Origin of the sequence: Aeromonas sp. TW 6 (assembly GCF_013168745.1) — a bacterium.
GTDB classification, from domain to species: Bacteria; Pseudomonadota; Gammaproteobacteria; order Enterobacterales; family Aeromonadaceae; genus Aeromonas; species Aeromonas caviae.
Genome location: NZ_JABERS010000006.1, coordinates 57,672 through 111,304 on the forward strand (window position 1 = coordinate 57,672; position 53,633 = coordinate 111,304).

The 53,633-nt window shown below is 61.6% G+C and carries 64 protein-coding genes and 1 riboswitch (2 of these 65 cut by a window edge); of the genes, 30 read left to right on the forward strand and 34 right to left on the reverse strand.

The features are described 5' to 3' along the window. Positions 1-555: the 3' portion of a division/outer membrane stress-associated lipid-binding lipoprotein gene (dolP, locus tag HKD46_RS04475; protein WP_010675849.1), read on the forward strand. The gene continues 24 nt to the left of window position 1, outside the view; only the last 555 of its 579 coding nucleotides appear in the window; the start codon falls outside the window, past its left edge; the stop codon is at positions 553-555. A 43-nt stretch (positions 556-598) separates the two neighbouring features. On the opposite strand, the gene HKD46_RS04480 is transcribed toward dolP, so the two are convergent. The 8 genes from HKD46_RS04480 to zapE all read right to left on the reverse strand — a co-directional run bounded on the left by HKD46_RS04480 (position 599) and on the right by zapE (position 6,781). Further along, entirely contained in the window at positions 599-1,030 is a 432-nt protein-coding gene (locus tag HKD46_RS04480) for a ClpXP protease specificity-enhancing factor (RefSeq protein ID WP_029314842.1), read from the reverse strand. Beyond that, positions 1,027-1,656 carry a stringent starvation protein SspA gene (gene sspA / locus HKD46_RS04485; protein ID WP_039040485.1) on the reverse strand — a complete coding sequence of 210 codons (630 nt, stop codon included), beginning with the start codon at positions 1,654-1,656 and terminating at the stop codon, positions 1,027-1,029. Before sspA ends, HKD46_RS04480 begins: the two co-directional genes overlap by 4 nt. A gap of 87 nt (positions 1,657-1,743) precedes the next feature. Further along, entirely contained in the window at positions 1,744-2,478 is a 735-nt protein-coding gene (locus HKD46_RS04490; RefSeq protein WP_161469871.1) for a cytochrome c1, read from the reverse strand. Further along, a complete protein-coding gene (locus HKD46_RS04495) occupies positions 2,475-3,692 on the reverse strand; it encodes a cytochrome bc complex cytochrome b subunit (RefSeq protein ID WP_010675853.1) in 1,218 nt (405 codons plus the stop codon). Before HKD46_RS04495 ends, HKD46_RS04490 begins: the two co-directional genes overlap by 4 nt. Positions 3,693-3,694: 2 nt before the next feature. Further along, positions 3,695-4,285, reverse strand: coding sequence for a ubiquinol-cytochrome c reductase iron-sulfur subunit (gene petA, locus HKD46_RS04500; protein WP_010675854.1), 591 nt, complete (start codon positions 4,283-4,285; stop codon positions 3,695-3,697). A 299-nt stretch (positions 4,286-4,584) separates the two neighbouring features. Beyond that, the gene (gene rpsI / locus HKD46_RS04505) at positions 4,585-4,977 is read right to left on the reverse strand and encodes a 30S ribosomal protein S9 (protein WP_005336286.1); all 393 of its coding nucleotides are present in this window, start codon (positions 4,975-4,977) and stop codon (positions 4,585-4,587) included. A gap of 14 nt (positions 4,978-4,991) precedes the next feature. Next, positions 4,992-5,420, reverse strand: a complete 429-nt coding sequence (gene rplM, locus HKD46_RS04510; RefSeq protein WP_005336289.1) for a 50S ribosomal protein L13 — start codon at positions 5,418-5,420, stop codon at positions 4,992-4,994. A gap of 266 nt (positions 5,421-5,686) precedes the next feature. After that, entirely contained in the window at positions 5,687-6,781 is a 1,095-nt protein-coding gene (zapE, locus tag HKD46_RS04515; protein ID WP_124243708.1) for a cell division protein ZapE, read from the reverse strand. Positions 6,782-6,920: 139 nt separating this feature from the next. Here zapE and HKD46_RS04520 point away from each other — a divergent pair, with 139 nt between their 5' ends. From HKD46_RS04520 to HKD46_RS04575, 12 genes are all read left to right on the forward strand, one after another. After that, positions 6,921-7,301, forward strand: a complete 381-nt coding sequence (locus tag HKD46_RS04520; protein ID WP_010675856.1) for a YhcB family protein — start codon at positions 6,921-6,923, stop codon at positions 7,299-7,301. Positions 7,302-7,382: 81 nt separating this feature from the next. After that, positions 7,383-8,741, forward strand: coding sequence for a Do family serine endopeptidase (locus HKD46_RS04525; RefSeq protein ID WP_029314844.1), 1,359 nt, complete (start codon positions 7,383-7,385; stop codon positions 8,739-8,741). Between the two features lie 89 nt (positions 8,742-8,830). Continuing rightward, the gene (gene degS, locus HKD46_RS04530) at positions 8,831-9,958 is read left to right on the forward strand and encodes an outer membrane-stress sensor serine endopeptidase DegS (protein WP_171864962.1); all 1,128 of its coding nucleotides are present in this window, start codon (positions 8,831-8,833) and stop codon (positions 9,956-9,958) included. A 307-nt stretch (positions 9,959-10,265) separates the two neighbouring features. Beyond that, positions 10,266-10,628: a transcriptional regulator gene (locus tag HKD46_RS04535; protein ID WP_010675859.1), complete on the forward strand. Its 363-nt coding sequence runs from the start codon at positions 10,266-10,268 to the stop codon at positions 10,626-10,628. Continuing rightward, positions 10,629-10,994, forward strand: coding sequence for an SFCGS family glycine-rich protein (locus tag HKD46_RS04540; RefSeq protein ID WP_010675860.1), 366 nt, complete (start codon positions 10,629-10,631; stop codon positions 10,992-10,994). Next, positions 10,994-11,290, forward strand: coding sequence for a DUF4312 family protein (locus HKD46_RS04545; protein ID WP_041211841.1), 297 nt, complete (start codon positions 10,994-10,996; stop codon positions 11,288-11,290). Before HKD46_RS04540 ends, HKD46_RS04545 begins: the two co-directional genes overlap by 1 nt. A gap of 25 nt (positions 11,291-11,315) precedes the next feature. Then, complete coding sequence (locus tag HKD46_RS04550; RefSeq protein WP_010675862.1) at positions 11,316-12,092, forward strand: DUF4311 domain-containing protein; 777 nt, start codon at positions 11,316-11,318, stop codon at positions 12,090-12,092. A gap of 11 nt (positions 12,093-12,103) precedes the next feature. Then, complete coding sequence (locus HKD46_RS04555) at positions 12,104-12,754, forward strand: DUF4310 family protein (protein WP_041214029.1); 651 nt, start codon at positions 12,104-12,106, stop codon at positions 12,752-12,754. A gap of 201 nt (positions 12,755-12,955) precedes the next feature. Next, positions 12,956-14,095, forward strand: coding sequence for an amidohydrolase/deacetylase family metallohydrolase (locus tag HKD46_RS04560; protein ID WP_053288088.1), 1,140 nt, complete (start codon positions 12,956-12,958; stop codon positions 14,093-14,095). Beyond that, positions 14,079-15,194 carry a DgaE family pyridoxal phosphate-dependent ammonia lyase gene (locus HKD46_RS04565; protein WP_171864963.1) on the forward strand — a complete coding sequence of 372 codons (1,116 nt, stop codon included), beginning with the start codon at positions 14,079-14,081 and terminating at the stop codon, positions 15,192-15,194. Before HKD46_RS04560 ends, HKD46_RS04565 begins: the two co-directional genes overlap by 17 nt. Continuing rightward, positions 15,194-15,934: a 2-dehydro-3-deoxy-phosphogluconate aldolase gene (gene dagF / locus HKD46_RS04570; protein ID WP_171864964.1), complete on the forward strand. Its 741-nt coding sequence runs from the start codon at positions 15,194-15,196 to the stop codon at positions 15,932-15,934. Before HKD46_RS04565 ends, dagF begins: the two co-directional genes overlap by 1 nt. Positions 15,935-16,037: 103 nt before the next feature. Further along, positions 16,038-17,942, forward strand: coding sequence for a transcription antiterminator (locus HKD46_RS04575; protein WP_103858762.1), 1,905 nt, complete (start codon positions 16,038-16,040; stop codon positions 17,940-17,942). Positions 17,943-17,957: 15 nt separating this feature from the next. Here HKD46_RS04575 and npr read toward each other — a convergent pair whose 3' ends face one another. The 10 genes from npr to HKD46_RS04625 form a co-directional block, all read right to left on the reverse strand. Next, the gene (gene npr / locus HKD46_RS04580) at positions 17,958-18,230 is read right to left on the reverse strand and encodes a PTS phosphocarrier protein NPr (protein ID WP_010675868.1); all 273 of its coding nucleotides are present in this window, start codon (positions 18,228-18,230) and stop codon (positions 17,958-17,960) included. Positions 18,231-18,250: 20 nt separating this feature from the next. Continuing rightward, positions 18,251-19,117, reverse strand: coding sequence for an RNase adapter RapZ (rapZ, locus tag HKD46_RS04585; RefSeq protein WP_010675869.1), 867 nt, complete (start codon positions 19,115-19,117; stop codon positions 18,251-18,253). Positions 19,118-19,157: 40 nt separating this feature from the next. Beyond that, positions 19,158-19,604 (reverse strand): PTS IIA-like nitrogen regulatory protein PtsN, encoded by a 447-nt coding sequence (ptsN, locus tag HKD46_RS04590; protein ID WP_103858763.1) that lies wholly within the window; start codon positions 19,602-19,604, stop codon positions 19,158-19,160. A 2-nt stretch (positions 19,605-19,606) separates the two neighbouring features. Then, positions 19,607-19,894 (reverse strand): ribosome hibernation promoting factor, encoded by a 288-nt coding sequence (gene hpf, locus HKD46_RS04595; RefSeq protein WP_005305957.1) that lies wholly within the window; start codon positions 19,892-19,894, stop codon positions 19,607-19,609. Positions 19,895-19,914: 20 nt separating this feature from the next. After that, positions 19,915-21,354, reverse strand: coding sequence for an RNA polymerase factor sigma-54 (locus HKD46_RS04600; RefSeq protein WP_171864965.1), 1,440 nt, complete (start codon positions 21,352-21,354; stop codon positions 19,915-19,917). Between the two features lie 65 nt (positions 21,355-21,419). Further along, positions 21,420-22,145: an LPS export ABC transporter ATP-binding protein gene (gene lptB / locus HKD46_RS04605; RefSeq protein ID WP_010675872.1), complete on the reverse strand. Its 726-nt coding sequence runs from the start codon at positions 22,143-22,145 to the stop codon at positions 21,420-21,422. A 12-nt stretch (positions 22,146-22,157) separates the two neighbouring features. Next, positions 22,158-22,676, reverse strand: coding sequence for a lipopolysaccharide transport periplasmic protein LptA (gene lptA, locus HKD46_RS04610; protein ID WP_010675873.1), 519 nt, complete (start codon positions 22,674-22,676; stop codon positions 22,158-22,160). Beyond that, positions 22,663-23,223 (reverse strand): LPS export ABC transporter periplasmic protein LptC, encoded by a 561-nt coding sequence (gene lptC / locus HKD46_RS04615; protein ID WP_069785530.1) that lies wholly within the window; start codon positions 23,221-23,223, stop codon positions 22,663-22,665. The genes lptA and lptC overlap by 14 nt, the downstream gene beginning before the upstream one ends. Next, the gene (gene kdsC / locus HKD46_RS04620) at positions 23,220-23,774 is read right to left on the reverse strand and encodes a 3-deoxy-manno-octulosonate-8-phosphatase KdsC (RefSeq protein WP_041211851.1); all 555 of its coding nucleotides are present in this window, start codon (positions 23,772-23,774) and stop codon (positions 23,220-23,222) included. Before kdsC ends, lptC begins: the two co-directional genes overlap by 4 nt. Then, entirely contained in the window at positions 23,774-24,769 is a 996-nt protein-coding gene (locus HKD46_RS04625; RefSeq protein ID WP_029314845.1) for a KpsF/GutQ family sugar-phosphate isomerase, read from the reverse strand. The genes kdsC and HKD46_RS04625 overlap by 1 nt, the downstream gene beginning before the upstream one ends. A gap of 206 nt (positions 24,770-24,975) precedes the next feature. Between HKD46_RS04625 and mlaF the strand changes: the two genes are divergently transcribed. From mlaF to murA, 7 genes are read left to right on the forward strand one after another with little or no spacing between them, the layout of a single operon-like run. Continuing rightward, positions 24,976-25,776 carry a phospholipid ABC transporter ATP-binding protein MlaF gene (gene mlaF / locus HKD46_RS04630; RefSeq protein ID WP_069785529.1) on the forward strand — a complete coding sequence of 267 codons (801 nt, stop codon included), beginning with the start codon at positions 24,976-24,978 and terminating at the stop codon, positions 25,774-25,776. Next, the gene (gene mlaE / locus HKD46_RS04635; protein WP_010675878.1) at positions 25,776-26,555 is read left to right on the forward strand and encodes a lipid asymmetry maintenance ABC transporter permease subunit MlaE; all 780 of its coding nucleotides are present in this window, start codon (positions 25,776-25,778) and stop codon (positions 26,553-26,555) included. Before mlaF ends, mlaE begins: the two co-directional genes overlap by 1 nt. A 7-nt stretch (positions 26,556-26,562) precedes the next feature. Then, positions 26,563-27,060 (forward strand): outer membrane lipid asymmetry maintenance protein MlaD, encoded by a 498-nt coding sequence (mlaD, locus tag HKD46_RS04640; protein WP_010675879.1) that lies wholly within the window; start codon positions 26,563-26,565, stop codon positions 27,058-27,060. Positions 27,061-27,062: 2 nt separating this feature from the next. Beyond that, positions 27,063-27,695, forward strand: coding sequence for a phospholipid-binding protein MlaC (gene mlaC / locus HKD46_RS04645; protein WP_039040470.1), 633 nt, complete (start codon positions 27,063-27,065; stop codon positions 27,693-27,695). After that, positions 27,692-27,964: a lipid asymmetry maintenance protein MlaB gene (locus HKD46_RS04650; RefSeq protein ID WP_042015861.1), complete on the forward strand. Its 273-nt coding sequence runs from the start codon at positions 27,692-27,694 to the stop codon at positions 27,962-27,964. Before mlaC ends, HKD46_RS04650 begins: the two co-directional genes overlap by 4 nt. Then, positions 27,964-28,221 carry a BolA family iron metabolism protein IbaG gene (ibaG, locus tag HKD46_RS04655; RefSeq protein WP_010675882.1) on the forward strand — a complete coding sequence of 86 codons (258 nt, stop codon included), beginning with the start codon at positions 27,964-27,966 and terminating at the stop codon, positions 28,219-28,221. The genes HKD46_RS04650 and ibaG overlap by 1 nt, the downstream gene beginning before the upstream one ends. A 19-nt stretch (positions 28,222-28,240) precedes the next feature. Next, a complete protein-coding gene (gene murA / locus HKD46_RS04660; RefSeq protein ID WP_134996883.1) occupies positions 28,241-29,497 on the forward strand; it encodes a UDP-N-acetylglucosamine 1-carboxyvinyltransferase in 1,257 nt (418 codons plus the stop codon). Between the two features lie 163 nt (positions 29,498-29,660). Here the strand turns inward: murA and HKD46_RS04665 are convergent, their stop codons facing one another. Both HKD46_RS04665 and glpX read right to left on the reverse strand, forming a co-directional pair. After that, positions 29,661-29,912 (reverse strand): YkgJ family cysteine cluster protein, encoded by a 252-nt coding sequence (locus HKD46_RS04665; RefSeq protein WP_010675884.1) that lies wholly within the window; start codon positions 29,910-29,912, stop codon positions 29,661-29,663. A gap of 248 nt (positions 29,913-30,160) precedes the next feature. After that, a complete protein-coding gene (gene glpX, locus HKD46_RS04670; RefSeq protein ID WP_039040467.1) occupies positions 30,161-31,171 on the reverse strand; it encodes a class II fructose-bisphosphatase in 1,011 nt (336 codons plus the stop codon). Positions 31,172-31,389: 218 nt separating this feature from the next. On the opposite strand from glpX, the gene HKD46_RS04675 reads away from it, so the two are divergent. Continuing rightward, the gene (locus tag HKD46_RS04675; protein WP_029313567.1) at positions 31,390-32,448 is read left to right on the forward strand and encodes a porin; all 1,059 of its coding nucleotides are present in this window, start codon (positions 31,390-31,392) and stop codon (positions 32,446-32,448) included. A gap of 82 nt (positions 32,449-32,530) precedes the next feature. Here HKD46_RS04675 and HKD46_RS04680 read toward each other — a convergent pair whose 3' ends face one another. After that, positions 32,531-33,010, reverse strand: coding sequence for a GNAT family N-acetyltransferase (locus HKD46_RS04680; protein ID WP_161646688.1), 480 nt, complete (start codon positions 33,008-33,010; stop codon positions 32,531-32,533). A 272-nt stretch (positions 33,011-33,282) separates the two neighbouring features. On the opposite strand from HKD46_RS04680, the gene HKD46_RS04685 reads away from it, so the two are divergent. The 3 genes from HKD46_RS04685 (at position 33,283) to HKD46_RS04695 (ending at position 37,225) form a co-directional block, all read left to right on the forward strand. Next, positions 33,283-35,325 (forward strand): TonB-dependent siderophore receptor, encoded by a 2,043-nt coding sequence (locus tag HKD46_RS04685; RefSeq protein WP_161646687.1) that lies wholly within the window; start codon positions 33,283-33,285, stop codon positions 35,323-35,325. Positions 35,326-35,390: 65 nt separating this feature from the next. Further along, positions 35,391-36,011 (forward strand): PepSY-associated TM helix domain-containing protein, encoded by a 621-nt coding sequence (locus HKD46_RS04690; protein WP_042015357.1) that lies wholly within the window; start codon positions 35,391-35,393, stop codon positions 36,009-36,011. A gap of 176 nt (positions 36,012-36,187) precedes the next feature. Then, on the forward strand, positions 36,188-37,225 hold the full coding sequence (locus HKD46_RS04695; RefSeq protein ID WP_161646686.1) for an acyltransferase: 1,038 nt from the start codon (positions 36,188-36,190) through the stop codon (positions 37,223-37,225). On the opposite strand, the gene HKD46_RS04700 is transcribed toward HKD46_RS04695, so the two are convergent. Then, positions 37,197-37,553: a helix-turn-helix domain-containing protein gene (locus tag HKD46_RS04700; RefSeq protein WP_161646685.1), complete on the reverse strand. Its 357-nt coding sequence runs from the start codon at positions 37,551-37,553 to the stop codon at positions 37,197-37,199. The two genes, HKD46_RS04695 and HKD46_RS04700, sit on opposite strands and share 29 nt — an antisense overlap. 121 nt (positions 37,554-37,674) lie before the next feature. Here HKD46_RS04700 and HKD46_RS04705 point away from each other — a divergent pair, with 121 nt between their 5' ends. Continuing rightward, positions 37,675-37,980: a monooxygenase gene (locus HKD46_RS04705; RefSeq protein ID WP_039040460.1), complete on the forward strand. Its 306-nt coding sequence runs from the start codon at positions 37,675-37,677 to the stop codon at positions 37,978-37,980. On the opposite strand, the gene HKD46_RS04710 is transcribed toward HKD46_RS04705, so the two are convergent. Both HKD46_RS04710 and HKD46_RS04715 read right to left on the reverse strand, forming a co-directional pair. Beyond that, entirely contained in the window at positions 37,961-38,491 is a 531-nt protein-coding gene (locus tag HKD46_RS04710) for a GNAT family N-acetyltransferase (RefSeq protein ID WP_043154613.1), read from the reverse strand. The genes HKD46_RS04705 and HKD46_RS04710 overlap by 20 nt on opposite strands. Before the next feature lie 45 nt (positions 38,492-38,536). Continuing rightward, positions 38,537-39,151 (reverse strand): outer membrane beta-barrel protein, encoded by a 615-nt coding sequence (locus HKD46_RS04715; RefSeq protein WP_161646684.1) that lies wholly within the window; start codon positions 39,149-39,151, stop codon positions 38,537-38,539. A 201-nt stretch (positions 39,152-39,352) separates the two neighbouring features. On the opposite strand from HKD46_RS04715, the gene HKD46_RS04720 reads away from it, so the two are divergent. Further along, the gene (locus HKD46_RS04720; protein ID WP_010672675.1) at positions 39,353-39,991 is read left to right on the forward strand and encodes an exopolysaccharide biosynthesis protein; all 639 of its coding nucleotides are present in this window, start codon (positions 39,353-39,355) and stop codon (positions 39,989-39,991) included. Between the two features lie 63 nt (positions 39,992-40,054). On the opposite strand, the gene HKD46_RS04725 is transcribed toward HKD46_RS04720, so the two are convergent. Together HKD46_RS04725 and HKD46_RS04730 are read right to left on the reverse strand one after the other, a co-directional pair. Then, entirely contained in the window at positions 40,055-40,945 is an 891-nt protein-coding gene (locus HKD46_RS04725; RefSeq protein WP_041214332.1) for a sensor domain-containing diguanylate cyclase, read from the reverse strand. A 328-nt stretch (positions 40,946-41,273) separates the two neighbouring features. Then, positions 41,274-41,858: a hypothetical protein gene (locus HKD46_RS04730; protein WP_039040515.1), complete on the reverse strand. Its 585-nt coding sequence runs from the start codon at positions 41,856-41,858 to the stop codon at positions 41,274-41,276. Positions 41,859-42,080: 222 nt separating this feature from the next. Here HKD46_RS04730 and HKD46_RS04735 point away from each other — a divergent pair, with 222 nt between their 5' ends. Together HKD46_RS04735 and HKD46_RS04740 are read left to right on the forward strand one after the other, a co-directional pair. Continuing rightward, entirely contained in the window at positions 42,081-42,707 is a 627-nt protein-coding gene (locus HKD46_RS04735) for a Vat family streptogramin A O-acetyltransferase (RefSeq protein ID WP_171864966.1), read from the forward strand. A gap of 166 nt (positions 42,708-42,873) precedes the next feature. Beyond that, a complete protein-coding gene (locus HKD46_RS04740; RefSeq protein ID WP_171864967.1) occupies positions 42,874-44,046 on the forward strand; it encodes a hypothetical protein in 1,173 nt (390 codons plus the stop codon). Positions 44,047-44,737: 691 nt separating this feature from the next. On the opposite strand, the gene thiH is transcribed toward HKD46_RS04740, so the two are convergent. The 8 genes from thiH to HKD46_RS04780 all read right to left on the reverse strand — a co-directional run bounded on the left by thiH (position 44,738) and on the right by HKD46_RS04780 (position 52,864). Then, on the reverse strand, positions 44,738-46,009 hold the full coding sequence (thiH, locus tag HKD46_RS04745; RefSeq protein ID WP_125117046.1) for a 2-iminoacetate synthase ThiH: 1,272 nt from the start codon (positions 46,007-46,009) through the stop codon (positions 44,738-44,740). Beyond that, positions 46,006-46,773: a thiazole synthase gene (locus HKD46_RS04750; RefSeq protein WP_103858548.1), complete on the reverse strand. Its 768-nt coding sequence runs from the start codon at positions 46,771-46,773 to the stop codon at positions 46,006-46,008. Before HKD46_RS04750 ends, thiH begins: the two co-directional genes overlap by 4 nt. A gap of 85 nt (positions 46,774-46,858) precedes the next feature. Next, positions 46,859-47,059: a sulfur carrier protein ThiS gene (gene thiS, locus HKD46_RS04755; protein ID WP_151027582.1), complete on the reverse strand. Its 201-nt coding sequence runs from the start codon at positions 47,057-47,059 to the stop codon at positions 46,859-46,861. Positions 47,060-47,061: 2 nt separating this feature from the next. Next, positions 47,062-47,841, reverse strand: coding sequence for a HesA/MoeB/ThiF family protein (locus HKD46_RS04760; RefSeq protein ID WP_171864968.1), 780 nt, complete (start codon positions 47,839-47,841; stop codon positions 47,062-47,064). Beyond that, positions 47,831-49,438, reverse strand: coding sequence for a thiamine phosphate synthase (thiE, locus tag HKD46_RS04765; RefSeq protein ID WP_171864969.1), 1,608 nt, complete (start codon positions 49,436-49,438; stop codon positions 47,831-47,833). Before thiE ends, HKD46_RS04760 begins: the two co-directional genes overlap by 11 nt. Further along, positions 49,435-51,426, reverse strand: a complete 1,992-nt coding sequence (gene thiC / locus HKD46_RS04770) for a phosphomethylpyrimidine synthase ThiC (RefSeq protein WP_069785503.1) — start codon at positions 51,424-51,426, stop codon at positions 49,435-49,437. The genes thiE and thiC overlap by 4 nt, the downstream gene beginning before the upstream one ends. Positions 51,427-51,692: 266 nt before the next feature. Next, a riboswitch (TPP riboswitch) is annotated at positions 51,693-51,806 on the reverse strand. Between the two features lie 62 nt (positions 51,807-51,868). Next, a complete protein-coding gene (locus tag HKD46_RS04775) occupies positions 51,869-52,357 on the reverse strand; it encodes a hypothetical protein (protein WP_052815863.1) in 489 nt (162 codons plus the stop codon). A 78-nt stretch (positions 52,358-52,435) separates the two neighbouring features. Beyond that, positions 52,436-52,864, reverse strand: a complete 429-nt coding sequence (locus HKD46_RS04780) for a hypothetical protein (RefSeq protein ID WP_029313554.1) — start codon at positions 52,862-52,864, stop codon at positions 52,436-52,438. Positions 52,865-52,954: 90 nt separating this feature from the next. Between HKD46_RS04780 and HKD46_RS04785 the strand changes: the two genes are divergently transcribed. Beyond that, positions 52,955-53,623 (forward strand): response regulator transcription factor, encoded by a 669-nt coding sequence (locus HKD46_RS04785; protein WP_171864970.1) that lies wholly within the window; start codon positions 52,955-52,957, stop codon positions 53,621-53,623. Next, a protein-coding gene (locus tag HKD46_RS04790) for a HAMP domain-containing sensor histidine kinase (protein WP_171864971.1) crosses the window boundary here: on the forward strand, positions 53,620-53,633 show its beginning. 1,243 nt of this gene lie beyond the right edge of the window; 14 of the gene's 1,257 nt are visible here — the first part of the coding sequence; the start codon lies at positions 53,620-53,622; the stop codon falls past the right edge of the window. The genes HKD46_RS04785 and HKD46_RS04790 overlap by 4 nt, the downstream gene beginning before the upstream one ends.

Genomic DNA, 53,633 nt, shown 5'->3' on the forward strand with positions numbered 1-53,633 from the left:
GCCCTGCTGACCGGCGTCCTGCTGCTGCAAGGCTGTGCTGCCGTGGTGGTCGGTGGCGCGGCTGGCACCGCCAAGGCGAGCGGCGATCGCCGCACCCTGGGTGCCCAGTGGGACGATCAGACCATAGAGCTGAAAGCCGCCAACCTGTTGGCCGACAACAAGCCCCTGAGCGCCGCCAGCAAGATCAGTGTCTACAGCAACAACGGCCGTGTGCTGCTGGTGGGTCAGACACCCTCTGACGCTTACAAACAGGAAGCGGGCAGAATCGTGAGCCGGATTGAAGGGGTTCGCCATGTCTACAACGAGCTGCGCCTTGGCAAACCAGTCAGTATCGGCGTGCGCAGCAATGACACCTGGATCACCTCCAAGGTGCGGGCCGACATGCTGGGCACCAAGAACTTCGACAGCGCCAAGGTGAAGGTTGTCACCGAGAATGGCGAGGTGTTCCTCATTGGGCTGGTCACCCGCCAGGAAGGGGATCAGGCCGTGGAAATCGCCCGCCACGTCAGTGGCGTTAAGCAGGTGATCAAAGCCTTCGAGTTTGCCCAGAATTGACCATCTGGCAGGATGAAAAAACGCAGCCTTCAGGCTGCGTTTTTTATTTGATGACTTTCAGGGTCGGGCGACCGCTCGGGCGCGGTGGTTCCGGCTCGGGGTCAACCGACGTTGGTGTCTGTGCCTGTTCCAGCCAGAGGTCATACCCGGGCTCCGGCGGGAACAGGGTCCCCACTCCGTTCTCCCTGGCATGGATGGCCAGTACGGCCGCCATGGGGATATAGACCTGCTGCGATACGCCACCGAAACGGGCGCTGAAGCTGACAGCGTCATTGTCCATGTGGAACTGGCCCACGGCCCGGGGGGCGATGTTCAGAACAATCTGGCCATCCTGCACGAACTGCATCGGTACCATCACATGGGGAATGTTGGCATTGACCACCAGATGGGGTGTCAGATCGTTATCCAGCAACCAGTCAAAAAACGCCCGCAGCAGATACGGGCGACTGGGTGTCATTGTCGGTTCCATGCTCATACGCCGGCACGGATCTCGCGCTCGGCCTCGGTCAGGGAAGCCTGGAAGGATTCACGCTCGAACAGGCGTACCATGTAAGCCTTCAGCTCTTTGGCGCCACGGCCGGTGAAATCGATGCCCAGGCTCGGCAGACGCCACAGCAACGGCGCCATGTAGCAGTCGACCAGACCGAACTCTTCGCTCATGAAGTAGGGCATCTCGCCGAAGATGGGGGCGATGGCCAGCAGGTTGTCGCGCAACTCGGCACGGGCGGCTTCGGTATCGGTGCCCGCCATGATCTTGTCGGCCAGAGAGTACCAGTCCAGCTCGATGCGGTGCATCATCAAACGGCTGTTGCCGCGCGCGACCGGATAAACCGGCATCAGGGGCGGATGCGGGAAACGCTCGTCCAGATACTCCATGATGATGCGCGAGGTGTACAACGCCAGCTCGCGATCCACCAGAGTCGGTACAGTGTTGTACGGGTTCAGCTCGGCCAGCTCATCCGGCAGGTTGGCAGGATCAACCTGGCAGATATCCACGCTAACACCCTTCTCCGCCAGGACAATACGCACCTGATGGCTGAACATATCGTTGGCACCGGAAAACAGCGTCATTACCGAACGCTTATTGGCAGCTACAGCCATTGAACCCTCCCGTCATTAAAAAGCAGAAACGGCAATGAAGCATGTCTGTCTTCATTGCCGTGCGTCATATTACTCCGATCTGGTCGCTTAGTGAACGTCGCGCCAGAATTCCTTCTTCAACAGCACAGTGAAGATGAAGAAGATAGCGATGAATCCGAGTACCCAGAAGCCCATGCGTTCGCGCTCCTGCTGCACCGGCTCAGCCGAGTAGACCAAGAAGTTTACCAGATCCAGTACCGTCTGATCATATTCTTCGTTGTTCATTTCACCGTTGCCGTCAGATTTGATGCTGACGACTTGCTGCATCTCCACGCCATCCAGGGTGTGCGTCTCGAACTCGGCGCGGGGCGTCCCCTGCAACGGCTCCAGCACATGGGGCATACCCACGGACGGGAAGACGGCGTTGTTCACCCCGAATGGACGGGTCTCGTCCACGTAGAAGGAACGCAGATAGGTGTAGATCCAGTCTGCACCACGCACCCGGGCAACCAGGGTCAGGTCGGGGGGCTGCGCGCCGAACCAGCGCGCAGCATCCTTCTCGGACATGGCGCTCTTCATCAGATCGCCGATCTTGGCGCCGGTGAAGACCAGGTTCTCCTTCATCAGATCGTCCGGAATGCCGATGTCGGCCGCCACCCGGTTATAACGCTGGTACTGGGTGGAGTGACAGCCGGCACAGTAGTTCATGAAGGTGGCGGCCCCCCGTTGCAGGGATGCCTTGTCACTCAGATCGTACTCCGCCTTGTCGAGAGGGAAGCCACCGCCAGAGGCCAACACCAGACCAGGCAGCAGGGCCAGCACTGCAAAAATTATTCTTTTCATTTGAATGTCACCCTCTCCGGCAGCGGCTTGGTGTTCTCATTCTTGCTGTAGAAGAACAACAGGACGAAGAATCCGAAATAACCCAGAGTACAGAGTTGTGCAATCAGCGTCAGGGTCGGGGTTGATGGCAGCACGCCCAGCACCCCCAGGATAATGAAGCAGACCACGAACTGGGCGATGTTCAGCTTGTGCAGGGTGCTGCGGTAACGCACCGAGCGCACCTTGCAGCGATCCAGCCAGGGCAACAGGAACAGCACCACGATGGAGAGGCCCATCATGATGACCCCCAGCAGCTTGTCAGGCACCGCACGCAGGATGGCGTAGAAGGGAGTGAAGTACCAGACCGGGGCGATATGCGCCGGTGTCTTCAGGCCATTGGCCACCTCAAAGTTCGGTTTCTCGAGGAAATAGCCCCACATATCCGGCTTGAAGAAGATGATGGCACAGAAGAAGAACAGGAAACCGGCTACCCCGATCATGTCCTTCACGGTGAAATAGGGGTGGAACGCGACCGCATCCAGTGGCCAGCCGTTCTCGTCCTTGTGCTTCTTGATGTCGATACCATCGGGGTTGTTGGAGCCCACCTCGTGCAGCGCCAGGATATGCATGGCCACCAGCATCACCAGCACCAGCGGCAGAGCGATGACGTGCAGGGCAAAGAAGCGGTTCAGGGTTGCACCCGAGATGACATAGTCCCCCCGGATCCACAGGGTCAGATCGTCACCGATAACGGGGATGGCACCGAACAGCGAGATGATGACTTGGGCCCCCCAGAACGACATCTGCCCCCAGGGCAGCAGGTAACCCATGAAGGCCTCGGCCATCAGTACCAGGAAGATCAGCATGCCGAAGATCCACAGCAGTTCCCTTGGCTTCTGGTAAGAGCCGTAGATCATGCCGCGGAACATGTGCAGGTAGACAACGATGAAGAAGGCGGATGCCCCGGTTGAGTGCATGTAACGCAGCAGCCAGCCGTAATCCACATCCCGCATGATGTATTCCACGGAAGCGAAGGCACCTTCCGCCGAGGGGTTGTAGTTCATGGTCAGCCAGATGCCGGTGATGATCTGGTTGACCAGCACCAACATGGCAAGCGAGCCGAAGAAGTACCAGAAGTTCAGGTTCTTGGGCGCCGGATACTTGGCCATATGGTCGTTGTACATGGCCGTGAGCGGGAAACGATCATCGATCCAGCCCATGAGTTTGGCAAACATGGTCAGGCCTCCTTGCCATCGGCACCGACCAGAATGGTGGTGTCGCTAAGAAATTGGTATGGCGGAATGACCAGGTTCAGCGGTGCGGGGACGCCCTGGAACACTCGACCAGCCATGTCGAATTTGGAGCCATGGCAGGGGCAGAAGAAGCCGGAAGTTACCCCTTGAACCTGCTCGCCGAAGCTGTCGGGCAGATAGGAAGGGGAGCATCCCAGATGAGTGCAGATGCCAACGGCCACGAAGATTTCCGGTTTGATGGATCTGTAGCCATTGTGGGCATAGTCCGGTTGCTGTGGCTCGTCTGACGCAGGATCCCGCAGCTTGTCATCGTGTGCAGCCAGAGCATCCAGCGTCTGCTTGGTGCGCTTCACCACCCAGACCGGTTTACCACGCCACTCGACGCGGATTAGCTGACCCGGCTCCAGCTTGCTGATATCCACTTCAACCGGGGCGCCTGCCGCCTTGGCTTTGGCACTCGGATTCCATGACTTAATAAACGGCACTGCGGTAAAAGCAGCTCCTACACCGCCAACGGCAACCGTTGACCAGGTAAGAAATCTGCGGCGACCGGTATCAACTGGCGCATTGCTCATCCAAAAACTCTCCCATGTGGACTCCGCTCATTCTTATAGTGTCCCTGTTTACTTCTCCTCTCCCTCTGACAACTGCGATGGAAGCGGAGTGGCAATTGACACAGAAAGACCATGGAAATTTTAAAGAAAAGATAACAATTTGACAAGAAAGGGAGTCGATGGGCAAAAACAATAAATACACAATTTTTTGTCTTTTGTGACGTATGCTTAGCATTGTCACATGTAACATTACCAATAAAAAAAGCCTGGCAAATTGCCAGGCTTTTTTGACACTCCTGAGAGTGCGTACCAAAAGCGAATTAACGCTTGGAGTACTGCGGACGCTTACGCGCTTTGTGCAGACCGACTTTCTTACGCTCAACCTTACGGGCATCACGAGTAACAAAGCCAGCTTTACGCAGTTCGGAACGCAGGGTCTCGTCGTACTGCATCAGAGCACGAGTGATACCGTGGCGGATCGCACCAGCTTGACCGGAGATGCCACCACCGTTAACGGTGATGTACAGATCCAGTTTCTCGGTCATCTCGACCAGTTCCAGCGGCTGACGAACTACCATGCGGGCAGTCGGACGGCCGAAGTATTGCTCCAGGGAGCGCTGGTTGATTACGATTTTACCGCTACCCGCTTTGATGAATACGCGAGCAGTGGAGCTTTTGCGACGGCCGGTACCGTAGTATTGATTTTCTGCCATGTTGCCAGTTCCCGTTAGATATCCAGTACTTGAGGTTGCTGAGCAGCATGAGCGTGCTCTGCGCCTGCGTAAACTTTCAGCTTACGGAACATGGCACGGCCCAGCGGACCCTTCGGCAGCATGCCCTTGACGGCAGCTTCGATTACCATTTCCGGCTTACGCTGAATCAGCTTGTCGAAGCTGATGGACTTGATACCACCCGGGAAACCGGAGTGAGCGTGGTACATTTTGTCGGTAAATTTCTTACCGGTTACGTGTACCTTCTCAGCGTTTACAACGATGATGTAGTCACCGGTGTCAACGTGCGGAGTGTACTCTGCTTTGTGCTTACCACGCAGACGAGCAGCGATCTCGGTTGCGATACGACCCAGAGTTTTACCTTCTGCGTCCACAATGTACCAGTCACGTTTTACGGTTTCTGGCTTGGCAACGAAAGTTTTCATTAAGTTAAACCCAATTACCTGTTACAGACCCAATTGCTTATGGGGGCTCTCCCACAAACAACAAACGATGGCCTACCTGTACCCCTTCGAATACAAGTAAAGCTTAAAGTGTTGCTGTCTTATCGACAGCTGTAACGTGGGCCGGGCGATTATAAGTGAAGTTGCCTTAAATATCACCTGCTAATTTCACTGCCATGAAGCTAGCAAATGTCGCCCGGCCCTACCTGCCGCAGATGCCCATCCGACTGGCAGGCGCGGTATTGTGACTAAGGAAGGTGCACTCTGGCAAGGTATTCGTGCGATTGCATCTCCTGAAGCCTTGAAAGGCAACGCTTGAATTCGAAATTCAGCAGGCCTTCGCCATAGAGCCCGGTCATGGGGACCGCCGCCGATATGATGAGCTTGACGTGCCGCTCATAAAACTCGTCCACCATGGCGATGAAGCGGCGGGCCGCGTCATCCGTGCCGCTGCCCATGGGTTGCACATTGGCCAGCAGGACGGTGTGGAACTCACGGGCCAGTTCGATGTAGTCGCCCTGGGAGCGTGGAGTACAGCACAGCTGTTCAAACTCCATATAAAGCACCCCTTCCCCCACGCCCAGTGCACTCAGTTGGCGATGGTTGACTTCCAGTGCGGCGGCAGTCACCGCCCCAGTCCCGGTCAACTGGCTGAAATAACGATCCAGGTTGCTCCTGGCCTGCTCATCCAGCGGGAAGTGATAGATCTCTGCCTGTTCCAGGGTTCGCAGCCGGTAATCGACACCGCCATCGACATTGATCACCTCGCAGTGACGCTCGATAAGCGCGATGGCAGGCAGGAAGCGAGCACGCTGCAACCCGTTGCGGTAGAGATCCTGAGGGGGGATGTTGGATGTGGCCACCAGCACTACGCCATGGCCAAAGAGTTCCTGGAACAGAGTGCCGAGCAGCATGGCATCCGTGATATCCGAGACGAAAAACTCGTCGAAGCAGATGACGTCGGTCTCGTCGGCCAGCTTGCGGGCGATCAGCTTGAGCGGATCGGACTGACCGGTCAGCCCTTTGAGCTCGTCGTGCACACGGTGCATGAAACGGTGGAAGTGGATGCGCAGTTTGCGCCCCCCCGGCAGGCTCTCAAAAAAAGTATCCATCAGCCAGGTCTTGCCTCTGCCCACACCGCCCCACATATATAACCCCTGGACGGGGTCACGGGTTTTCGGCTTTTGCAGCCAACCCAGCAGGCCACGGGATCTGGTCGGAGTCGGGCTTGCGCACAGATCCTGATAGAGTCGCTCCAGGCGGGCGACTGCCATGGCCTGGGCCGGATCGGCCACAAAGCCGGGGCGCTGCAAATCCTGCTGATATTTTTGCTGCGGGGTCATCCTGTAAACCGCCTCCAAGTCCCTGAATGAGGGACAAAATGGTATCACGCTCTCGGGGGGCACGGTATAGTGCCAACGAGGCGTTGCGGTCCATCCGACCGCTTCAAATTCATCGTGTTAGCTGTAACAAGGAGCTTCTATGACTCTGTTTAACGGGATCCTGCTGGCGATCGCCGCCCTGATCATCGGCGTGCTGATCGGCCGCTTCTCTGTCCGTAGCCGGGATGCCGGACGCCTGGAACAGGAGCTGAAAAAAGCCCACAAGGAGCTGGAAAGCTACCAGGGGCAGATCACCACCCACTTCGCCGACAGCGCCGCCCTGATGGAGCAACTGGCCGAACAGTACCAGACCCTTTATCGCCATATGGCGGAACAGAGCAAGTTCCTGGCCAAGGTACAGGAACCACTGTTCCGCGAACCCGAAGTGGAAGAAACAGGCGATGCCGCCAACAGCGAGGAGCCGGGCCTTCCTCCCCGCGATTACGCCGGTGCGTCCGGCCTGCTCAAGCAGCCGGGCTGATCGTCGGTTGAACTAATTACGCTTTATCGTGGTCAGACCTTGACGATTGCACTGCAACTTTTTCTGGGAGCTGTTTCTCATATGCGTAAATCTCTTTCTGTATTCAGTGTCTTAGCCCTCAGTGTCGGTATCGCCATGTCCTCAGCACCGGCGCAGGCCGCACTGCCCCTGATGGCGAACAACCAGGAGATGCCGAGCCTGGCCCCCGTCCTCGAGCAGGTGACCCCTGCCGTGGTCAACATCTCCGTCTCTGGCAAGAAGATCACCCGCCAGCGCCTGCCGGAACAATTCCGCTTCTTCTTCGGCCCCAACATGCCTGACGAGCAGGTGAGCGAGCAGCCCTTCCAGGCGCTTGGTTCCGGCGTCATCATCGATGCCAAGAAAGGCTACGTGATCACCAACGCCCACGTGGTCCACGAGGCGGACGAAATCAAGGTCAACCTGAAGGATGGCCGTGAGTATGCAGCCAAGAAAATAGGGGAAGACAAACAGTCGGATATCGCCCTGCTGCAAATCAAGGCCGAGGATCTGGTGCAGATCAAGTTCGCCGACTCCGACGAGCTGAGAGTCGGTGACTACGCGCTGGCCATCGGCAACCCGTTCGGCCTGGGCCAGACCGTCACCTCCGGCATTGTCAGCGCCCTGGGTCGCAGCGGCCTCAACATCGAAAATCTGGAGAACTTCATCCAGACCGATGCGGCCATCAACTCCGGCAACTCGGGCGGCGCCCTGCTCAACCTGCGCGGGGAGCTGATCGGCATCAACACCGCCATCCTGGGCCCCAACGGCGGCAACATCGGCATCGGCTTTGCCATCCCGTCCAACATGGTGCGCGATCTCTCCGAGCAGATCGTGAAATACGGCGAAGTGCGCCGTGGCCAGCTGGGGATTACCGGCACCGAGCTCACCAGCGAAATCGCCAAGACCTTCGGCTACAACAAGAAGGACGGTGCCTTCGTCAACCAGGTCATGCCTGACTCCGCTGCCGCCAAGGCAGGCATCAAGGCAGGCGACATCATCATCAGCATCGATGGCAAGCCCATCCGCTCCTTCGGCGAGCTGCGTGCCAAAATCGCCACCATGGGGGCCGACAAGCAGGTCTCGCTCGGCCTCATTCGTGACGGCAAGGAGCAGACCGTCAAGGTCACCCTGAAGAAGGCGGATGACAGCGAGATCCTGGCCAGCGCCCTGCATCCGGCCCTGGAAGGGGCCAAGCTGAGCACCATCACGGACCCCGTGACCGGCGTGGCAGTCTCCGACATCGATCCCCGCTCACCGGCAGCCGCCTCCGGCCTGCAGAAGGGTGACATCATCATCGGAGTCAACCGCCAGCGCATCAACTCCATGGGTGAACTGACCAAGGTGTTGAAAAACAAGCCGGAAGTCCTGGCGCTGAACATTCAGCGCGGCGACTCCTCGCTCTATTTGGTGATCCGTTAAGCCCCTCACACCCGCGGCAACCGCCGCGGGTGATTTTTATCCATCGATAATGTTATTCTCTGCCCGCAGCCTGTACGGACGAGAAAGACATGAAAATCCCACCTCTGATCAGCTACTTGGGCAAGTCCGTCGGCTTTGGCCTCGCCATGGCTGCGCTTTTGTTGCTGGTGTTCCCCGATTTTCGCGGCGGCGCTCCCCTGCCGGGCCTCATCACCAACGCCCGCGAGCTGAGCTTCTCCTACGCGGCCCATCGCGCCGGCCCTGCCGTCGTCAACATCTACACCCGCAGCTTCGCCGGCAATCGCGGTGAAAAAGCCGAACTCAGACCCCAGGGGCTGGGATCCGGCGTCATCATGAACCAGCGCGGTCACGTGCTCACCAACTATCACGTCATCGCCGATGCGGACCAGATCATCGTCGCCCTGCAAGATGGTCGGGTGTTCAGTGCAGAGCTGGTCGGCACCGACAAGGTGACCGATCTGGCGGTGCTCTACATCGAATCGGACAACCTGCCGGTGATCCCGCAGGACCCGGATCGTCTGCCGGACGTGGGAGACGTGGTGCTCGCCATCGGCAACCCCTACAACGTCGGCCAGACCATCACCCAGGGCATCATCAGCGCCACCGGGCGTATCGGCCTCTCCAGCATGGGGCCGGACAGCAATGGCAGACAGGATCTGCTGCAAACCGATGCCGCCATCAACGAGGGCAACTCCGGAGGCGCCCTGGTCAATGGCCGTGGCGATCTGGTGGGTATCAATACCGCCGCCTACCACCTCAACGGCAATCAAGAGAGCTATGGCATCAGTTTTGCTATCCCCTACAAGCTGGCCAAGCGCATCATGGACGAGCTGATCGCCAACGGTCGGGTCATCCGCGGCTACCTCGGCATCTCCAGCGTCGAGATCAATCCCATCGTCGCTCGCATGCTGAACCTGGGGGACTTGCAGGGGTTGGTGGTGGAGAGCCTGGATCCCAATGGCCCAGCCACCAAGGCCGGTCTCAAACGTGGGGATGTGCTGCTCAAGATCAACGGAGAGGCCATCACCGGCGTGCGTCCTGTCATGGACAAGATCGTAGAGAGCCGCCCCGGCACCAAGCTCACCATCTCGGTGATCCGCAACGGCAAGCCGCTGGACGTCGATGTCATCATCGAAGAGGACCTGCGCTACCAGAATCAGACCCTGCCGACCAGCAGTGCGGCACCCGCCACCTGAGAGGCGGATCCTCGCAGGGCCCGACAGGGCCCTTTTTTGTGCCCGCTTTCCTCCGGCCCCGCTTGTGCGTGAGACAGCTCACACATTGCGCCAATAAACGATCGGGCGAAAGCGCCGTCAAAACCCGCCACCGATCACACTCCCTTGCCGCCAGTCCGCTCCTTTCCTCTTCTTGATCGCCAAAAGGGCTTCTTTTGATGCCTTTCCCTCCGGATTTCCACTTCGAATCGGAAAAAACCTGCCTCCTCCCGCACTCTCCTCCGCTTTATGGTGATCCCATCTTTTCTGCCAGCCTGGAGAGCAGACCTTGAACACCGACACCCATGACGCCCCCCTGACCCCGGACAGCCCGGCACTGCTGCGCAAGACCGACCTGACCCTGGCCCGCATTCACAACCTGCTGGCGGATCAGGGCATACGCCCCAACGACGTGCAGCAGCAGATGCTGGCCTCCCACGTCAAGGCCATGGTGTGGCGCTCCTACAGCGGGGAATCCCTGCCGGAGGTCGACCTCAGCCTGTTCGAGGAGATCTCCCCCCTCTCCCTGCGCCTGGCCGAACAGGTCGTCGCCTGGCTCGACCGCCTCGCCTACGAGGAGGCGCACCTCTTGTCCGTCCATTTTGAAGTGGCCAAAGAAAACGAACTCAGCTCAGTAAAAGGAGAAAGCTAAATGACTGCCATCAAACTCGTGATTGGAGATCGTCTCGGCAAGGGTCAGAAAGTGGGGGCGGGCGCAGAAGCCGCCGGCGCCACCGTGACCGTCATCCCCGGCATGGCCGCCGACATGAAGCTCGGTGATGTGATGAACAAGGAGCAGGCCGACCTTGGCATCTCCTTCTGCGGCAGCGGTGGCGCGGGCGCCATCACGGCCCAGACCAAATACGGCTACAAGTGCCGCTACGGCATGCGATCCATCGAGGAGGGTGTCACCGCCATCAACGAGGGGTGCGTGGTACTGGGCTTCGGCTTCATGGACAAGGAAGAGCTGGGCCAGAAGCTGATCGAAGCCTTCGCCAAGAAACACGGACGCGCCTGATGAAAGAGCACTTCACCACCCGGATCACGGTCAACGGCAAGGGGGCGACTCGCCAGCAGGCGTTCGCCGCCGCCCTCAGCCAGGTGCAACCCAGCCTGCTCAAGGAGAGCCCCAAGGTGATGCTGCGCATCGAACCCCTCGAGGTCGAGGTGCTCGAGGCCGAGGAGTCGGTACGGGTGGAGAAGTTCCTGTTCTTCTTCCTGCCACGCCAGCGCCACGAGTTCCGGGTCCGGCTGGCGATCACCGTCAAGGTCACCAGCCTGGATGTCGACAAGGTGGATTTCACCCGGGCCTGACCCCACAACCAAAAGGACAAGTTGGATGTTTCTAATCATTTTGATGAAGTCACTCATCATCGGCGGCCTGGTAGGCGTCGGGGTGGGGGCTGGCGCGGCGCGGATGTTCCACGCCCCGACCGTGCAGGGGATGGGCGCGTTCCGTACCCTGGGCGAGCTCAACTCCTGCGAAGGGGACCCCGCATCCCACTTCTCGTTCGGTCTGGGCTTCTTCTTCAACGCCTGGGCCTCCACGGTCGCGGCCGGCGCCTTCACCCAGGACGTGGATCACCGCATCCTGCCGAACTGGGGTGCAGCGGCCCTGATGATCAAGAACCGGGATCTCGCCACCACCCTCCATGATCCCAAAAAGATGGCCATCGCCTGCGGCATCATTGGTGCCATCGTGGTCGCCTTCCTCAACAGCACGGCCGCCGCCGTACCTGCCGCCCTGCAGGTGACCGCGGTCAAGGTGCTGGTGCCCGCCGCCAACCTGCTGGTCAACACCGTCATGCCGGTGATCTTCTGGCTGGCCGCCATCGAGGCAGGCAAGAAGTCCGGCTTCTGGGCCACCATCTTCGGTGGTCTGGCCCAGCTCATCATGGGCAACGCGGTACCAGGCCTGGTGCTTGGCATCCTGATCGGCAAGGGGGTGGAAGAGAGCGGCTGGAACCACGTCACCAAGGTGATGATGAGTGCCATCGTCCTGTTGTTCGTGCTGAGCGGCTTCTTCCGCGGCTTTGACATGAAACTCATTGAATCCTTCCACCTGGGCGTTCCCCTGTGGCTGGAAAACGTCCACAACCTCATGAGCGGCAAATAAGGGTGCACACCATGGATGAGAAACTGAGAAACAACTTCTGGTATGCCGACTGGTCCTTCCCCATCTTTGTCGGTCTGCTCTCTTCCGGCGTCTTCGCCGGTACCCACATGTTCTACCTCTACGGGGTCGGCGCCTTCAACGAGGTGGCCTTCGTTGCCATGCTCAAGGCCGGCATGGACACGGGGGCCTATGGTGCAGTCGCCGCCTTCGGTGCCAGCTTCCTGTTCGCCCGCATCATCGAGGGCTCCCTGGTGGGGATCCTCGACATCGGCGGCGCCATCCAGACCGGAGTCGGCCTCGGAGTACCCGCCCTGCTGCTGGGGGCCGGCATCATCTATCCGGTGGAAAACTTCACCGCTTCCCTGATCACCGGCATGGGGATTGGGATGGCCATCGGCTACGTGATCATCCTGGCGCGCAAGTTCACCATCAACCAGAGCAACTCCACCTACGGGGCGGACGTCATGATGGGGGCTGGCAACAGCTCCGGCCGCTTCCTCGGTCCCCTCATCATCCTCTCCGCCATGGGCGCCTCCATTCCCATCGGGATAGGCTCCCTGCTGGGTGCCCTGCTGTTCTACATCTGGGAGAAGCCCATCACGGGCGGCGCCATTCTGGGGGCCATGCTGTTCGGGACCTTCTTCCCCATCGCCCTGGCTTAATCCAAGGCCGTCTCTTGGGCGGCATTCAAGAACCTGTTTGCGCTCTGCCGCGAAAGGTCGTCAGCAAGGTGAAGAGCAGCGCAGGGGCCGGAGCGTATGGATAGACGTGAGAACTCCTGGTTACAAATACGCGAGCAGCACATGAGCCTTGGAAGCGGCCTCGCAGTAAGAGCACAAGCAGGCTCCAAGAGGGATATCAGCATGTACGACATGATCATCAGGGCGGGACGCCTGGGAAACGGGCAGCTTGTCGACGTCGCCATCAAGCATGGCAAGATAGCGGCGCTGGGTTCGCTGCCAGAGAGCACGGAGGCGAAGCATACCCTCACTCTGGGCGGGCAGGTCCATGTGAGCGCAGGCTGGATTGACGGCCACACCCACTGCTACCCCGCCTCCCCCATCTATCACGATGAGCCGGACAAGGTGGGCGTGGAATCCGGCGTCACCACCGTCATCGACGCCGGCAGCACCGGAGCCGACGATGTGGACGACTTCCAGCGTCTCGCCGCCACCTGCAAGACCCGGGTGCATGCCCTGCTCAACATCTCCCGCATCGGTCTGCTGCGTCAGAACGAGCTGGCGGATCCGGCAGACATCGATCCCGTCCTCGCCCAAGCGGCCATCCGGCGCCATCCCGGCTTCATCGTCGGCATCAAGGCGCGCATGAGCGGCAGCGTGGTGGGTGAAAGCGGTCTGCAACCCCTGCGCATGGCCAAGCAGATCCAGCAGGCCAATGGCAACCTGCCACTGATGGTGCACGTGGGCAACACGCCGCCGGATCTGGACGAGATCGTCGCCCTGCTGGGGGAGGGCGATCTGCTGACCCACTGCTTCAACGGCAAGCCCAACCGCATCCTGACCCCGGCCGGCGAACTGCGCCAGGCGGTGCGCGAGGCGATGCGGCGAGGACTCTTGCTCGACATCGGCCATGGCGGTGCCAGCTTCAGCTTCGAGGTGGCAGAGCTGGCCATTGCCCAGGGCATCCTGCCCCACACCATCAGCTCAGACATCTACTGCAAGAACCGCATCAAGGGGCCCGTCTACAGCCTTGCCCACGTGATGTCGAAGTTCTTCGCCATCGGCATGACCCTGGAGCAGGTGCTCGCCTGCGTCACTCACCAGGCCGCCGATGCCCTGCGCCTGCCCGGCAAGGGGCGACTCGAGATGGGCGCCGATGCAGACATCACCCTGTTCGAGGTGAGCTGCGGCCCCACTCTCTTTACCGATACCGAGGCCGGCGCCCGCAGCGGTGACCGGCAACTGCTCCCTCTCGCCGCCCTGGTGGGCGGCGAACTGGTTCTGACTCACTACGGGAAATCACACCATGCCTTCTGTGTATGAGAAATACCGGCTCAAACCGGTGATCAACGCCTCCGGGCGCATGACCATTCTCGGCGTCTCCACCCCCGAGCAGGGGGTGGTCGACGCGGTCAACTTCGGCCTCGGCCACTACTTCGAGGTGAAGGATCTGGTCAACAAGACCGGCGCCTACCTGGCCGAACTGCTGGGTGTTGAAGATGCGGTAGTGGTCTCCTGCGCCAGCGCCGGCATCGCCCAGTCGGTGGCCGCCGTGCTCGTGCGCGGCGACCCCTATCGCCTCGAGCAGTTGCATGCTCATGCCCACGACGTGCCGAGCGACATCGTGCTGCCCAAGGGCCACAACGTGAACTTTGGTGCCCCCGTCGGCACCATGGTCAACCTGGGGGGCGGCAGGGTGGTGGAGGCAGGCTACGCCAACGAGTGCTCACCCGCCCAGCTGGCCGCCGCCATCAATGCCAATACCGCCGCCATCCTCTACATCAAGTCCCACCACTGCGTGCAGAAGAGCATTCTGTCGGTGGCCGAGGCGGCCGAGGTGGCCAAGGCCCACAGGATCCCGCTCATCGTCGATGCAGCGGCCGAAGAGGATCTGCGTCTCTACTACAACCAGGGTGCGGATCTGGTCATCTACAGCGGCGCCAAGGCCATCGAAGGGCCCACCAGCGGCCTGGTGCTCGGCAGACGTCAGTATGTGGAGTGGGTCAAGCAGCAGGCCAACGGCATCGGCCGTGCCATGAAGGTGGGCAAGGAGGGGATCCTCGGCCTCACTCACGCCATCGAACGCTATCTGGCCAAAGAGAAGGAGAGCGGCGCCGCCATGGTCGCCAAGATGACCCCCCTCATCGAGCGCCTCAACCAGCTGCCCGGCGTCACCGCCAAGGTGGTGTGGGACAGCGCGGGGCGCGACATCGCCCGCACCGACATCACCTTCGACCACCAGCAGATCGGCATGACCACGGCGGAAGTGGTCTCCCGTCTGCAACAGGGTACCCCCGCCATCTACTGCCGCAGCTACAAGGCCAACGAGGGGCACATCGAGATAGACGTGCGCAGCGTCACCGTGCCCCAGCTCGACCAGATCCACTCCGCCATTGCCCACCTCGCTCAGGAGAACAACTGATGTCTCTTACCCCCAATTACTACCGCGATCGGGTCTGCCTCAACGTGCTGGCAGGTTCCAAAGAGAATGCCGTCGACATTTATGAGGCTTCCGAGGGCCACGTCCTGGTCGGTGTGCTCTCCAAGAACTACCCGGACATTCCCTCTGCCGTCGCCGACATGCAGGCCTACGCCAAGCTTATCGACAACGCCCTCTCCATCGGGCTGGGAGCAGGTGATCCGCGCCAGTCCGCCATGGTGGCCGAGCTGGCCCGCCAGTTGCAGCCTCAGCATGTCAATCAGGTGTTCACCGGGGTCGGGGCCAGCCGGGCGCTGCTCGGTCAAGCTGACACCCTCGTCAATGGCCTTGTCTCCCCCACCGGCATCCCCGGCATGGTGAAGATCTCCACTGGCCCCCTCAGCGCACAGCAGGCTGACGGCATCGTCCCCATCGACACCGCCATTGCCCTGCTCAAGGACATGGGCGGCAGCTCGGTCAAGTTCTTCCCCATGGGGGGACTCGCCTGCCGCACCGAGTATCAGGCAGTGGCCGAGGCCTGTGCCCGACACGGCTTCTGGCTGGAGCCCACCGGCGGCATCGATCTTGAGAACTTCGAGGAGATAGTGCGGATCGCGCTGGAGGCAGGAGTCGAGAAGGTGATCCCCCATGTCTACAGCTCCATCATCGACAGCGAGAGCAGCCAGACCCGGCCGGAGGATGTGCGTACCCTCCTCGCCATGGTGAAGGCACTGCTGGCATAGCAACCCCACAGGCACCGGTCCGATCACTGGGCGGTGCCTGGCTTGTTAATGACCCCCTTGTTAACATCGACCCACCATGCGCGACAGGAGTCCTCACCCCCTCATGACCAAGCTGCCCCACCCCAGACTCCAGCAACTGCTCGCCCTGCTTCACGCCGAGCCTCTGCCACAGGAGGAGCTGGCCCGCCGTCTCAATGTTTCCACCCGCACGGTGCGTACCGACGTGGCGACCCTGAACGAGCTCATTGCCACCCGGGGCGCCCACCTGATCCATCAGCGGGGCAGCGGTTACCAGCTCAAGATCTACAATCAGGGACTGTTCGATGCGCTGCTGGCCGCCCAGGGGCAGGAGAGCCCTCTGCCTCGCACCAGCCGCGAGCGGGTGCTGCACCTCCAGGTCTTGCTGCTGACGGCGGAACAGGGGATCAAACTCGACGAGCTGGCGGACACTTGGTATCTAAGCCGGGCGGCTTTACAAGGGGACATGACGGAGGTGCGGGAGCGGCTCGCCCACTTCGGGCTCACCATCGACAGCAAACCCAGGGTGGGGATGCGCATTGCGGGAAGCGAGATGGCGATCCGCGCCTGCCTCACCCAACTGCTCTGCCAGGAGCTGCTGCACCAGCATCCGCTCCAGAGCCTGTTGCCCACCCTCTGCCCCAGCAAGACGCTGGAGGTAGTGGGCAACCACATTCACGAGCAACTCGGTCGCCATCAGCTGCGCCTGGCCGACGAGAGCCTGCAGCAAGTCACCGTCTACTGTGCCGTCGCCCTGCTTCGCCAGGCGTCTGGTCACGAGTTGCGCCAGTTTGCCAGCGACGACATCACCCCGCCCCTGGCAGTGGTGGCCCGCGACATCTATGCCGAGCTGCCGACCCTGACTTCACCGGGGCAGGAAGAGATCGCCTGTCTCGCCATCCAGATCCAGGCTCGCCTCACTGCAGAGACGCCCCTGCTCAGCCCGGCCATGGCGGCCGAGAGCGAGCAGCTGACGGCGCACCTGCTGGGTTACATCCACCAGCACTACCCCTATGACCTGCGCGGCGACCCGCAATTGCGAGCCGACCTGCAGACCCACATCGGCGCCATGCTGCTGCGGGTCAAATACCAGATTGGTAGCCACAATCCCCTGGCGGACCACATCAAGCAGTATTACCCCCTCGCCTACGACATCACCCTGGCGGCCATCTCTGAGTGGATCAGGCAGACCCCCTACCGATTGACCCACCACGAGATCGGCTACCTGGTGATCCACATCGGAGTCGGCCTGGAGCGCCACTACGACATCGGTTACACCCGGCGCCCCCAGGCGCTGCTGCTGTGCGATGCGGGCAACGCCACCTTCCGGGTGCTGGAAGCACGCATCCGGCGGGAATACCCCCAACTGCAGCTGACCACGCTGGAGTCGGTGCGGGACTATGAGGGACTGGTGCGAGTCGAGCAGGATTTCGTCATCAGCACCCTCAAGGTGAGCGAGAAGAATGCTCCCGTGGTACAGGTCTCCCCCTTCCCGACCCAATACCAGCTGGAGCAGCTCGGCAAGCTGGTGCTCGTCGATCGCACCCGTCCCTATCTGCTCGACAAGTATTTCGATGCCGACCACTTCATGGTGCTTGATGAACCCATCAGCCAGGGGATGCTGTTTGATCGCATCTGCAGCCAGCTTGAGGCGGAGGATCTGGTGCAGAGCGGATTCCGGGGATCCTTGCAGGAGCGGGAGCGGATTGTCTCCACCCTGCTGGGGGACGGCATCGCTCTGCCCCACTCCCTCGGCCTGCTGGCGCGCCGCACCCTGGTCTATACCGTGCTGGCCCCCCAGGGGATCGATTGGGGAAACGGCGAGAGCGCTACCCTCATCTTCGTGCTGGCCATCGCCAAGGCGGATTATGAGGAAGCCATGGGACTTTATGATCTGTTTCTGGCACTGATGAACGAAAAAGCCAGCAGAAGTCTGCTGGCTTGTCGGGATTTTGCCGCTTTCAAGGCGCTGGCTCGCAGCGCACCTTGAGCACGCCGAGGCGTATTACTCCTCATTGAAGCCCGAGGTGAACAGCGCCACCACGGCGGCCAGGGCCTCCACCTCTTCGGGGCCCTCCACCTGCACCTCCACCTGTTTGCCCTGGGCGGAGTCCAACATCAGCAGGCCGATCACGCTGTCCGCGTCGGCCTCGACTCCCTCTTCGTTGCGCAGCAGCACGTGGGCATCGAACCCCTGCACCAGCTCGAACAGCATCATGGCCGGTCGGGCGTGAATGCCTAACTTGTTTTTGACTTCTACCGAGGCGGAAACGGTCATCTGAGCATCCTGTGGATCTGTCAGGCGGGGTTTGAACGCTTGTCCAACGTGCGATGGCGGATCTGCACGTTCTTGCCAAGCAACCGGAATGCGCTGGCCAGCCGCTCGGCGATGAACACCGAGCGGTGTTGTCCGCCGGTACAGCCAATCCCGACGGTCACATAGCTGCGATTGTTGCGCTCCAGGTGGGGCAACCAGGTCCCCAGCATATTCTCGATCTGCTGGATGAACAGCATGACATCCGGCTGGCTGGAGAGGTAGTTGGCCACGGGCTCATCCTTTCCGGTGAAGGGCTTGAGCTCCGGGATCCAGTGCGGGTTGGGCAGGAAACGGGCATCGAACACGAAGTCCGCATCCTTGGGAATGCCGTACTTGAAACCGAATGACTCGAACACCAGCACCAGCTCGTTCTCTTTCTTGCCGAGCACCCGGGTTTTGATGAGCTCGCTGAGATCGTGAATGCTGAGGTTGGTGGTGTCGATGCGCAGGTCGGCGGTCGAGGAGAGCGGTGCCAGCAGATGGGTCTCTTCCCGGATCGCCTCGTCCAGCGAAAGCTTGTTGCGGGACAGAGGGTGCAGACGGCGGCTCTCACCGTAGCGTTTGAGCAGGGTCGCGTTGTCCGCATCGAAGAAGAAGCTCGAAAACTTGACTCGCCCCTCGTTGCGCACCTGGCTCAGCAGGTTCTCCAGCCTGTCTGCCTGGGCAGGCAGGTTGCGCACGTCGATGCTGACCGCCAGCTTGTCATACTGGCTCTCCACCGACACGATCAACTGGGGCAGCAGGTTGACCGGCAGGTTGTCCACGCAGTAGTACCCGAGATCCTCGAGCACCCTCAGGGCCACCGTCTTGCCGGAGCCCGAACGACCGCTTACTACTATTAACTGCATCTTGTCCCCTCACGCCAACGTGGCTGTGTCAGACCCGGCCTCAGGCCGACGTCATGATCTGATAGAGTTCTTCGTCGCTGGTCGCCTGGCGCAGCTGGCGGCAGACGGCCTTGTCAGCCAGTTTGGATGCCATCAGGGAAAGAGTCTTGAGGTGCTGCTTGCACTCGCTTTCCGGCACCAGCAATGCAAAGAGCAGGTCAACCGGTTGATTGTCGATAGAATCGAAAGGGATGGGCTCGGAGAAGGTCATCAACACGGCGGTCGGCGCGAAGGCGTCGTCAATCCGGCCGTGGGGGATGGCGATACCGGCTCCGATCCCGGTACTGCCCATCTTTTCTCGCGCCAGCAGGCTTTCAAACAGGACTTGGCGGGAAGCGCCGAGGCGCTCTGCGGCCAGTTCACTGATGATCTCGAGCGCGCGTTTCTTGCTGGTACAAGGGACCGCACTCTTGGTGCAGTCCCGACTCAGTATGTGTTCAAGTTGCATAGTTATTTTTGATTTAACTTATCTTTGTGCTTGATGATCTGCCGATCCAGTTTATCCAGCAGGGTATCAATCGCCGCATACATGTCGGCATGCTGCGAATTGGCGAACACCTCTCCCCCGCTGACATGCAGCTTGGCTTCGGCGATCTGGTTCAGTTTTTCGACGCTCAACACCACATGCACGTTGTTGATATGGTCAAAGTGACGCTCGAGTTTGGCAAATTTGTTGTTCACATAGTCACGCAGAGCTTCGGTAATCTCGACATGGTGTCCGGTCAGGTTGATTTGCATAACGTCTTCCTTTTGTTTGCCTAAACCAGGCGTTTGCGCTGATTGGATGGCGGGATCAACAAGGATTCACGGTACTTTGCGATCGTGCGTCTCGCCACCATAATACCCTGTTCGGCCAGCAAATCCGCGATCTTGCTATCACTAAGCGGCTTGGCGGGGTTCTCCGCCGTCACCAGCTTCTTGATGAGCGCACGAATAGCGGTCGATGAGCACTCTCCTCCTCCCTCCGTATTGACATGACTGGAGAAAAAAAACTTCAGTTCGAAGATGCCGCGGGGCGTATGCATGTACTTCTGGGTCGTGACCCGTGAAATGGTCGACTCATGCATCTCCACCGCTTCCGCGATGTCGTTGAGTACCATGGGTTTCATGGCCTCTTCGCCGTACTCGAAAAAGCCCTGCTGCTGCTCGACGATGCAGCTGGCCACCTTGAGCAGGGTGTCGTTACGACTCTCCAGGCTCTTGATGAACCACTTGGCTTCCTGCAAATGAGAACGGATGAACTGGGTATCCGTGCTGCTGCGAGCATTGCGCGCCATGGCCGCATAGGCCTCGTTGACACGGATGCGCGGAGCAGAGTCCGGATTGAGTTCAACCACCCACTTGCTGCCCTTCTTGACCACGGACACATCCGGGATCACGTACTGGGATTCACTCTGGATGATGCCGTTGCCGGGTCTGGGCTCCAGTTGCTGGATGAGATCCAGCATCTCCTTGAGATCGCTCTCCTTGAGGCGGGTCTTGCGAGCCAGGGTGCGGTAGTCGCGATTGCCGAGCAGGTCCATGTGTTCGCGGATCACCTCTCTGGCTTCGTCGAGCCAGGGCAGGTCCGGCGAATACTGGCCGAGCTGGATCAGCAGACACTCTTGCACCGAACGGGCGGCGATGCCGACCGGATCGAAATGCTGCACCCGCTTGAGCACGGCTTCGATCTCATCCAGTTCGACTTCTACCTCCTCGCTGCTGACTGCAGCCTGAATATCCTCGAGGGTGGCAGTCAGATACCCGGATTCGTCGATGGCATCGATGATGGCAAGGGCGATGGCCGCATCCACATCACTGAACGGGGTGAGCCGCATCTGCCACAGCAGGTAGTCTTGCAGGTTCTCGGTGGTCTCCCCCTGATAGACGCTGTCTTCCCCGTCATGGATGGGGCCTGCGCTCTGGGCCGTACCGGCCGAGTAGACCTCGTCCCAGGTGGTGTCCACCGGCAGTTCATCCGGCATGCTCTCCTGGGCCATGGCATCGCTGGAGTCGAGTTGACTGGCGTCCTGTGTCTCTGTCTGACTGGTTTCCTGCGCCTCGTTCTCCTCTTGCTCCAGCAAGGGGTTGTTGTCGAGCGCTTGCTGAATTTCCTGCTGGAGTTCCAGGGTGGAGAGCTGGAGCAGACGAATCGCTTGTTGTAATTGTGGCGTCATGGTCAGGGACTGACCGAGACGCAACTGTAATGTCGGCTTCATCTACGTCGGGATATCCTTATGTTCAGCGAGGCAGTCACCTAACAAAAATGAGGGGTGCCCCCTTACTATAGACTGAATTGATCGCCCAAATAGACGCGCTTGACCTGCTCATCGGCGAGGATATCGGCCGGCGCGCCCTCGGCAATCATCTTGCCGTGGCTGACGATGTAGGCCTTCTCGCACACATCCAGCGTCTCTCTGACGTTGTGGTCCGTTATCAGCACACCCAACCCGCGTTCTTTCAGATGCTGGATGATCTTTTTGATATCGATGACTGAAATAGGATCAACACCTGCGAAAGGCTCATCGAGCAGAATGAATCTCGGCTCTGCCGCCAGCGCCCGGGCGATTTCCACCCGGCGCCGCTCCCCACCCGAGAGGCTCTGGCCCAGGCTGTCGCGGATATGGGTGATATTGAACTCTTCCAGCAACTGTTCGACCTTATCCTCCCGCTCTTCGCGGCTCAACCCCTTGCGGGTCTGCATGACCCCCATCAAGTTGTCGAACACCGACAGGCGCCGGAAGATGGAGGCCTCCTGGGGCAGATAGCCGATGCCATTGCGGGCACGGATATGCATGGGCTGCAGGCTGATGTCCTGCTCGTCGATGGTGATGAGGCCGGCATCTCGCTGCACCAGGCCCACGATCATGTAGAAGGAGGTCGTCTTGCCCGCGCCGTTCGGGCCGAGCAGGCCCACGATCTGGCCCGTTCCCACCTCCAGGCTCACATCGCTGACCACCATGCGGCGCTTGTAGCTCTTTTGCAGACCCGTTGCTTTTAACACTGCCATGGCTGTTGTTTCCTACTTCTTCTGATCGGCGGGTTTGTCAAAGTTCTCCACCTGATCCGGCAGGAACACCGTCTTGACGCGCTGGGTGGGCCCCTTGCTCTCGGCAATCATCTTCTGCTTGACGATGTCGTAGCGAATGAGATCGCCGGTCACCTGGCTGTCTTCCTGCTTGAGCTGGCCATTGCCGGTGATGGTCACCAGCCGGTTCTTAAGCTCGTAGCGGATGCTGTTGCCATGGGCATTGACCGGTTTGCCGTTGTCCAGCACCTGGAAGAAGGTGGCTGGGTTGCCATACGCGGTCATCACCTCGGCGCCCTTGTCGCCGGAGCGGATCACCACCACCTTGTCGGCCTTAATCTTGATGGTGCCCTGGGTGATGATGACATCCTCGCTGAAGGTAATGCGGTTGTCCTGCATCTCCGCCACCTGCTTGACCGCATCCACATAGACCTTCTCGGCAAAGTCGGACTCTTTGGCATTCAGGGAACCGCACAGCAACAGGGCCGTGAGGGCCAGATTAACGTTTTTCATTGAAATAAGTGGCATGGCCTTTATCCAGTAACTCGAAATATTTACGTTCCAGGTGACCCTTGAGGCCAACGCCCTCGGTCTGGAACTCCTGGCCCACAATGCTGATGTGCTGGTTGCTTCTCATCCCCTGCGTCACCAGATCCAGCTCCAGATAGGAGGTATCCAGCGTGGAGATGAAGGAAGCGGGCAGCAGACCGTCCAGATGCACCTTGTCACGGAGGATCACATTGTCATCGGTGTTGAGCACCCCGGTTTCGGCCGTCAGCTTCCATTCGGCCGCGCCCTTGTCATCGAACATGTAGACCACCGGCCTGGTGAAAGTGGCCTGCTCGAGTACCTGGTAGTACTCCGCATATTCGGATTCCAGCCGCTCGGTGCGCTTGCCCTGCTCGTTGAAGCGGGTCGTCACCAACTCTCTGGCGGTGAAGTCCGGTTGAAAATTTTCCGTCTTGGTGGTCGGCTCGGGGACCAGCTCGATCTCCCCCAGCTGCCAGGCCGCCAGCGCAGCCAGAAACAGCAGGCCGAACAGCACAGTCTGTTTGTTCATCGCGACGCCTCGGGTTGATAGTCAGCCAATCCCTGGGCCTGCAAGATCAGGTCGCACACCTCGCGCACGGCCCCGACGCCACCGCCAAGCCGCGTCACCAGGTCCGCCTTCGCCAGCACAAGCGGATGGGCGTCGGCAACGGCGATACCCAGGCCGCAAGCCTGCATCACCGGCAGATCGATGGTGTCATCTCCCATATAGGCGGCTTGCGATGCATCCAGCCCGAGCTTGGTCAGCAAGGCCTCGAAGTGGGGCAGCTTTTGGTCTGCACCCTGCACCAGGTGCTGGACTCCCAGACTCTTCATGCGATCGCTGACGATGCGGGAGTTTCGCCCCGTGATGATGGCAATCTCGATGCCCGCATTGAGCAGGGCACGCATGCCGGCACCGTCACGGGTGCAGAAAGTCTTCAGCTCTTCGCCGTTATTGCCCATATAGATGAAGCCGTTGGAGAGCACCCCATCCACATCGCACACCAGCAGGCGGATCTGCGCCGCCTTCTCGTACTGGCTGCGCGTCACCGGACCATAGAGGGTCGGTACGTCTTGCATCAAATTACTCCGGCTTTCAGCAGGTCATGCATGTTGAAGGCACCCAGCGGGTGTCTCTCCCCATCCACGACCAACAACCCGTTGATTTTCCTGGTTTCCATCAGCTTGACGGCCTCGGCAGCCATCATCTCAGGCCCTACGGTAACACAGTTCACCGTCATGACGCGGCTGATGGGGGTGTGATGAATATCCACCTGCAGGTCCAGAATGCGGCGCAGGTCACCATCGGTGAACAGACCGGCAAGCAGCCCTTGATCGTCCACCACCGCCGTCATGCCGAGCCCCTTGCGGCTCACTTCCAGCAGCGCCTGGCTGATGGTGGCATCTATCCCCACCTTGGGCAACAGCTCGCCGCTGTGCATCAGATCGCCCACTCGCAACAGCAACCGCTTGCCGAGGGACCCGCCCGGGTGCGACAGCGCAAAGTCATCGGCGGTGAAGCCACGGGCCTCCAGCAGGGCCACGGCCAGCGCGTCCCCCATCACCAGGGTGGCGGTAGTGCTGGATGTCGGGGCCAGACCGAGGGGGCAGGCCTCTTTCTCCACCTTGATGCACAGGTGCACGTTGGCCTCTTTCGCCATGGTGGAAGCAGGATTGCCTGTCATGCAGATGAGTGGAATGCCGCGGCGCTTGAGCACCGGCAGCAGGGCCAGGATCTCGTCGCTCTCGCCGGAGTTGGAAATGGCGATGATGAGATCCCCGGCTGAGATCATGCCGAGATCCCCGTGGCTGGCCTCGCCCGGGTGCAGGAAGAAGGCGGGCGTTCCCGTGCTGGCCAGGGTCGCGGCAATCTTGTTGCCGATATGACCCGACTTGCCCATGCCGGTCACCACTATCTTGCCGCCACAGCGCAGCACCATCTCGCAGGCGCGCTCGAACGCCTCGTCAAGGTACTGGTAGAGTCCATCAATGGCTTGTTTTTCTATGTCCAGCACCGCTCGGGCGCTGCGACGGAAATCGAACAATTCAGACACTTTTTCAGGCTTTACAGACATAAAGGCACAGCTCCGGGCCGAAATTTGCTGCGGGATTATAAAAAAGTCTGCCGAGATAAGCGAATCGGATGCGGAATGGGCGGTCATTGACGCAGGTTGTTACATAAAACTGTCGCGTACTTGGGGGGGAAACCCGCTCAATAGTTGTTCCTCGCTGTTGCTTAGACCTAGACTAGCCCATAAAATTCGCTCTTCATTTATACCGGATGGACAATTGTTTGAACGATGACCTGATCACCATCTCCGACCTGACCTTCAGTCACGGGGATCGGCTGCTGTACGACAGGATCAACCTGACCATTCCCCGTGGCAAGGTCACCGCCGTCATGGGTCCGAGCGGGATCGGCAAGACCACCTTGCTGCGCCTGATCGGGGGCCAGCTCAAGCCTGAGTCCGGTCAGATCCTGTTTGACGGGGAAGACGTTCCCACTCTCTCCCGTTCACGCCTGTACGAAGTGCGTAAACGGATGAGCATGCTGTTCCAGAGTGGCGCATTGTTCACCGGCATGACCGTATTCGACAACGTGGCCTTCCCGCTGCGGGAGCACTCCGGCCTGCCGGAAGAGCTGATCCGCACCATCGTCATGATGAAACTGCAGGCTGTCGGTCTGCGCGGGGCGGCCAAGCTGATGCCGTCCGAGCTCTCCGGTGGCATGGCGCGTCGCGCGGCCCTGGCGAGATCCATCGCGCTGGATCCGGATCTCATCATGTATGACGAGCCCTTCGTGGGACAGGACCCCATCACCATGGCGGTGCTGGTGAAGCTCATCAAGGAGCTCAACGATGCCCTCGGCATCACCTCCGTCATCGTCACCCACGACGTGAAGGAGGTGCTGAGCATCGCCGACTACGCCTACATCATCGCCAACCGCAAGGTAGTGGCACACGGCACACCGGAGCAGCTGCGCGAGGAGCACAATCCCGAAGTCGAGCAGTTCCTCAAGGGATTGCCCGACGGTCCTGTTCCGTTTCATTTTCCGGCAGGCGACCTGCTACAGGATCTGTGATGTTGACAAGTCAGATAAGCAAGCTGGGCCGCAGCGGTGTGCGTTTTATCAACGCCGTCGGCCGGGCAACCATCATGCTGTTTCATGCACTGGCAGGACGACCCCAGCCACGCAAGCACTTCCCGCTGCTGGTGCAGCAACTGTATGTGGTGGGAGTGCAATCCGTCGCTATCATACTGGTGTCAGGCCTCTTCATCGGCATGGTGCTCTCCCTGCAGGGTTACAACGTATTGAAGGATTTCGGCGCAGAGCAGAGCCTGGGGCCTCTGGTTTCCCTCTCCCTGCTCCGTGAGCTGGGTCCTGTGGTCACCGCCCTGCTGTTCGCCGGTCGTGCGGGCTCCGCCCTCACCGCCGAGATCGGCCTGATGAAGGCCACCGAGCAGCTCTCCAGCCTGGAGATGATGGCGGTCGATCCGCTGCGTCGGGTCGTGGCACCCCGCTTCTGGGCCGGGGTCATCAGCATGCCGCTGCTGGCCTTCATGTTCAGCCTGATCGGCATCTTTGGCGGCAAGCTGGTTGGTGTCGACTGGCTGGGGGTGGACGAAGGCAGTTTCTGGTCCGCCATGCAGGCCTCCGTCGACTGGCAGGACGACATCATGCAGGGCGCCATCAAGAGCCTGATCTTCGCCCTGGTGGTGACCTGGATAGCGCTCTTCAACGGCTATGATGCCAAACCGACCTCGGCCGGGATCAGTCAGGCGACGACCCGTACCGTGGTTCACTCATCCCTGGCCGTGCTCGGTCTGGATTTTATACTCACCGCAGTCATGTTTGGATAAGGGAAAGATGAAGTTCAGCAAAGTAGAATTTCTGGTTGGCGCCTTCATGCTGGCTGGCATCGCGGCCATTCTGGCATTGGCACTGCAAGTGGCGGGATTGAGTTTCAAACCGGAAGGAGAAACCTATACCCTGCGCGCCCATTTCGATAATATCGGCGGCCTGAAAGTACGCTCGCCGGTCAAGGTCGGCGGCGTCGTCGTCGGTCGTGTCAGCGACATCACCCTGGATCCCAAGAGCCAGGTCCCCATCGTTTCCCTGCAGATGCAGAAGAGTGCCGGCGAGTTTTCCGAAACCAGCACCCTCTCCATCCTGACTTCTGGTCTGCTCGGTGAGCAGTACATCGGTCTGGCACCGGGGTTCAGCGATGAGGAGATGGGCACCAGCATGCTCAAGGATGGCGACATGATCGAAGACACCAAGTCCGCCATCGTGCTGGAAGATCTGATTGGCAAGTTCCTCTACAGCCAGTCCTCCCCGGCCAACACACCCGCAACCAAGGAGTAACCATGTTCAAGAAGATCGCCCTGATGCTGGGTCTGATGACCAGCATGCTGTTCTCCCTCGTCGCCCGTGCGGATGTCAATACTTCGGACCCCTATGCCCTCGTGGATCAGGCCGCCCAGCAGACCTTTGCCCGCCTGAAGGCCGATCAGGCCCAGGTGAAGAGCAACCCCGATCACCTGCGCGTCATCATCCGCGAGGAGCTGCTGCCCTACGTGGACAACCGCTTCGCCGCCTACAAGGTGCTCGGCAACCAGATCAAACAGACGACCCCTGCCCAGCGTGACGCCTTTGTGGACGTCTTCACCGAGTACATGGTGAGCTCCTACGCGGACGCCCTGGCACACTTCGACAAGCAGACCGTCAAGGTCCAGCCTGGCAAAGCCGCCGAGAGCAACATCACCGCCGTCAACGTCAGCGTGAAAGAGGCCGGCAAGCCGGACATCTTCCTCGAGTTCAAGCTGCGCAAGAACAACAAGACCGGCGAGTGGAAAGCCTTCGACATGGTTGCCGAAGGGATCAGCCTGCTCTCTGCCAAGCAGAACGAGCTGGGTGGCCTCATCCGCCAGAACGGCATCGATGCGGTGATCGCCCAGCTGCGTGAACACAACGCCAAGCCGCTGGTGATCAAGTCATGATCCTGAGCGGTGACTTGCAGGCCCCGCAGGTCAACGATCTGTGGCAACGCCGCGCCGACTGGTGGCAGGACGACCGGCTCGAACTCGATGCCGTCACTACCCTGGATTCCGCCGGCCTTGCCCTGCTGGTCAAGTGGGCCAAGGCGGCACTGGCACGGGGTGCCACTCCGACACTGGTGGGTGCCTCCAACGATTTCCATACGCTGGCCAACCTTTACGGGGTGGCCAGCCTCTTTCATTCAACCCCGCTCACAACTGAGGACTCATAATGCAAGTCTCTGAAATTGAAGCGATACTCCTCGAGGCTTTGCCATTGTCCGAAGTCCATGTCAAAGGGGACGGCAGTCACTACCAAGTGATCGCCGTCGGCGACATGTTTGACGGCATGAGCCGGGTCAAGAAACAACAGGCCATCTATGCCCCGCTGATGGACAAGATCGCCACCAACGAGATCCACGCTCTCTCCATCAAGGCCTATACCGACGCCGAGTGGAAACGCGAGCGTAAATTCCAGCTGCCCTCCTGATTTGGTAAAGAAGTAAACCATGGACAAATTCAAGATCACCGGCCCCTGCACCCTCTCCGGTGAAGTGACCATCTCCGGCGCCAAGAATGCCGCCCTGCCCATCCTGTTTGCCACCCTGCTGTGTGACGAAGAGGTTCAACTCTCCAACGTACCGCGCCTGAAAGACGTGGGTACCACCCTCAAGCTGCTGGAGATGCTGGGCGCCACCACCAAGGTCAACGGCAACGTGACCGTGCTGACCGGCGCGGTAAACAATCATGTCGCCCCCTACGAGCTGGTGAAGACCATGCGTGCCTCCATCCTGGCCCTGGGCCCGCTGGCAGCCCGCTTCGGTGCAGCAGACGTCTCCCTGCCCGGCGGCTGTGCCATCGGTGCCCGCCCGGTCAACCTGCATGTTCACGGCCTGGAGCTGATGGGCGCGAAGATCGTCATCGAAGAGGGCTACATCAAAGCCCGCGTCGACGGCCGCCTGAAAGGTGCCCACATCCTGATGGACATGGTTTCCGTGACCGGTACCGAGAACCTGATGATGGCCGCCACCCTGGCTGACGGTCGCACCGTGATCGAAAACGCCGCCCGTGAGCCCGAGGTGGTCGATCTGGCCAACTTCCTCAACGCGCTGGGCGCCAAGATCCAGGGCGCCGGCACCGATACCCTGACCATCGACGGCGTAGAACGTCTGCACGGTGGCAGCTACAGCGTGCAGCCCGATCGCATCGAGACCGGCACCTTCCTGGTGGGCGCCGCCGTGACCGGTGGCAAGATCACCTGCCGCAACACCGACCCCAGCCTGCTGGAAGCCGTACTGGTCAAACTGGAAGAGGCTGGCGCCCTGATTGAAAAGGGTGACGACTGGCTCACCCTCGACATGACAGGTCGTACCCTGAAACCTGTCACCATCAAGACCGCCCCCTACCCGGCGTTCCCGACCGACATGCAGGCACAGTTCACCGTGCTGAACGCGGTCGCCCAGGGCACCGGCATGGTCACCGAGACCATCTTCGAGAACCGCTTCATGCACGTGCCCGAGCTGGTACGGATGGGTGCCGACATCGAACTGCAGGGCAATGTGGCCATCTGCCGCGACACCCAGCAGCTCAAGGGTGCCCAGGTGATGGCGACCGATCTGCGCGCCTCCGCCAGCCTGGTGCTGGCCGGCTTCGTGGCCGAAGGGGCCACCATCGTCGATCGCATCTATCACATCGACCGTGGCTACGAAAACATCGAGCACAAGCTGCAAGGCCTGGGTGGTCGCATCGAGCGCATCAAGGAATAAGCTGGCTTCACCATGAGCCGACGATAAAAAAGGCCCCCTCGCCAGGCGAGGGGGCCTTTTTCATGACTCCGAATGGCGGCACCCCCTTCTCCCCTTGCGGGAGAAGGGGCGGGGATGAGGAGGACAAGCAGACACACTTTCCCCAAGGGAGAGGGTCAAGGGCTCAGGCGGTCAGCCGCTCCAGCTCGCCGATAAGCCAGATGGCCTCCTGGCGATGGGAGCCGCACACGTCCGCCATGGGGCGAAAGCCGCCGCACACCGCCGGGCGCTCCGGCTGACCGAAGATCTTGCACCCCAGGTGCGCATCGAGCTGCACACAGGGCACACCGGCGGGCTTGCCATCCGGCATGCCGGGAATGGCACTGCTGATGCTGGGGGCGATGCAGCAGGCACCGCATCCCTGACGACATTCCATGTGATTTTTCCTCTGTGGGGCACCGCAGTGTAGCAAGGAGTCCGGTTTCTCCTAAGCCTTATCCCTGCCCGGGCATCCTGGCGCCCTGCAGAGCGCAAAAAGCCCGGCAGTGCCGGGCTTTTTGCTGCGGGAGTCAGCACATCACAGGATGATGTCGCGTACCACGCTGTCCTTGCGATCCAGGAAGTGGATCGACTTGATACGACGGCATGAGAGTACGTGACTTGCCGCCACCGCCATCCTCCTGCTTACAGGATGATGTCGCGTACCACACTGTCCTTGCGATCCAGGAAGTGGATCGACTTGATACGACGGATGGTGCGCGATTTGCCGCGGATCAGCAGGGTCTCGGTGGTTGCCATGACGCCGTCGCTGGTGATCCCTTCCAGCAGATCACCCTTGGTGATGCCAGTGGCCGAGAAGATGACGTTGTCATTCTTGGCCAGATCTTCGAGCTTGAGCACCTTGCTCACGTCGATGCCCAGCTCCTCGCAGCGCGCGATCTCCTGTTCACCCAGGGCGCGAACCTCGGGGCTGTCACCCTTGACCTGGTGGCGGGGGATCAGGCGAGCCTGCATGTCGCCGTCCAGGGCACGGATCACCGCCGCCGAGATCACCCCTTCCGGCGCGCCACCGATGCCGTAGAGCATGTCCACTTCGCTGTCCGGCAGACAGGTGAGGATGGAAGCGGCCACGTCGCCGTCGGGAATGGCGAACACCCGCACTCCCAGACCCTGCATCTCCTTGATCGCCTTGTCATGACGCGGCTTGGCCAGGGTGATGACGGTCAGACGGGAGAGGGGCTTGCCGAGCGCCTTGGCCACGGCCTTGAGGTTCAGCTCCAGGGCCTGATCGAGATCGATGGCGCCTCTCGCCTTGGGGCCCACGATCAGCTTTTCCATGTACATGTCGGGGGCCTTGAGGAAGGATCCCTTGTCGCCCACCGCCAGCACGGCCAGGGCATTGGCCTGACCCATGGCGGTCATGCGGGTCCCTTCGATGGGGTCGACCGCGATGTCCACGGCGTCGCCCTGACCCGTGCCCACCTTCTCGCCGATGTAGAGCATGGGGGCTTCGTCGATCTCCCCTTCGCCGATCACAATCTCGCCATCGATCTGGATCTGATTGAGGATGTGACGCATGGCCGCCACGGCCGCGCCATCGGCGATATTCTTGTCACCACGTCCGAGCCACTTGTAGCCAGCCAGTGCAGCCGCTTCCGTCACTCGGGAAAATTCGATTGCCAGTTCACGTCTCATCGCATATCCAACCTTAGGAGCTCGAAAACGGGCGGCATTCTACCACAAGGGCAAACCTTTGCGCGTAAAAGTGGCGACCAGCCACATAAATCCCGGTTTTCATCCCGCTGACATGGAACCGACACGGTTTGTTCATTGCACGGTCACCCGACTGTCATCTGTCACTTCTAGCATGGCCCCGTCTTTTAAAACAAAAGCTTGCAACACAAGGGATCATGATGAAAAAGCTGACAGTAGTAGCATTGGCTCTTACCGCCGCCTTCCAGGCTCAAGCCGTCGAAGTGTACAAAAACGAGAGCACCCTGCTCGACCTCTACGGCCGCATCTACGCCGGCCAGTTCTTCGGCGAGAAGAAAGAGCTGGACGCCAACGGTGACATCAAGAACGAATACAGCGACAAGCAGGGGGCCAACCAGTTTGTCCGTCTGGGCGCCAAGGTAGAGAGCGAGATCAACCCGGGTCTCAAGGCGCTGGCCCAGTACGAACTGCAGATGTACATCAACGACAGCGAGAAGACCGTCAGCGAGAACTCCGACAACCTGCGTACCCGTCTGGCGTTCGCCGGTGTCGGCGCCAACTGGGGGACCGTCACCTTCGGTCGCCAGAAGGGGGCTCCTGGCTTCCTGGCGGACTGGACTGATGTCTCTCTCTCCGACGGTTACGGCAACGAGGCACTGGGCGCCAAGACCGACACCTTCGCCACCAACCGCGCCGGCTCCGTGCTGAAGTACTCCGGCCTGTTCAACGGTTTCCAGGTTGATACCAGCTACAAGTTCGATGGCGGTGACACCGAAGAGACCTCCAGCAAGGACAGCGATGCCGCCTACGGTGCCGCCGTGGCCTACACCTTCCCGTTCAACCTCTCCCTGGGGACCGCCTACAACGTGGGCATCCGCGACAAGAGCGGTGAAGAGGATGCCAAGCTGTGGCTGCTCTCCGCCAAGTACGACAACAAGGCCCTCTACGCCGCCCTGAGCTATGCCGACGGCAGCGACTTCCTGGCCACTGGCAAGGATCACACCGGCTGGGAAGGGGCGCTGGGTTACAACTTCGAGAGCGGCTTCGGCCTGATGGCCCTGTGGAACAAGCAGAAGGTGGAGCAGGCTGGCAAGTCTGACTACGACTCCATCGACTACTACACCCTGGGTGCCCAGTACAAGTTCAACAAGAACCTGCGCGTCATCGGCGAGTACCGCATCAACAACCTCGACAGCCATGACAGCGGCAAGCTCAACACCAAGGATGACTTCCAGCTGGCGGCCCGCTACGACTTCTAAGTCGGCAACCACCTGACGACACGGCGCGCAGAGCACTCTGCGCGCCGTTTTTCATTTGGGAAGATCGCGTTGTCACTGAGGCTCAGAGCTTCTTCTGCCAGAACATGGCCCGGCCCACCTCGGGATCGAGCTCATAACCCGCAAAGCCGCTGGCACGATAGGCAGCCTGGGCCACCTTGTTCCCCTCCAGCACCTCCAGGGTCAGCTTGCAGCAACCGAGCTCCCGGGCGAGCCGCTCCGCCTCCGCCAACAGCTGCTTGCCGATGCCGTGGCCGCGATGGGCAGGGTGTACCGCCACGTCGTGGATATTGAGCAGCGGCTGACAGGCGAAGGTCGAGAAGCCCTCGAAGCAGGTGGCAACGCCAGCGGGCTCCCCATCGACCCAGGCCAGCAGCACATGGGCACCGGGTCGCGCGGCCAGGGCGTCGGCCAGATTCGCCTTCACCTCGTCCGCCAGCGCACTGCCGCCCCCCATCTCGTCCCTGGCGTATTCGTCCAGCATCGCGATCAGCGCCTCGCCGTGGCGAGGGTTGTGCAGATCCGCCCTGATGATCTCGACCATGTTTCTCTCCCTGTGTGTTCCGGATGGTGCGCCAAGGCGTGAGGCCACCATGGTAGCGTCCCCTCCGAACCGAACCAAGATTCCCCCGGCCTTTTCCCCGAGGTTCCAGCCCCCTCAGTGCCTGCCCGCCAATGATCTCTTTTTCTTGCATCTTCTCCTTGCAAGGTAAATGAAAATCAATATCATTAGCAACCTCTCGCGATGAGAGAAATCAATAATTACAAATAAATCAACAAGTTCAGGCCGATTGGTCGACAAAGAGTCACACCCAGATGAACCATTCCAACCCCCCGCGCGCCTTGCTGGGCGTCGCCTTGCTGGCGGTTTGCACCAGCCCCCGTGCCGAAGACGAAACTCTGACCGTGGTCGGCAAACGCAGCCAACATGAAGAGGTCGCCACCGCGACCCGTACCGCCACCCCGGCCAAGCTGGTGCCCCAGAGCATCGAGAGCGTCAAGGCAAGCGAGCTGACCGCCTTCGGCCAGCCCACCCTGAGTGAAGCCCTGACCGGCATCCCCGGCGTCAACGCCAGCGGCGACACCCGCTTTGACGGCGTCACCATCCGCGGTTTCAGCGCCAGCAATGACTTCTACCTCGACGGCCTGCGCGACGACATGCAATACACCCGCGACCTTGGCAACATCGAACGGGTCGAAGTGCTCAAGGGCCCCGCCGCCGTGCTCTACGGCCGTGGCAGCACGGGCGGCATCGTCAACCGGGTCAGCAAGGTTCCCCAGAAGGGGCAGGCCTCCAGCGTCAGCGCCCAGGTCGGCAGCTTCGACAGCCGACGCTTCGCAGCCGATCTCAACGGCGAGGCAGGAGAGCGGGTACAGGTGCGCCTGAACCTGGCCCAGGAGGACAAGGAGAGCTTTCGCGACGACGTGACCAGCAAGCGCACCCTGCTGGCCCCCTCCGTCAACTGGGAGATCACCGACACCCTGAACTGGCTGGTGCAATACGAGCGCAACGAGCACGATCGCACCCCGGATCGCGGCATTCCCGGCGTCGATGGTCGCCCGGCGGATGTCCCCATCGAGAGCGTCTACAGCGACACCCGCCGCGACTTCATCGACGATGTGGCCCAGTCCACCCGCTCCCGCTTTACCTGGGACATCAACGATCAGTGGCAACTGCGCCAGCAGCTCGGCTACACCACCCTCGACAGCCAGTTCGACAATACCTATGTCACCAGCGTCAAGGGTGACAAGGTGACCCGCGCCCGCTGGCAGCAGGATCTCAAGGCCAGCAGCCTCACCAGCAACACCGAGGCGGAAGGCCAGCTGCAAACCGGTCCCATCGCCCATCGTCTGCTGGTGGGCCTGGAGCAGGGCTGGCAGGATCGCACCCCCAAGCTCTACCAGAACGCCAGCCCGATCCCGGCAGGCAACCTCTATGATCCGGGCTCCCTGCCCACCTACGACGGCGCCATGAAACTCTCCAGCGACGCCCATCACAGGGTGCGCGGTGTCGGCCTCTATGTGCAGGATCAGCTCAGCCTGGGCGACTGGCACCTGCTGGCAGGCCTGCGCCGCGACGACTTCACCGTCACCAGCCGCCGCAACGACCTCGACAAGGAAGAGACCCTCTCGGTCACCAGCCTGAGTCCGCGCCTGGGCCTGGTGTGGAACCCCATCGAGGAGCATGCCTTCTACACCTCCTACAGCAAGACCTTCACCCCGGTGGGCGGTGAGCTTATCGGCATCACCCCGGGGGACAAGAACAACAACCTGGATCCCCAGCACACCCGGCTCTATGAAGGGGGCGTGAAGAGCGACTGGCTGAACGGCCGCCTCGCCACCACCCTCTCCCTCTACCGGCTGGAGATGTACAACAAGCGCAGCAAGGATCCGCTGGATCCCACCCGGGTGATCCTCACCGGTCTGCAGCGCACCGACGGCATCGAGCTGAGCGCCCGTGCCCAGCTGACCGACGAGATCTATCTGCGCGGCGGCGTCGCCATCCAGGATGCCGAGCAGGTCAAGGCAGACGCGGACCTGCAAGGCAAGCGGCCGATGAACGTCTCCCGCCAGAACGGCCAGCTGTTCGCCGGCTACCAGAGCGGCAAGCAGGGCTGGTTCGGCGAGACTGGGGTGACGGCGGTGGGGGATCGCTTCGCCGACAACGCCAACACCACCACCTTGCCCGGTTACGCCCGCTTCGACGCCCGTGCCGGCTATCGCTGGCCCCAGTGGGAAGCCCAGCTGAGCGTGGAGAACCTGACCGATCACGACTACTTCGTCAGCGCCACCAGCGCGGCCCAGATCATGCCGGGCACGCCCCGTCAGCTGCACCTGACCGCCGCCTACCGCTTCTGATCCTCCCTGTTTACCGACCCCTCTGGCCAGCGTTCGCTGGCCAGATTGTTATGAAGCACCGAACGATGACACGCAGAAAACTCCCCCTGCACAACAACAAGTGGGTGCGCCGCATCCACGCCTGGGCCGGCTTTGCCACCCTCACCCTGATGCTGCTCTACGGCCTCACCGGCCTCTGGCTGCAACACAGGGCCGTGCTGCCCCTGCCCGGTCCCCACACCGCCAAATCGAGCGAAGAGATAGTACTGAGCACGCCGCTGGCCAGCCCGGATGAACTGAAAGCCCTGCTGCAACAGCGTTATGCAGACATGTTCGAGGAGGGGCGACCCCAGATCACCCCGCCCCAGACCCTGCCCACACCATCCGGCTCTCTCACCCTGCCGGCCCGCTGGGAGCTGCGCGGCGTCACCCTCAGCCAGAGCGTGGCCGCCAGCTATGTGGAAGGCACTCTGCTGGTGCGCACCGAGCTGCAGCAGGCCAACTTCGCTGCCAGCCTCAACCGGCTACACCGTGGCATGGGCACCGGCCTGCCCTGGCAACTGGTGGGAGATCTGGCGGCCCTGGCCATGCTGCTGCTGGCCCTCACCAGCCTGCTGATGTGGAACAAGCTGCACGGCCCCGCCGGTCGCGGCATCGCCCTGCTGCTGCTGGGCGCCCTGGTCACCGTGCTGGTGGCCCTGCTCTAGCCCTTTTACCGACACCAAAACGGGATCCTGCTCCCGGCGGCGGTAACCTTGCCCGCACCTCGGGTAACAAAGGGTAACCGGCCGCCGATGGGGGTCACAGTTGGCGACCAGGCGGCTGGATAGGGAACGCCTGCGGCTGATAGGGTGCGCCCAGCTCCCGAACGCCACGAGGAATCATGCGCATCTCCAGCATCGAATGCGGGCGAGTGGTGGCCATCCTGGCCGTGATGACCATCCATCTCTCCCCTTTCAGCAACCCCTTCGACCCCGCCCTGTGGGACGGCACGCCCTACCCTCTGGTCGGGGCCGTCATCAACCAGCTCTGCCGCTTCGCGGTGCCGCTGTTCTTCCTGTGCGCCGGTTACTTCTTGCAACCCGCCCTCGCCGCGGGCCACCCGCTGACGGTCGCACTGCGCTACTGCCGACCCCTGCTGGGACTCTGGCTGGCGTGGAGCCTGCTCTACGTGCTGATACCCTTCAACCCGCTCGCGGCGGTGAGTGAGGGCTACCTGCCCGCCATGGCAGGCCAGTGGCAGATGCAGCTCGGGGATCATCTCAACGTCTGGTGGGTGGGCGGCATGATCCACCTCTGGTTCCTGCCCGCCCTGATGGTGGCGGTGCTGATCCTGGGGCTCTGCCAGCAGGCCCGCCTGCCAAGGCTGGCCCTGCTGCTGGGGGCCCTGCTCTACAGCCTGGCCCTGATCGGTGGCTCCTATGGCCCGCTGCTGCCGGGGGGCGAGTGGGCCCTGCTGACCCGCAACGGCCCCTTCTTCTCCTTGCTGTTCGTGGCTCTCGGCGCCGAGCTGCGCCTGCGTGCCTGGCAGCCGGACGCCAGGCGCTGCGCCCTGATGATGATGGCGGGGATGGGGCTTTATGCCCTGGAGGCCGCAGGTCTGCTGCGCGTTGCCGCCGTCCCCCTCGCTCGTCATGATTTCCTGCTGGGTTCGCTCCCCTGGGCGCTGGGGCTGTTCGGCCTGCTGCTGGCCAACCCCGCATGGGGCAAAGGCAGCTGGCTGGAGCGCCAGGCCTCCAAGGTGCTCGGCCTCTACTGTCTGCACATGATGCTGGTGGTGTGGCTGATGATCTTCGGCCCCCAGGGCAAGCAGGTGTGGTGGGAACTCCTCAAGGTACCCGCGCTGCTGGCGCTCACTCTGCTCGGCTACCGACTGCTGGCGGCCACCGCCCTCAGCCGCTGGTTGCTGCGGGCTCGCTAGAAACAGGACCCTGACCAGCCAGCAGAATGACGTGGTTCAGCGCAAAATCGTGCATCTGCTGGAGCAGGGGGATCAGGGCGACGCCAAGCGGGCTCAGGCTGTACTCCACCCTGGGCGGTACGTCGGGGTAGAGGGTGCGGATGATGACACCGTCGCTCTCCAGCTCCTTGAGCTGGGCGGTGAGCACCTTCTGGCTCACCTCGGGCAGGCAGCGGCGCAGGTCGCCAAAGCGCAGGGTCTGTTCGCGCAGATGAAACAGAATGGCCGGCTTCCATTTGCCGGTCAGCAGGCGCAATACCTGATAGGCGGGACAGGGCAGTGAGGACACGGTATGGCTCGTGAGTGGTTACTTTGCGGTAACTATGCCACGAAAATGTGCCTTCTTGCAGCCAAGATGCCGGCTTCCTATGATGCGGATTCCGTCAATCAACGCCCACGAGAGGTTTATCATGCCCAGCCTGCTGCAGATCCATTTCAACTTCCCCGCCGAGATGATGGGACCGGCCCTCACTGCTGCGGCCATGCCGCTGGCCGACTCCATCACCCGGGAGCCGGGCTTCATCTCCAAGATCTGGACCGAGAACCCGCGCACCGGCGAGGCGGGCGGCATCTATCTGTTCGAGGATGAGGGGAGCGCCCTCGCTTACGCCACCATGCATGAGCAGCGGGTGCTCGCCATGGGCGCCAGCGCGGTGCAGTACAAGGTGTTCGACGTCAACGAGCCCCTCAGCCGCGTCACGCGCGGTCTGGTGTGATCCCCTCGCCCAGCAGTAACCGGTAGCTGGTATCCTGCTGCCAGATGAAGCCCAGCCGCTCAAATAGCCGCTGGCTGGGCAGATTGTTCGGTTCGATATCCGCAAGCAGGGTGATGATGCCAAGCTGGCGGGCATAGGCGATCAGGGCGCTCAGCGCCTCCCCCATCAGACCTTGTCCCCAGTGGCTGCGGGCCAGCATGCAGCCCACCTCCGCCTGGCGCAGGCTGGCGCCGGCCGCAAAGCTGTGCAAGCCGCAGGTGCCCACCAGGCGGCCGCTGCCGCGTAACACCAGCCCCCACTCCAGCGACTCGCCGCCAGCCAGCAACCGCTCGACGCTAGCCAGCATCTGCGACACGGTGGCAAGGGAGGGAAACGGCGGCTCCCCGACGAAGCGCATCACCAGGGGATCCCCGTAGATGGCGAAGAGATCGGCAGCATCCCGCCCATCGAAGGGGCGCAGTCGCCCCCTTGGGGTCAGCAGTACGGGCAGTTCACGGGGCAGGGATGGCACGGAGTCGTATCGCCTTGTCTGGTCAAAGGAGTTCCATCATGAGGCTCAGAACCTCAGGGTCAAGCCGATATTGGCCTGCCACTGGGTGAGCAGCTCCCCCCTCACCCGAAAGGCGCAGATCTCGGGGTTGCAGAGAAACTGGCTGTCGTCGTTGACCAGGGCACCATAACCGCGCACCTCGGCCCGCACAGCCAGATGTTCGGTCAGGCGCGGCTGCACCCCGAGGGCCAGGGACATGGAAGGGGCCGTCTCGCTGTCGTAGGCATCGAAGCGGGTGACCCCGATCCCGGCACCGATATAGGGGGCCATCAGGTTGTCCGAGAGAGTCAGGGCCCCGGCAAACTGCAGGGTGTCCACCGTCAGCCTGTCGGGCAGTTCGGGGGACACCCGGGTCGACTGGTGGCTGTAGAGCAGCTCCACCATGCCGGGGTCATCCACCTCCCTGCTGATGAAGAGCCCCCAACTGCCGGAGCGCTCCCCTTGCAGGGTGTCGATGTCGCTCCCGTGCGGCGTGGGTGCCGGCTCGTCCATGGCCCGAAAGTCGATGGCCGAGCTGTATCCCGCAAAGGGAGTCAGCTGCCAGCCCGTCGCCGGGGGCTCGGCTGCCCAGCCCGCCAGGGGCAGCAGCAGCCCCGGCACCATCCCCATCGCTCCTCTCATGTGCTCATCCTTTGGTGAAAAGACCTGCGCAAAGCATATCAGAGCGCCCGTCTCTCACACTGGACGGGGGCTGTACCAGCCCCATTGCCCCGCTCCCGATGGAAAAATCTGTGCTCCCCGGGGTTATTCATCCGGGATTAACCTCGGCCCCGTAAGCTGGCGGCGCCACAGCGGTGGCATCAACAAACGAGGATCTCAGGAATGGTTGCCGCGCAACTCAACGACCCCCAAAGCACGCTCTCCGATACCCTGAGGGCCACCGCCCACGCCATCGAGGAGAGCCACATCAGCCTGCGCCAGATGCTGGCCCTGGTGGGCGAGCAGGGCATGCTGCTGTTTTGCGTGCTGCTCACGGTTCCCTTCCTGCTGCCGGTCTCCATTCCCGGCGTCAGCACCCCCTTTGGCCTGCTGATCCTCTTCATCGGCATCGGCATCACCCTCAACCGGGTGCCCTGGCTGCCCGCCTTCCTGATGGAGCGCCGCTTCGCCGCCGAGCACCTCAAGCCGACCCTGCACAAGGGGGCGGATCTGCTGGCCCGCATCGACCGCTTCATCCGCCCGCGCCTGCTCATCCTGACCGGCAGCGTGACCATCAACCGCTGCAACGGCCTGCTCATCATGCTGGCCGCCCTGCTGCTGATGCTGCCGCTCGGCGCCATTCCCTTCACCAACGCCATGCCCGCCTGGGCCATCCTGCTGCTGGCCATCGGCATGTTGCAGCGGGACGGTCTCTTCGTCGCCCTCGGCTATGCTCTGGTCGCCGCCACCCTGGTCTGGTTCAGCGCCCTGGCCATCGGCCTGCTGATGGCGGGGCAGAATATCTCGACCCTGTTCGGCTGATCTGGCCCGGCCAAATGAAAGAGGGCGACCCCGGGTCGCCCTCTTTCCTGTTCACTGCGCCCCTCAGGGCGCCCCATCGTGGGCCACCCGGTTGCGCCCGCCCCGCTTGGCCCGATAGAGCCACTCGTCCGCCCGGGCCAGCACGGTGCCAAGATCCTCTCCCGGCCGGATCAGGGTGGTGCCCAGACTCACGGTCACGGGGGCGGGATCCGGCGCCATGGCCGCCACTGCGGCGCGGATCCGCTCCGCCACCTTCAGCAATATCCCCTCGTCTATCTGCGGCAGCAGGATCAGAAACTCCTCGCCACCGCTGCGCACGAAGAGATCCTCCCCTCGCAACTGGGCAGAGACGCACTCGCAGACCCGGCACAAGACCTTGTCTCCGGTCTGGTGGCCGAAGCGATCGTTGATCTGCTTGAAGTGATCGAGATCCAGCATGATGAGGCCGGTGAGATGCTGCCCCTGCACCTTATGGTGATACTGGTCGAAGAAGAAGTGGCGGTTGTAGAGGCCGGTGAGCTGATCCGTCTCCCCGAGCCGCTTGAGCCGCTGTTGCAGCTCGTGCTGGCGGGTGATGCTGCGGGTCATCCAGGCCACCGCCCGCTTCCCCTCATATAAAGAGGGCAAGGGCGCTATCTTGCCCTCGAAACGCTGCATTCCCTGGGGCCCGGCGTCAGCGTCGATGCCGTCCACCTCGGCGGGGGAGAGGTCATACTCCACCACCTGCACCTGGCCGCTGGCGAGGGCCTGAGCCACCTGCGCCATCACCCACTGCGCCTTGTCCTCGGGCAGCACGTCCAGCAGTTGTCTGCCGATCAGCGGGTTGCCGTTCTGGTAGGACTGCTGCTCCATCCCGCCGATGTACTCGATGTAGTAGCCATCTTCGCTGAGGATGAAAACGGGATCCGGCAACTGGGCCATCACTTCGTAGAGTTGTGCCACTGAGAGCGCCATCCGAGCTCCTTGCTATCCGTGGGAGTGGGTCCCTGTACTCCTGTTATACAAGACTCATGGAGTATCGCACAGGGGCAGAAAGCTGCCTGCCGGGCGGGAAGGATGCGGTCGGTGACGTGCCCACCGGACAAGCCTCCGGCAAAGTGAATGGTAGCAATCGGGGATGCTGTCAGAACCAGAGCTGTCAGACAGTCAGGAAGGTTTTTTTGCCTTCAGGCAGTGCGACATGCCAACCCCTGTGACGCCAGAGGCGCCACAGGGGTATTCCCGCCCCCGGACAAGGGGGGCAGGGCCGGATCCCGGTCAAGTGGGATCCGGCGAGCCGGCATCAGCGGGCAGCGGATCGACTGGCGTTCCAGAGCAGTTCGCCGCTCTTGAGATCCATCAGGCTCATGGCGAGCCGGTAGCGGCCCCCTTCAGAGAGGAGATCCCCGTAGAGCATGTAACCCGCCCCGGTCTGGCGACCCAGACGCACCAGGGAGGCGGGGTTCATGCCCCCCTGCTGGTATTCGAGCTGACCCGTGATGGCCGCCACCTGGCCCGGATCTGCGAAACGAAAACCGCTATTGGCCTGAATGCGCTGGATCATGGCCACCGCCAGGGGCTGGGTGCTGAAGGCTTCCCCTGTGCCGTTCTGGGGCGCCATCAGCAGCAGTACCGGGCTGCTGCCCGCCAGCGCCTGCACATCGGCGGCCTTCAGGAAGTCATCGGCCAGGGCGACCGCCAGCCCCGTCGGTGCCACGGGTTTGGGAGCTGGCACCGGCTCGGCCTTGTCAGGCTCGGCCACGGGTTTCTCTGGTTTGGTCACCGGCTTGTCCGGCTCGCCGACCGGCGCAGGCGTCCCCCCATAGGGATTGACCGCACATCCGCCCAGCAGCAGGGCACCCACCATCAACAAGGAACGCAGCTTCATCTTTTCTCTCCGCCAGAAGTGTGCAAGGCGCACTTCGTCCATCATCCATTTTGACGGAGCCAGACTCCGCCGCCCCTCCATGCTAGAGACAAACCCGCCCCGGGTCGATGCGCACATGGGCAGGGGGCGACAAAGACTGGCGAAGCGGAGGGCACAAAAGGGTGGCAAGGCTCCACCCGATTCCGTTAGGGTAGCCAGAGCCCAGACCCCAGAGGAGCCCCCATGCACGGACCCGATCCCGCCAACCCCCACCCCATGAACGGCTTCCCCCAGGTGTGCTTTATCAAGAACACCATCAAGGGACCCAATATCGAGGTGGGTGACTACACCTATTACGACGACCCGGAGGATGCGGCGGGCTTTGAGCGCAACGTCCTCTACCACTTCCCCTTCATCGGCGACAAGCTCATCATCGGCAAGTTCTGCGCCATCGCCCGCGGGGTCAAGTTCATCATGAACGGCGCCAACCACCAGACCTCCGGCTTCTCCACCTATCCCTTCTTTATCTTCGGCAACGGCTGGGAGAGCGCCGCCCCGGCCCCGGGCAGCCTCCCCTACAAGGGGGATACCGTCATCGGCAACGATGTCTGGATAGGCTATGACGCCCTGATCATGCCGGGGGTCAAAGTCGGCAACGGCGCCATCATCGCCGCCCGCTCCGTGGTCACCGGCGATGTGCCCGCCTACGCCGTGGTCGGCGGCAACCCCGCCAAGGTGATCCGCTATCGCTTTGACGACGACACCATCGCCCGTCTCAACGCCCTCGCCTGGTGGGACTGGCCGGTGGAGCGGATCAGCCGGAATTTGAACTTGATCGGCGGCGGGGAGATAGCGGAGTTGGAAAAATGAGTTGAATAGAGATCAATCAGGGTCATGCTGTGATTATTCCATATAGCGAGGTTGCTGTATCTCACGCATCCCGCTTAAAAGGCTTCGGACAAAACCCAGATAACGCTACACTGATTCACAAATTACATTAGATTCTTTTAATTTATGACCTATGACAAGGAAGATAATGAAGTCATCGACCCTAAATACCTTGATGGTTGCTAAAGCGATCTTTAGCGAGACCAAACACTTAATTAACTCTGGCAATAAGCATACTTGTACTGCGGGGATTATTTTATTACAAGATTTTATTGAGCTCGTCGTCCTTGCCGCTTTAGATGAGCTTGATGTGGATGAACAACGGGCATTAGAATCTAAATCCTTTGACGATCTGTTAGGTGAACTAAAAAAAAGAAAAGTTCCAGTTATAAAATCTGGAACTATTAAGGCCCTTAACAAGCAGCGAGTAATTTCAAAACATTATGGACAACTTGCAGAGCCTGCATCAGTCGTAAATTATTTTAATGTCGCCACTCAATTTATTGACACCTTATTAGAAGCAGTTGTGGGGGCAAAATTACAAGAGATATTTCTCACAGATATATTGGAAGATGGTAATGTCAAAGATTTAGTAAGAGAGTCCATTGAAAAATGCAATCATGAAGAGTTCTTAGATGCTCTTGTAGGATTGCGTAAGGCCTTTTTCGTTGCGTATGAGCATGAATATTGCGTCTATGCATTTAGAGAACGAGATAAAAATGATAACAGACTGTTAGGACTCCTAGGGTTAGGTTTTTCAACTGGAATGAAGGCTCAAGACTGGAAAAAAAATAAGCAGTGGATAGATGACCATGTTGACAAACCTACCGATTACATACAGGTAGACCATGAGCAATTAAAGACAGATTGTATGGAATTGGGTATTAGCACTGTTGATATTGAAAACTTCAGACGGCTAACTCCTGAAGTAGTAATGACGGAGAAAGACTCATGGCATTATGAGTATTCCCCTGCGTTTATTGCAAATGAACTAAATAAAGAAAACTTCAATTACTGCCTCGATCTTTTAATAGATTTTTTACTTAAAAAACAAAAAATGGAATCCAGCAGACGATATCTAAAAATGGAAAAGTCCATACCTGCACCTCCAATATATATTGGCAAGCCAGTATTTAAAAAGCCATCACAACAGTCGGAGCAAATATCCTCCGTAAAAGAAGATTATTATTACTCTGTTAACAGGATTGTTACTGGGTTCGATTCTTCTGAACGCTACCTATTTGTACATTTATATCCACAAAGAGATCAGTTTGCTGTTGAAGATTGGATATGGGGATATTTGCTAATTGAAGAACACTAGACAATTAATAAAAATATTGGAACCCCCACCGTTTTATGACCACGTAGCAAAGCTGGAGAACAGAGCCACTGATGAACTGAGTTGCACCTAAAGCAAAGATGGGCACTATCCTTGGCTCCCCCTCCAATCCGCCGAGGGGAAGGGGCAAGGTCAGGAGCGTCATCAGGGATGATGGCACAGACGCAGCCGGCACAGGGGCCAGATCGGGAAAGGGCGAGCACAGCTCGACCCGATTCGGCGCGAGAACAGGGATGTTCGAAGCGGGCTTTGGCCGAAGCCATGGATGGCGAAGGTCAAAGGCCCGTCGGCGCGTGCCGTTGGACAAGAGGGTGAGCCGAAGGAACCCGACGTGAGTCGGGCGAATAAGCGGGGGTGGCCTTTCTTTTGGTGACTTTTCTTTGGCCACGCAAAGCAAAGTTACTCGCCCCAGCCCGAAGGGCGGGCGAAAACCCTTCGAGGCCAGCGGCCTCGCGTCCTGCACGGCAAAGCCGTGCCATCGACTATCCCCCGGACGATTACGCCTGACGGCTAATCGACCCTACGATGGCAATGAAATGCCGCATAAAGACCCCTCCCCAGCCCTCCCCTTCGCAGGGGAGGGAGCCAAAGGGTCGCCACCAGCAAGGTGTGTGGCCGAACGGCGCCCAATCGTTATACCGGGCGCCGCCGGTAAAGGGGGGCGTGGCCGCCCCTATCGGCCCAGGAAGGGCTCCCAATCCTTGAACACCGGCTGCAACCCCGCCTGTCGCACGACAGCGGCCACTTCCCCCACCGGGCGGTCGTCGTGGATGGCGAACTGCTCCAGCTCCTCTGCATCCCCCTCGGCATAGCCCCCCGGCTGGGTGCGCGATTCGGCCGACATCTGGGTGATGCCAAGGCGCACCGCGCCGTTGCGAAACGTAGCCGACTCGCGGGTGGAGAGGGACAACTCCAGCGTGGGCGAGAAGAGGCGCCAGGCGCAGATAAGTTGGGCCAGCTGGCGATCCGACATGACCACGGCAGGCTCCAGCCCGCCGGTGCAGGGGCGCAGGCGCGGGAAGGAGAGGGAGTAGCGGCTCTGCCAGTGGTGGCGCTCCAGCCAGGCGAGGTGCTCGGCGACAAAGTAGCTGTCGGCGCGCCAGTCCGAGGAGAGACCGATCAGCGCCCCCAACCCGATCTTGTCGATACCGGCACGGCCGAGCCGATCCGGCGTGGCGAGGCGCCATGCGATGTCCTGCTTGTTGCCGCGCAGGTGATGGCGGGCATAGGTGGGGGCGTGGTAGGTCTCCTGATAGACCATGACCGAATCGAGGCCGAGGGTCTTGAGCTCGGCGTATTCGGCTTGCGAGAGGGGCTGCACCTCCATCCCCACCGTGCTGAAGTGACGGCGGATGATGGGCAACACCTGCCGAAAATAGGCGAGCCCCACCTTGTGCTCGTGCTCGCCGGTCACCAGCAGCACGCTGTCAAAGCCGCGCGCCTTGATGGCCAGACACTCGCGCTCAATCTCCTCGCTATTCAAGGTCTTGCGCTTGAGGCGGTTGCTCATGGAGAAGCCGCAGTAGGTGCAGTCGTTGGCACAGAGGTTCGACAGATAGAGCGGCACATAGAAGCCGATGGTGTTGCCAAAACGCTGGCGGGTCAGCCGCTCGGCCTCGGCTGCCATCTGCGGCAAATACGCCTCGGCGGCCGGGGAGATCAGCGCCATAAAGTCGGCCAGGGTGCGGCGGGAGGTAGTCAGCGCCCGCTCTACATCGGCGGCGGTCTTGGCGCGGATCTGCATGCCGATATCGTCCCACTCCAGCTCCTGCCATCTATCGAGAAAACTCTCCGACTTTCTCTCAACCCCCTCCCGGCCTCCCCCTTCACAAGGGGGAGGTGTTAATCCGCCCCCCCGATCTCCTACTTCACAAGAGGGCGAAGTCGACACTCCCTCCCCTGGCAAGGGGAGGGTCGGGGTGGGGTCATTGGCATGCTGACTCATAACGCCCCCAGAAAATCGGTAAGCGGGCTGGAGGCTTGCGCCTGCAGGGCGCGGGCGCCGAGGCCCGCCTCATAGGCGCTGCGCCCGGCAGTGCAGGCCAGCGCAAAGGCGCGGCCCATGGCGATCGGGTCGCCGCTCACCGCGATGGCGGTGTTGACCAGCACGGCATCGGCCCCCAGCTCAAAGGCGGCGGCCGCATGGCTCGGCGCCCCTATGCCCGCATCCACCACCACGGGCACATTGGCCTGCTCGACGATGATGGAGAGAAACTCCCGGGTCACCAGCCCCTGATTGGAACCGATGGGCGCACCCAGCGGCATCACGGCGGCGCAACCCACCTCTTCAAGCCGCTTGCACAGCACGGGGTCGGCACCGCAGTAGGGCAGCACCACAAAGCCCTCTTTCACCAGCTGCTCCGCGGCTTTGAGCGTCTCGATGGGGTCTGGCAGCAGGTAGCGCGGGTCGGGGTGGATCTCGAGCTTGAGCCAGTTCGTTCCCAGCGCCTCGCGGGCCAGGTGGGCGGCAAACACCGCCTCGGCGGCGGTCTTGGCCCCCGAGGTGTTGGGCAGCAGCTTGATCCCGAGTTGCCGAAGGGGCGTGAGGATATCGTCGTGGGCCTTGCCCGGTTCGAGCCGCTTGATGGCCATGGTGACCAGCTGGGAGCCACTCGCCTCGATGGCGGCGGCCATCAGTTCCGGGCGGGCAAACTTGCCGGTGCCGGTGAAGAGGCGCGAAGAGAAGGTGTGATCGGCAATCTTGAGCATGTCAGCCTCCGGCCACTGCGATAAGAAGAGATGAGGCCCCGCCGCAAGGCAGAGCACGCGAAGATGGGACTGCGAGCATCATGGATCAGCCTCCCGCAATGGCGGTGAAGAGGTGGAGTTCGTCCCCGTCATTGAGACGGGTCTCGGCCCAGCGGCTACGGGGCAGCACGGCGCCGTTAAGGGCCACCGCTACCCCCTGAGGGGAAATCTCCTGCACCGCCAGCAGCTCAGTCAGGCGCTGGCCGGTGGGCAGCGTCAGCTCGATATCGTTCAATCGGATCTTCATGGTTAATTCTCCAGGGCCGGGTGGGTGCTGCCGCAGACCGGGCAATCGGGATCGGGAGCCAGCGTGAGGGTCTGCCACTGATGGGTCAACGCATCGAACCGGCGCAATGTGCCCGCCACCGGGCTCGGCATCCCGAGCAGCAGTTTCAGTGCCTCCAGCGCCTGCAAAGAGCCCATCACCCCCACCAGCGGGCCGGTGACACCGCTGGTCTCGCAGCTTTCCCTGATCTCGGTATCCAGCGGATAGAGGCAGGCGTAGCAGGCGTGATCGCTGCTGGTGCGCACCATCAGCTGCCCCTGCCAGCCCACTGCGGCGGCACAGATCCAGGGCTTGCCCTGGGCCACGCAGGCGGCGTTGATGGCCTGGCGGGTGGCGAGGTTGTCGCAGCAGTCGATCACCAGATCCACCTCGGTCACAAACCCCGGCAGGCTGGCGGCATCGAGTCGCTGATTGATGGCAATCAGCTCCACCAGCGGGTTGTGGGCGGCCAAGCGCTCGCGGGCCAGCTCCGCCTTGGAGTGGTTGACCGCCTCGCTATCGAACAGGATCTGGCGCGGCAGATTGCTGGAGTCCACCGTATCGCCATCGGCCAGCCACAAAGTGCCCACCCCGGCCCCCGCCAGATAGAGGGCGAGCGGCGAGCCGAGCCCGCCGAGGCCCACGATCAGCACGGACTTATCCTTCAGCCGCGCCTGACCGGCTTCCCCAATTTCCGCCAGCATCAGCTGGCGGCCGTATCGCAGGTACTCTTTGTCACTAAGAGAATCGGCATCAGAGCGCATGTTCTGCCTCCCGTATCACGCTGGCCGAGCGCGGCTCATCCCCCGCCCCCACGGCAGCGAGCAGCCGCTCGGTCGCCCCCTGCCAGTCATCGCTCGCCGTGATGGCCGAGACCAGCGCAATGCTGCCGACCCCGCTTGCCTTGACCGCCGCCACCCGCTCCTCGCTGATGCCACCGATGGCCACCGTGGGCCACTGCGCCATCAGGGCGCGGTAGTGGTGCAGCCGCGCCAGCCCCTGGGGGCGCGAAGGCATCGCCTTGGTGTTGGTCGGGAAGATATGGCCCAGCGCGATATAGGAGGGGGCAAGCTCGCGGGCCCGCATCAGCTCGAAGTAGCCGTGGGTGGAGATGCCAAGGCGCAGCCCCGCCGCCTGAATGGCGGCGAGATCGGCGGTCTCCATATCCTCCTGCCCCAGATGCACGCCCCAGGCGCCCGCCTCGATGGCCTGCTGCCAGTAGTCGTTGATAAAGAGCCGCGCCCCATGATGGTGACCCAGCGCTACCGCATCACGAATGGCCGGAGCCACCTCTGTGGCGGGCAGATTCTTGATCCGCAGCTGGATGGTCTTGACCCCGACCCCCAGCAGACGCTTGAGCCACTTGACCGAGTCCACCACCGGATAGAGGCCGAGGTTGTGTTCGGTCGGCGCAAAGGGGCCCTGCGGCAGACGGGCGCTGCTCGCTTCATACAATCCAAAGCGGCGATCGAGCGGTGAGCCCGCCAGCACGGCACGGGGGAAGTGGGCAAGATCGGCAGGCCAGCCGAGATGGGCGATGGGCCCCGGGCCTGCCCCCACCCCTTGCGCCGCCGCCAAGCCCTGTTGCAGGTAGGCGCGCGCCAGGGTGATGGCGTCCTCCACCGGATAGTCCTGCGCCACCACGGCGGCGATGGCGCTGGCGTAAGCGCAACCGGTGCCGTGACCGTGGCGGGTATCGAGGCGCGGCGCGGCGAGCCAGAATTCGCGGCTCTCGTCCTGGTAGTAGTCGAGGCAGAGATCCCCGCCCCATTCAAGGTGGCCCCCCTTGACCAGCACGGCACGGGCGCCGAGTTCGCGCAGCCGCCGGGCGGCGAGGCGCACCAGCTCGGGACTGGTGGCGGGCAGGCCGGTCAGGGCTTCCAGCTCGGGACCGTTGGGGGTGATCAAGGAGAGGCGCGGCAGCAGGTGCTCGCGCACCGCCACCAGCATGCCGGGCTCCGCCATGGGGGTGCCGGTGCTGGCGATGGCCACCGGGTCGTAGACCACGAAGGGAGCCTCGACGGTCGACAACCTGCGTGCCAGCACCTCCACGTGCAGCCGGGTCGGCAGCAGGCCGATCTTGATGGCGGCGGGTGGCAGATCCAGCCCCAGGGCATCGATCTGGGCGGCGAAGGTCTGCATCAGCACGGGGTCGACCATCTTCACCGCCACCGAGTTCTGGGCCGTGATGGCGGAGATGACGGAGCAGCCGTGCACGCCGAGGTCATGCATCGTGTGCAAGTCGGCCTGAATGCCGGCCCCGCCGCCGGAGTCGGACCCGGCGATGGTCCAGACCACGGGGCGGGCCTGCGTCACAGGCGACATGTCGGCGGGGCTGACAGCCCCGCGCTCGCTGCTCACGCCTCCTCCCCTGCGGCCTGCTTCAGGGTCGCCGCCTGATGGTAGATCTCGCCGCCGGTCTCCTTGAAGGTTTCTGCCATGCGGGCCATGCCGCTCTCCACCTCGGCCACCACCCGCTCCTGCTGACCGTCCATGCCGACCAGCTTTATCTCTACGGCTTCCAGCTTGGCGGCATAGTCGCGCACGTCCTGGGTGATCTTCATGGAGCAGAACTTGGGCCCGCACATGGAGCAGAAGTGGGCCACCTTGCCGGACTCCTGAGGCAGGGTCTCGTCGTGGTAGGCGCGGGCGGTGTCGGGATCCAGGGCCAGGTTGAACTGATCCTCCCAGCGGAACTCGAAGCGCGCCTTGGACATGGCGTTGTCGCGGATCTGGGCGCCCGGGTGGCCCTTGGCCAGATCGGCGGCGTGGGCGGCGATCTTGTAGGTGATGAGCCCCTGTTTCACGTCCTCCTTGTTGGGCAGGCCCAGGTGTTCCTTGGGGGTCACGTAGCAGAGCATGGCGCAGCCGTACCAGCCGATGAGCGCGGCGCCGATGCCGGAGGTGAAGTGATCGTACCCCGGGGCAATGTCGGTGGTGAGCGGGCCCAGGGTATAGAAGGGCGCCTCGTGGCAGTGCTCGAGCTGCTCGGTCATGTTGCGCTCGATCATGTGCATGGGCACGTGACCAGGCCCCTCGATCATCACCTGCACGTCGTATTCCCAGGCAATTTTGGTGAGCTCGCCCAGGGTGCGCAGCTCGGCGAACTGGGCCTCGTCGTTGGCGTCATAGACGGAGCCCGGACGCAGACCGTCACCCAGCGACAAGCTCACGTCGTAGGCGGCGCAGATCTCGCAGATCTCGCGGAAGTGCTCATAGAGGAAGTTCTCCTTGTGGTGCGACAGGCACCACTTGGCCATGATGCTGCCACCGCGCGAAACGATGCCGGTAAGGCGCTTGGCAGTCATGGGCACGAAGCGCAGCAAGACGCCGGCGTGGATGGTGAAGTAGTCCACCCCCTGCTCGGCCTGCTCCAGCAGGGTGTCGCGGAACAGCTCCCAGGTGAGGTCTTCAGCGATGCCGTTGGTCTTCTCCAGCGCCTGATAGATAGGCACGGTGCCGATGGGCACCGGGCTGTTGCGCAGGATCCACTCGCGGGTCTCGTGGATGTAGCGGCCGGTGGAGAGATCCATCACGGTGTCGGCGCCCCAGCGGGTGGACCAGACCAGCTTCTCCACTTCCTCTTCGATGCTGGAAGTGACCGCCGAGTTGCCGATGTTGGCGTTGATCTTCACCAGGAAGTTGCGGCCGATGATCATGGGCTCCGCTTCCGGGTGGTTGATGTTGCTGGGGATGATGGCGCGACCGGCGGCCACTTCATCGCGCACGAACTCGGGGGTGATGTTCTGGGGCAGTCTGGCGCCAAAGCCCTGACCCGGATGCTGGGTGCGCAGGAGCTCGGAGCGCACTCGCTCGCGGCCCATGTTCTCGCGGATGGCGATAAATTCCATCTCGGGGGTGACGATGCCTTGGCGGGCATAGTGCAGCTGGGTGACCCGGCGGCCCGGCTTGGCGCGGCGGGCGCTCGGCAAATGTTCGAAACGCAGGTGATCCAGCCCCTCGTCCGCCAGCCGCTCCTGAGTGAAGGTGGAGCTCAGCCCGTCCAGCGCGTCGGTGTCAGCACGCTCCAGCACCCAGGCTTCGCGCAGGCGCGGCAGACCGCGGCGCACGTCGATGGGGGCGGCCTCTTCCCCATAGGGGCCCGAGGTATCGTAAACCGGCACCGGCTCGTTGGGCTCGAACTGGGGAGCCTCCTTGGTGCCGCCGACGAAGGTGTCGGCCAACTGGATCTCCCGCAGAGGCACACGGATGTCGGGGCGAGAACCCTGGATAAAGATACGGCGGGAATTGGGGTGAGCCATCCCCTTCAGGTTGTCGATAAAGGTCTGGGCGCTGGAGCGCTGCTCGCGGCGGCTGGATTTGGTGGTATCAGAAACATTGGTAGACATAGCAAAACTCACATTAACTGGGTGAAGTTATGGGTGTTTGCTTGTCTGGAGTTCGAGGAGAAGATGAACTTGCGGCGGGGTGTGCTGGGGGGAGTGGGCGATGGGGTCTCTCTTCCCAGTCCAACCCTGCTGACCCTCTCTCCCTGACAGGAGAGCCGGCGCCCTATGGACAACCGGATGGGACAGCCTCCCCCTGTGCGCCTGTAGCGGCCAGAGGCGATCTGCCTCTGGCTGGCGGGAAGATGCTTCTTCCCCGGCGCGGTAACCCGCAAGTTACCCTTGTTTCCCTTCGCAGGTCTTAACCTGATCAGGTTCCACGGATCCCGAATTAACGGTCTCAGCTTAGCGTCGTTCGACGGTCAGCACTCCGACAAGATGTGCGCCAGTATAAGTGGGGAAATTTAAAGTACAAGCCATTAACAAGGGGAAAGAGAGAGAGGCCTCACTCTTCGGCGTCGAGGGGATCCTCGGGGTCGGGAATGAGGATATCGGTGAGGCGGCCCTCTTCATCCCGGCTCAGCACCAGGCGGCGACCCGGTTGCAGATCGGCGGCGCTGCCGTTGATCCAGCGAGTGTCAGCATCAAACACCAGCACGCCGAGTTCCTGTAGCAGCAATGCCTGCTGATTGTGGGTGAGCAGTCGATCCTCCGCCCGCCGCCAGTTGGCCCCGAGCGCCGGATCCGGCGCCCCGTCGAGCACCCGGATCGTCTCGGCGACGCCGTAGCGGCTCTGGATCGCGAGGTGCATGCCGGGCACGAGCCCGTCCGGCTGCGCCACGCCGTGCAGTTCGGCACTGCCGAGCTCCAGCTCAGCCCCCTGGAATTGCAGGCGCACCCCGTCGTTGTGCTCCAGCTCCACCAGCCAGAGCTCGGCGTCGTCGGCAAGGGTGCAGAAGGGCAACAGCAGCAGGCAGAGTGCGGTTCGGGTCATGGCAGGCGGTCCGGGGTCACGGGGTGAGGTTTAACTATGGCCCCGGACGGGCAATTTTTCCCGGTCCGCCCTGACCGGTCAGTCATCCTCCCGGCACTGGCTCAGGCGCATGCCGTCAAACTTGCACTCCAGCTCCAGCCAGCGTCCCTCGAACGGGGAGAGGCTCCCATCCGAGGTGACATAGCCCCAGATCCTTCCACCTTCCACCGGCCCTTCCAGTTCCATCTCGTCCTCCTCTTCCAGCGCCTCCACCTCGCGAACGAGCCGCCGCGCCCCTGCCGCCGTCTCCTGCACGACCCCTTCCAGATCGACCCAGGTCCCGCCGAGATCGTCCTCATCCAGGCCATCCTTGAAGCGGGTGCGCTCATCGATCACGAAGGGAATGCCGTTGACCATCAACTGGCCAAGCTGCCAGGTGGTGCGGCCCGTGAGCTTGAACTCGGCCGCCTGCACCAGACCAAAAGGCAATAGAATCAATAACCAGAAGGCGCAGAGAGACTTCTTCATCGGGGATCCTCGGGGTTACACTGGCACACAGGATGACCCATCCGGTGTGAAATGGCCGTGAAATAGCGGCACAGACCAGGAGATCAGAGCATGAAAATACTGGTGGTGGAAGACAGTCCCCAGGTGGCGGAGACCATCATGGACTATCTGGCGCTGGCCGGGCACAGGGTGGATTGCGCCTATCACGGCCAGGCCGCCCTGCAACTGCTCGCCGAGCAGCGCTTCGACGTCATCATCATGGACGTCATGATGCCGCGCCTAGACGGCCTGCGTACCGTGGAGCGGCTGCGTGCGGACGGCATCGCGACCCCGGTGCTCTTTCTCACCGCCCGTGACAGCCTGGAGGACAAGCTGGCAGGCTTTCGGGCGGGGAGCGACGACTATCTGGTCAAGCCGTTCGCCATGGAGGAGCTGGAGGTGCGCCTGGAGGCCCTCAGCCTGCGTGGCCCCAGAGGGGACATGGGCGTGCTCTGCTTTGGCGATCTGACGGTGGATCCCGCCAGCGGCCGCGCCACCCGCGCCGGGGTGGAGCTCAAACTCGGCAAGATCCCGTTCCAGATCCTCACCCTGCTGGTGAAGCGCGCGCCCCAGCTGGTGACGCGCCAGGAGGTGCTCGACACCGTCTGGGGCGACGAGGAGCCCGACTCCGACGCCCTGCGCAGCCACATCTATGCCCTGCGCAATGTCCTCGACAAGTCCTTCCCCACCCCCATGCTGGAGACCCTGCACGGCCAGGGCTACCGGCTGGTGACCCCATGACGAACCCGAC

Excerpts from the sequence above, each read along its gene's own strand:
- HKD46_RS04480 (WP_029314842.1), bottom strand. The coding sequence starts at position 1,030 with ATGAGCATGGAACCGACAATGACACCCAGTCGCCCGTATCTGCTGCGG.
- sspA (WP_039040485.1), bottom strand. The coding sequence starts at position 1,656 with ATGGCTGTAGCTGCCAATAAGCGTTCGGTAATGACGCTGTTTTCCGGT.
- HKD46_RS04490 (WP_161469871.1), bottom strand. The coding sequence starts at position 2,478 with ATGAAAAGAATAATTTTTGCAGTGCTGGCCCTGCTGCCTGGTCTGGTG.
- HKD46_RS04495 (WP_010675853.1), bottom strand. The coding sequence starts at position 3,692 with ATGTTTGCCAAACTCATGGGCTGGATCGATGATCGTTTCCCGCTCACG.
- petA (WP_010675854.1), bottom strand. The coding sequence starts at position 4,285 with ATGAGCAATGCGCCAGTTGATACCGGTCGCCGCAGATTTCTTACCTGG.
- rpsI (WP_005336286.1), bottom strand. The coding sequence starts at position 4,977 with ATGGCAGAAAATCAATACTACGGTACCGGCCGTCGCAAAAGCTCCACT.
- rplM (WP_005336289.1), bottom strand. The coding sequence starts at position 5,420 with ATGAAAACTTTCGTTGCCAAGCCAGAAACCGTAAAACGTGACTGGTAC.
- zapE (WP_124243708.1), bottom strand. The coding sequence starts at position 6,781 with ATGACCCCGCAGCAAAAATATCAGCAGGATTTGCAGCGCCCCGGCTTT.
- HKD46_RS04520 (WP_010675856.1), top strand. The coding sequence starts at position 6,921 with ATGACTCTGTTTAACGGGATCCTGCTGGCGATCGCCGCCCTGATCATC.
- HKD46_RS04525 (WP_029314844.1), top strand. The coding sequence starts at position 7,383 with ATGCGTAAATCTCTTTCTGTATTCAGTGTCTTAGCCCTCAGTGTCGGT.
- degS (WP_171864962.1), top strand. The coding sequence starts at position 8,831 with ATGAAAATCCCACCTCTGATCAGCTACTTGGGCAAGTCCGTCGGCTTT.
- HKD46_RS04540 (WP_010675860.1), top strand. The coding sequence starts at position 10,629 with ATGACTGCCATCAAACTCGTGATTGGAGATCGTCTCGGCAAGGGTCAG.
- HKD46_RS04545 (WP_041211841.1), top strand. The coding sequence starts at position 10,994 with ATGAAAGAGCACTTCACCACCCGGATCACGGTCAACGGCAAGGGGGCG.
- HKD46_RS04550 (WP_010675862.1), top strand. The coding sequence starts at position 11,316 with ATGTTTCTAATCATTTTGATGAAGTCACTCATCATCGGCGGCCTGGTA.
- HKD46_RS04555 (WP_041214029.1), top strand. The coding sequence starts at position 12,104 with ATGGATGAGAAACTGAGAAACAACTTCTGGTATGCCGACTGGTCCTTC.
- HKD46_RS04560 (WP_053288088.1), top strand. The coding sequence starts at position 12,956 with ATGTACGACATGATCATCAGGGCGGGACGCCTGGGAAACGGGCAGCTT.
- HKD46_RS04565 (WP_171864963.1), top strand. The coding sequence starts at position 14,079 with ATGCCTTCTGTGTATGAGAAATACCGGCTCAAACCGGTGATCAACGCC.
- dagF (WP_171864964.1), top strand. The coding sequence starts at position 15,194 with ATGTCTCTTACCCCCAATTACTACCGCGATCGGGTCTGCCTCAACGTG.
- HKD46_RS04575 (WP_103858762.1), top strand. The coding sequence starts at position 16,038 with ATGACCAAGCTGCCCCACCCCAGACTCCAGCAACTGCTCGCCCTGCTT.
- npr (WP_010675868.1), bottom strand. The coding sequence starts at position 18,230 with ATGACCGTTTCCGCCTCGGTAGAAGTCAAAAACAAGTTAGGCATTCAC.
- rapZ (WP_010675869.1), bottom strand. The coding sequence starts at position 19,117 with ATGCAGTTAATAGTAGTAAGCGGTCGTTCGGGCTCCGGCAAGACGGTG.
- ptsN (WP_103858763.1), bottom strand. The coding sequence starts at position 19,604 with ATGCAACTTGAACACATACTGAGTCGGGACTGCACCAAGAGTGCGGTC.
- hpf (WP_005305957.1), bottom strand. The coding sequence starts at position 19,894 with ATGCAAATCAACCTGACCGGACACCATGTCGAGATTACCGAAGCTCTG.
- HKD46_RS04600 (WP_171864965.1), bottom strand. The coding sequence starts at position 21,354 with ATGAAGCCGACATTACAGTTGCGTCTCGGTCAGTCCCTGACCATGACG.
- lptB (WP_010675872.1), bottom strand. The coding sequence starts at position 22,145 with ATGGCAGTGTTAAAAGCAACGGGTCTGCAAAAGAGCTACAAGCGCCGC.
- lptA (WP_010675873.1), bottom strand. The coding sequence starts at position 22,676 with ATGAAAAACGTTAATCTGGCCCTCACGGCCCTGTTGCTGTGCGGTTCC.
- lptC (WP_069785530.1), bottom strand. The coding sequence starts at position 23,223 with ATGAACAAACAGACTGTGCTGTTCGGCCTGCTGTTTCTGGCTGCGCTG.
- kdsC (WP_041211851.1), bottom strand. The coding sequence starts at position 23,774 with ATGCAAGACGTACCGACCCTCTATGGTCCGGTGACGCGCAGCCAGTAC.
- HKD46_RS04625 (WP_029314845.1), bottom strand. The coding sequence starts at position 24,769 with ATGTCTGTAAAGCCTGAAAAAGTGTCTGAATTGTTCGATTTCCGTCGC.
- mlaF (WP_069785529.1), top strand. The coding sequence starts at position 24,976 with ATGGACAATTGTTTGAACGATGACCTGATCACCATCTCCGACCTGACC.
- mlaE (WP_010675878.1), top strand. The coding sequence starts at position 25,776 with ATGTTGACAAGTCAGATAAGCAAGCTGGGCCGCAGCGGTGTGCGTTTT.
- mlaD (WP_010675879.1), top strand. The coding sequence starts at position 26,563 with ATGAAGTTCAGCAAAGTAGAATTTCTGGTTGGCGCCTTCATGCTGGCT.
- mlaC (WP_039040470.1), top strand. The coding sequence starts at position 27,063 with ATGTTCAAGAAGATCGCCCTGATGCTGGGTCTGATGACCAGCATGCTG.
- HKD46_RS04650 (WP_042015861.1), top strand. The coding sequence starts at position 27,692 with ATGATCCTGAGCGGTGACTTGCAGGCCCCGCAGGTCAACGATCTGTGG.
- ibaG (WP_010675882.1), top strand. The coding sequence starts at position 27,964 with ATGCAAGTCTCTGAAATTGAAGCGATACTCCTCGAGGCTTTGCCATTG.
- murA (WP_134996883.1), top strand. The coding sequence starts at position 28,241 with ATGGACAAATTCAAGATCACCGGCCCCTGCACCCTCTCCGGTGAAGTG.
- HKD46_RS04665 (WP_010675884.1), bottom strand. The coding sequence starts at position 29,912 with ATGGAATGTCGTCAGGGATGCGGTGCCTGCTGCATCGCCCCCAGCATC.
- glpX (WP_039040467.1), bottom strand. The coding sequence starts at position 31,171 with ATGAGACGTGAACTGGCAATCGAATTTTCCCGAGTGACGGAAGCGGCT.
- HKD46_RS04675 (WP_029313567.1), top strand. The coding sequence starts at position 31,390 with ATGAAAAAGCTGACAGTAGTAGCATTGGCTCTTACCGCCGCCTTCCAG.
- HKD46_RS04680 (WP_161646688.1), bottom strand. The coding sequence starts at position 33,010 with ATGGTCGAGATCATCAGGGCGGATCTGCACAACCCTCGCCACGGCGAG.
- HKD46_RS04685 (WP_161646687.1), top strand. The coding sequence starts at position 33,283 with ATGAACCATTCCAACCCCCCGCGCGCCTTGCTGGGCGTCGCCTTGCTG.
- HKD46_RS04690 (WP_042015357.1), top strand. The coding sequence starts at position 35,391 with ATGACACGCAGAAAACTCCCCCTGCACAACAACAAGTGGGTGCGCCGC.
- HKD46_RS04695 (WP_161646686.1), top strand. The coding sequence starts at position 36,188 with ATGCGCATCTCCAGCATCGAATGCGGGCGAGTGGTGGCCATCCTGGCC.
- HKD46_RS04705 (WP_039040460.1), top strand. The coding sequence starts at position 37,675 with ATGCCCAGCCTGCTGCAGATCCATTTCAACTTCCCCGCCGAGATGATG.
- HKD46_RS04715 (WP_161646684.1), bottom strand. The coding sequence starts at position 39,151 with ATGAGAGGAGCGATGGGGATGGTGCCGGGGCTGCTGCTGCCCCTGGCG.
- HKD46_RS04720 (WP_010672675.1), top strand. The coding sequence starts at position 39,353 with ATGGTTGCCGCGCAACTCAACGACCCCCAAAGCACGCTCTCCGATACC.
- HKD46_RS04725 (WP_041214332.1), bottom strand. The coding sequence starts at position 40,945 with ATGGCGCTCTCAGTGGCACAACTCTACGAAGTGATGGCCCAGTTGCCG.
- HKD46_RS04730 (WP_039040515.1), bottom strand. The coding sequence starts at position 41,858 with ATGAAGCTGCGTTCCTTGTTGATGGTGGGTGCCCTGCTGCTGGGCGGA.
- HKD46_RS04735 (WP_171864966.1), top strand. The coding sequence starts at position 42,081 with ATGCACGGACCCGATCCCGCCAACCCCCACCCCATGAACGGCTTCCCC.
- HKD46_RS04740 (WP_171864967.1), top strand. The coding sequence starts at position 42,874 with ATGAAGTCATCGACCCTAAATACCTTGATGGTTGCTAAAGCGATCTTT.
- thiH (WP_125117046.1), bottom strand. The coding sequence starts at position 46,009 with ATGAGTCAGCATGCCAATGACCCCACCCCGACCCTCCCCTTGCCAGGG.
- HKD46_RS04750 (WP_103858548.1), bottom strand. The coding sequence starts at position 46,773 with ATGCTCAAGATTGCCGATCACACCTTCTCTTCGCGCCTCTTCACCGGC.
- thiS (WP_151027582.1), bottom strand. The coding sequence starts at position 47,059 with ATGAAGATCCGATTGAACGATATCGAGCTGACGCTGCCCACCGGCCAG.
- HKD46_RS04760 (WP_171864968.1), bottom strand. The coding sequence starts at position 47,841 with ATGCGCTCTGATGCCGATTCTCTTAGTGACAAAGAGTACCTGCGATAC.
- thiC (WP_069785503.1), bottom strand. The coding sequence starts at position 51,426 with ATGTCTACCAATGTTTCTGATACCACCAAATCCAGCCGCCGCGAGCAG.
- HKD46_RS04775 (WP_052815863.1), bottom strand. The coding sequence starts at position 52,357 with ATGACCCGAACCGCACTCTGCCTGCTGCTGTTGCCCTTCTGCACCCTT.
- HKD46_RS04780 (WP_029313554.1), bottom strand. The coding sequence starts at position 52,864 with ATGAAGAAGTCTCTCTGCGCCTTCTGGTTATTGATTCTATTGCCTTTT.
- HKD46_RS04785 (WP_171864970.1), top strand. The coding sequence starts at position 52,955 with ATGAAAATACTGGTGGTGGAAGACAGTCCCCAGGTGGCGGAGACCATC.